Here is a 55,267-nt window from a genome sequence, read left to right as displayed (position 1 = left end):
GGCGAGGCGTCAAGGGCGGCATCTCCGTGGCCGAACTGACCGGGGAGATTCCCGTCGTTCGTGACGAACCCGGCGACCGCAGCGCACCCGTCGTCGACGAGCCGCAGGACGAAGCTCCCGATACCGCTGCGAACGAGCCCACGAGCAGTGCATCCGACGGCAACACGACCACGTCGTCCAGGCCGCAACCGGCCCGGCCCCAGAGCACCCGCCCGACCCCGTACCAACCGGCAGGCAAGCGCGACAAGCAGCAGCCCGAACCGGAACTGCTGTCGGGCTCCACGACCGTCGCCGGAGACCTGCTCAATCGATCGCACGACGACACCGCGCGCGGGTTGCGGCCAGCCGCTCCTGCCGCGCAAGGATCGGAGCGTCGTCCGTACGGGTCGACCCAGGCCGAGCAGGGACGGGCCCGTCGATCGGCGGGATTCCAGCCGCCGCGTTCGACCGAATCCGCCGAACCCAAGACCGACGTCACCTCGCGTGCGCCGCTGGTGGAGAGCCCACATGCCGCTCTCGTCGAAGTGGACGACCTGGCGAAGACCGCGGTCACCCCGCGCATCACGCGCGACAACGAGGTCGACGACAAGAAGACCGCCGACAAAAAGACCGCTGACAAGAAGATCGCCGGCGAGAAGGCCACTGATGAATCGGCCGACGAGGCCGGCACTCAGGTCATACCCGATGTGGTCGACCTCACGAAGCCGACCACCGACGACGACCCTGCCGACCCGAAGACCGCCGACCCGAAGACCGTCGACCCGAAGACCGCCGACACCCCGAGTTCCGGCTCGCGTGCCGATCGACGCAAGTCGGCGAGTAAGGACAAGGCGAGCAAGGACACGGCGAGCAAGGACACGGGAAGCAAGGACAAGTCCCCGGTCAAGGGCAAGGGCGGCGCGGTTCGGCAGTGGCTGGTGCTCATCGGGCAGGCCGTCGTGTCGATCGTCGTCGGTGCGCTGCTGTTCAAGGGCTTCGAGCAGCTGTGGGACGTGCTGCCATGGGTGGCACTGGTGCTGTCGGTGCTGGTCATCGTCGGTCTTGTCGCCGTGGTGAGGATTCTCCGGCGTACCGACGATCTGGTCTCGATCGTCATTGCCATAGCCGTCGGTGTGTTCGTCACGCTCGGTCCGTTGGCCTTCCAGCTCAGTACCGGCTGAGTTTCGACAACGATGGCGGCGAAGCGAATCAAGGTCGGGTTGTCCACGGCCTCGGTGTACCCGCAGAATACCGAGGCAGCGTTTCGCTATGCCGCCGATCTGGGTTACGACGGCGTCGAACTGATGGTGTGGGCCGAATCGATCAGTCAGAACGTCGATGCGGTGGCTGCGCTGTCACGTGAGTACTCGATACCGGTGCAGGCCATCCATGCGCCGTGTCTGCTGATCTCACAGCGGGTGTGGGGATCGGATCCGATAGTCAAACTGGCCCGGTCGGTCGAGGTGGCCGATAAGCTGGGTTCGGCGACCGTCGTCGTGCATCCGCCGTTCCGCTGGCAGCGCAAGTACAGCGACGGGTTCGCCGATCAGGTGGCGGAACTGGAATCGAACTCCCACGTCGTGGTCGCAGTGGAGAACATGTTCCCGATGCGTGCCGACAGATTCTTCGGTCGCAAGGAGAAATCCGCCCAGCGGCTCGAACGGCGCGGAGGCCCGGGAGCGGCGCTGTCGGCGTTCTCGCCGTCGTACGACCCGACCGACGTCGGTCACGGCCACTACACACTCGACCTCTCGCACACCGCGACCGCAGGCTCGGACGCACTCGAGATGCTCGACCGGATGGGCGACGGGATAGCGCACCTGCATCTGGCCGACGGCCGCGGCGCGTCCGTGGACGAGCACCTGATCCCGGGGCACGGCAGCCAGCCCTGCGCCCAGGTCTGCACCGAACTGGTGCGGCGAGGATTCGACGGCCAAGCCGTCATCGAGATCAACACTCAGAATGCGCGCACGGTGCCCGAGCGTTCGTCGATGCTGGACCAGGCGCTGCAGTTCGCCCGCGCACACCTGTCCTGACTGCCGGTAAGTTGTCCGGAATGAGTTCCACCAGCCCGTTCCGGGCAGCAACCACACTGGTCCCACTCGACGTCTCCGCAGACACGGTGTCCTTCGCCGGTGCGATCGATTCCACCTGGACCATCGGCCCCAAAGTGCACGGCGGGGCGATGCTCGCCATCTGCGCGGCCGCGGCGCGTCAGCAGATCGTGCTGATCGACCCGGCCCAGGTCGAGATCCAGCCGTTGGCCGTCAGCGTCAGTTATCTGGCCGCGCCCGATCCCGGCGAAGTGGCGCTCACGACGATCGTGCGCAAGCGCGGCAGGCAGGTCTCGCACGTCGACGTCGAGCTGACTCAGGCCGGACGTGTCGCAGTGCGGGCGGTGGTCACCCTCGGTCGGCCCGACTCGGAGGAACCTAACCACGAAACCCCGTTGTCGCTGTCGTCGATGGCCGCGGAGCCTCCTGCGGACACCCTCGCGGTGGCAGGCGATCACCCCATGGCGTCGATCGTGCACGTGGCCAAGGGCTGCGAGATGCGGATCGAACCGTCGTCGGCATCGTTTCTCACCGGTCAGCAGGGTGAGGCCGAAATTCGACTGTGGGTGCGCCCCTTCGCGGGCGACGAAGCCGACGCCGACACGTCGGTGCTCTTCGCGTTGATGGCAGGCGACATCTCGGCGCCGGTGACGATGAACCGCGGAATGTTCGGCTGGGCACCGACGGTCCAGCTGACGACATATCTGCGTCGCCGCCCGGCTCCGGGGTGGCTGCGAGTGGCAGCGACCAGCTCCGTCATCGGCAGCACCTGGTTCGAGGAAGACCACCTGATACTCGACTCGACCGGTGCCGTGGTGGTGCAGAGCCGACAGTTGGCGATGGTGCCGCGCTCGAACTGACATGGCAGGCTTGGCCGTATGACGAGAATTGCAGTGATCGGTGGCGGACGGATCGGCGAGGCATTGATTGCGGGACTCCTCGAGGCCGGTCACGCCGTGCGCGACCTCGTGGTCGCCGAGAAGTCCGAGCCGCGCGCCAAAGAGATCGCGAAGGACTTCGGAGTACTGACCGCCAGTGTCGCCGACGCGGCCGAGGGAGCCGACGTCATCGTGCTGGCGGTCAAGCCGGCCGACGTCGAAGGCGCACTGAATCAGATCACCAAGATCGAGCTCGACGGTGACCGCGAACAACTCATCGTCTCGCTCGCCGCAGGCGTGCCCACCGCCAAGTTCGAGCCCAAGCTCCCCGCCGGATTCCCGGTCGTACGGGTCATGCCCAACACCCCCATGCTGGTAGGGGAGGGCGTCAGTGTGCTGGCCCCGGGGAAGTACGCCCGCGCCGAGCACCTCGAGCTCGTGCGCTCCATCCTGTCGGCCGTCGGCAAGGTCGTCGTCGTCAAGGAACATCAGCTCGACGCGGTGACGGCCGTGTCCGGGTCCGGTCCGGCCTATTTCTTCCTGGTCGCCGAGGCCATGATCGACGCGGGAGTGGGCCTGGGATTGAGCCGGGATGTCGCGTCTGCACTCGTCGCACAGACGATGGTGGGGTCGGGAGCGATGCTGGATCGCTCGGACGAGTCCGCCAGCGAGCTTCGGTACGCCGTGACCTCCCCGGGCGGAACGACCGCCGCGGCGGTGCGCGAATTGGAGCGAAACGGCCTCCGAGCTGCGTTTTTCGATGCTCTCGGTGCAGCCAACGCCCGATCGATTGAGATGGGCATCACAGCAGAATAAAAAATCTTTTCCCCACACCCGTCGCAGTAACCCCATCTGTCCCTATAGGCTCGGGGGCAGCACGTGCGTGTCTGTTCGGCAGGAGGGGAAGCCTGCCGCATGAGACGTGCCGGAGGTAAGTGGATTGATGGCGTCTATAAACAAGCCGTCCAAGGGTTCGTCCCCGGACGGTCAACCGGCTCTGGCCGGAACACAGTTCCTCACTGTCGCCGAGGTGGCGACTCTGATGAGAGTTTCGAAAATGACCGTGTACCGACTGGTGCACGGCGGAGAGCTGCCCGCAGTACGGGTGGGTCGATCTTTTCGTGTGCACGCCAAGGCTGTACACGACTATCTCGAGACCTCGTATTTCGACGCAGGCTAGTGCACGTAGCTAGGTCGTAAGACCGGGCCGGTTTCGTAAGTCACGGCTCACACCGGTAGGATTGGCGTTCGTCGTGCCAGCCAGCCGGTGTGCAGCCGTGGGCGAGTACGTGGCCCCAGCGCCAGCTCGGTGACCAAGGTTGTTGGCTCGAAGCCTTCGGGCTTGGTTGTCAGGTAGGCGTACGCAAACGGCGTGCGCGAAAACGCTAGAGAAGAACGTGAGGACACCCGCATGGGTTCAGTGATCAAGAAGCGTCGCAAGCGCATGTCGAAGAAGAAGCACCGCAAGCTGCTTCGTCGTACCCGCGTGCAGCGCAGGAAACTCGGCAAATAAGCCTGCCGTCATCTGCTTCACGGCCGAGCCCGTCACCATCGGTGGCGGGCTCTGCTCGTTCGAAGGCGAGTTGCATCTGTCCTTCCAGGCCTCCTTTCCTTTCAGACCTCGCGGAAACCTGTCGATCCAGTAGGCTCGGCACGGGAGCCGAAGTTGGGGAGGCGCAGTGAGTCCGAGTGATCGTGGTGTTGCCGCGCCCCGAGTGGTGCTCGTGACCGGTGCCAGTCGATTCCTCGGCGGATACCTCGTCACCCGCCTCGCTCAGAACCCTCGCATCGAACGTGTCATCGCCGTCGACGAGAAATCTCCGAGCAAAGATCTGCTGCGACGTATGGGTCGCGCGGAATTCGTTCGTGCCGACATTCGAAACCCGTTGATCGGCAAGGTGATTCGTAACGCCGGCGTCGATACCGTGGTGCATGCGGCCACGGTCGCCAAGCCTCCGAAATCCGGCGGCCGCGCGACGATGAAAGACCTCAACGTCATCGGAGCCATGCAGCTGTTCGCGGTGTGCCAGAAGTCGCCGACCGTGGAGAAGGTGGTCCTGCGGTCGTCCTCCTCGGTGTACGGATGCAGCGCCAAGGATCCGGTGAAATTCACCGAGGAGATGAGTGCCCGACGCCCACCGAGCGGCGCGTACGCCAAGGACACCATCGACATCGAGGGCTACATTCGCGGACTCGGTCGTCGTCGCCCGGATATCGCGGTATCGATCCTGCGTATGGCCCCACTGATCGGCCCGCGGCTCAACGGCACCATCTCGCGGTACATGACGTCACCCCTCATTCCGAGCATCGTCGGACGCGACGCGCGCATGCAGCTGTTGCACGAGGAAGACGCCCTTGCGGCCCTCGAACGCGCGACCATCGGCGGGCCTGCAGGCACGTTCAACATCGGTGCCGACGGCACCATCATGCTCTCGCAGGCGATTCGACGTGCCGGTCGAGTGCAGGTTCCGGTGCCGTTTCCACTGTTCAAGAGCGTGGGGCGGGCACTCATGGGCGGAATGATGCGCGAATTCACCACCGAGCAACTCGACTACTTCCATTTCGGTTGCGGGCTGGACACCACACGGATGCGGTCCGTCCTCGGGTTCGAGCCTCGGTGGACCACAGTCCAGGCGTTCGACGACTTCGTCCGGGGCGCAGCGCTGCGGCCGGTCGTCCGAACCGAATGGGTCGACGCCATCGAGAATCGGCTGCTCGGGGCCGTCGACACGGGGGCGTCCGCGGCGCGCGTACTGGCCTCGCTCGGCAGTGCCGACACGACGCGAGAATCCGGAGCGGACAGGTGAGCGACGTGGCCAAAGTCATTCCCTTGCACGGCGGCGCGTCCGCCCGGTCCGCCCGCGCCGCGCAGGGTTCACGCGAGCGGCACCCATCGGCCTACGCCGATCCACGTGAGCCGACGCCGCTGGTGGACCCGACCCCTGCCGCTTCTGCGGCCACGATCGCCGCAGAAGCGGCACCCGTGCTGTCGATGATCGACGACACCAAGACCGCGATCGTCGACCAGATCTCCTCGGTCGCCGAGTTCGTGCGTCGACGCCTGGCCGGCGACTACAGCGTCGACGAGTTCGGCTACGACCCGCACTTCGCCGATGCCGTGTGGCTGCCGCTGCTGCGTCCGCTGTTCGACAAGTGGTTCCGCGTCGAGGTCAAGGGCATCGAGAACATCCCCGCCGAGGGAGGTGCGCTCGTCGTGGCCAACCACGCCGGAGTCGTACCGGTCGACGCGCTGATGACGTCGGTTGCCGTGCGCGATCATCACCCTGCCCACCGGCCGTTGCGAATGTTGGCTGCCGACATGGCATTCGAGATGCCCGGCGTCGGCACGATCGCCCGCAAGGCCGGGCATACGTTGGCGTGCAATCCCGACGCGGAGCGGCTGCTGCGCACCGGGGAAGTTGCCGCCGTGTTCCCGGAGGGCTTCAAGGGGATCGGCAAACCGTTCAGCGAGCGGTACAAGTTGCAGCGGTTCGGCCGCGGCGGGTTCGTCTCGGCTGCGCTGCGAACGGGTGCGCCGATCATTCCGTGCTCCATCGTCGGGTCAGAGGAGATCTACCCGAAGATCGGCGACATCGCCCCGCTGGCACGACTGATGGGGATGCCGTACTTCCCGGTGACACCGTTCTTCCCGCACCTCGGGCCGCTGGGTCTGATTCCGTTGCCGTCGAAGTGGTACATCGAGTTCGGCAAGCCCATTCACACCGACTCCTACGACGCCACCGCGTTCGAGGATCCGATGGTGCTCTTCGAGCTGACCGACCACGTGCGCGAAACCATTCAGCACACGTTGTACCGACTGCTTGCCAAGAGACGCAACGTGTTTCTCGGATAGCTCGGGTTATCCTCTGCCAGTGCATATTCGCGACACCACGGTAGAAGACCTCCCAGACATTCTCGACATCCACAACGATGCGGTCGCCAACACCACCGCCATCTGGGACGAGGAACAGGTGGACCTCGCCGATCGCACAGCGTGGTTCGAGGGACGGATCGCTGCCGGGTACCCGGTACTCACCGCGGAGGTCGACGGCCGGGTCGCCGGCTACGCGTCGTACGGCCAGTGGCGAGTCAAGAGCGGCTATCGGCACTCGGTGGAACATTCGGTGTACATCCACCGCGACTTCTATCGCCGCGGCCTGGCCAGTGCCCTGCTGAGCGAATTGATCGACCGGGCCCGAGGCGGCGACGTCCACGTGCTGGTGGGGTTCATCGAATCCGAGAACACCACGTCCATCGCACTGCACGAGAAGTTCGGCTTCGTTCGCGTCGGACAGATGCCGGAGGTAGGGGTCAAGTTCGGGCGCTGGCTGGACCTGACCCTGATGCAACTGACGCTCTGACCCGACGGACGGACGAGGTCAGGCCTTGCGGCGACCGATCACCGCAGCGAGACCGCCGCCCACCGCGCCCAGGGCCAGCGCAGTGGGAACGCCGATCTTGGCGGCCTTGCGTCCGGTGCGATAGTCGCGAATTTCCCAGCCGCGGTTCTTCGCCAGCTCACGCAGGTCCGGATCGGGGTTGATCGCGACCGCGGTACCGACGAGCGAGAGCATCGGCACGTCGTTGTGGCTGTCCGAATACGCGGTGCACCGCTTGAGGTTGAGGCCTTCTCGTACGGCCAACGACCGCACCGCATGAGCTTTGCCGATGCCGTGCAGGATGTCGCCGACGAGACGGCCGGTGAAGACGCCGTCCTTACTCTCGGCGACAGTTCCCAGCGCGCCCGTCAGGCCCAGCCGCTTGGCGATGATCTGCGCCAGTTCGAGGGGAGTGGCGGTGACCAGCCACACCTGCTGACCTGCGTCGAGGTGCATCTGGGCGAGGGCACGGGTGCCCGCCCAGATCTTGTCGGCGATCATCTCGTCGTAGATTTCCTCGCCGAGCCGGCTCAGTTCGGCAGTGGGACGACCGGTGATGAACGAGAGCGCCTTCTCGCGGCCACTGGCCACGTCCTCGCTGTTCTCCTTGCCGCTGACCCTGAATTTGACTTGCTGCCAAGCGAATTGGGCGACGTCGCCCGTGGTGAAGTACTTTCGGGCGGCGAGTCCGCGCGCGAAGTGGATGATCGACGCGCCCTGGACCATGGTGTTGTCCACGTCGAAGAAGGCGGCTGCGGTCAGATCGCGGGGAACCGCTCCCTCGGACTCGACCTGCAGGGCGAGAGCGGCATCGGCGCTCGCTTCACCCGCGACGTTGGCGCGGACCTCCGCATCGGACGGGCCGAACGGATTGCGAATCCGGCGAATACGCCGCTTGCGCTGCTTGTCCCCGTCCGGATCGTTCGTGTCGACCATGTCGACATCGGGCGTGTCCTCGATCGGCAGGTCTGTGCCCCCGTCAGTCACCACGTCCACCTCCCTCGCCAGTACGTCACTCGCAGCCTAATGCGTGCGTCCGACACGAGCGTCGCACGACGGCACCTACCGACGATGAACAGTTCCCGACGCACCGCGCAGCTGTGACCTTCGTCTCTGTTACCGGCATGTCAGAGTGGACGGATGGAAACGACTCCGTCCGGCGTGGCACTTCTCACCCGCGCAGGCTGCCATTCCTGCACCCACGCGTCCGCGGTGCTCCACGAGGTGTGCGCCGAATTCGGCGTCGCCGTGACGGTCATCGACGTGGACGAGGCCGCGGCCGAATCGCCTGACCTGCGCGCGGAGTACGGCGACCGAGTGCCCGTGGTGCTACTCGACGGTGTCGAGCACAGTTACTGGGAGGTCGACGTGCCCCGATTGCGGGCCGATCTGGGCCGGGCAGGGCACCCTAAGAACGTGTGATTGCTCTCCGTGTGCAGGTGAGGGCCGGTATGCGCAACTTTGTTCATTCGTTCACAAGCAGTTACCGTGGTGTGAACAGCATTCGTGAAATAGACACGAACGCAGGATCAGCGTGAAGACCGGCATCGACGCCGTTCGGACGAGGAGCCCCAGACGTGACCGAAGAGCGCCCGTCGCCCAGCGGCGTAGAGCGGGTCATCCCTCAGGCTACGGTCACTCGTCTGGCGACATACCTGCGGGTCCTCTCGATCCTTGCAGACGAAGGCGTTCTCATCGTCTCGAGTGAAGAGCTTGCCACCGCAGCAGGCGTCGGATCTGCGAAATTGCGCAAAGATCTCTCGTTCCTCGGACCCAACGGTGTGCGCGGAGTCGGTTACGACGTCGCGCGCCTGCGCGCCAAGATCGACAGTGCTCTCGGGCTCGACCGTGGCCACCGCGTCGTACTGGCCGGTGTGGGCAACCTCGGTCAGGCCCTCGCCGGATACGGCGGTTTCGCACGTCGCGGATTCACCATGGTCGGCCTGTTCGACAACGACCCCGCGCGAGTCGGCACCGAGGTCGAGGGACTCACCGTTCGGCATATCGACGAGCTCGAAGACGCCTGCCGCGAACTCGAGGCGACCATCGGTGTCATCGCCACTCCCGACGAGGCCGTCCACCAGGTGGCGGGCCGGTTCGTTTCGGGCGGAGTCGAGTGCATCCTGAGCTTCTCGCCGATGGTGCTCGACGTCCCCGACCACGTCGAGGTACGCCGAGTCGACCTGGCCGTCGAGATGCAGGTTCTGTCCTTCAACAGCTCCCGCAACGTGTCCGGGCCGACGATCGTGACGGCCCCGGTGCCGACGCCCGTGTCGGCGTCACCACTGCCTTCCACCTCGCGTCTGGGCCGCAGTCACGGCCCGCGCATCGCCGGTAATCCAAGCCCAGTCAACAGTTCGACAAGAAACGGATCGGTGATTGCACCGTGAGTGTCCTTCTCGTCGGGATATCGCACCGTAGCGCTCCCGTCGCAGTCCTCGAGCGTGTCGCCATCACGGACACCGATCGCCCGAAACTGACCGACAAACTGATGGCCAGCGGAAACATCTCCGAGGTCATGGTGGTCTCCACGTGCAACCGCGTCGAGATCTACGCGGTCGTCGACGCGTTCCACGGCGCACTGACCGTCGTCGGCGAAGTTCTCGGTGAGCACTCCGGCCTCGAAATCGCCGACCTGACCAAGCACGCCTACGTTCGGTACAGCGAGGCAGCCGTCGAGCACCTGTTCGCCGTGGCCAGTGGCCTGGACTCGATGGTCATCGGAGAGCAGCAGATCCTCGGCCAGATTCGATCGGCCTACGCCGCCTCGGACGGTCAGCAGGCATCGGGCCGCGTCATGCACGAACTCGCGCAGCAGGCTCTGCGAGTCGGCAAGCGCGTGCACAGCGAAACCGGCATCGACGCCGCCGGAGCCTCGGTGGTGTCCGTCGCTCTCGACCGCGCCGCAGACGTGTTCGGCGGCTCGCTCCGCGGCCGCACCGCGGTGGTCCTCGGCGCAGGAGCGATGGGCGGACTCGCCGTCGCACACCTTGGCCGCGCCGGAATCGACTCGCTGACCGTCGTCAACCGCACCCGCGAACGAGCCGACCACCTGGCCGAGAACGCCGTCTCGAACGGAATCACCGCCTCCTCGGTCGCGCTCGAGAACCTGGCCGACGCAGTGGCCGCCGCTGACATCCTCGTCACCTGTACCGGTGCGGTGGGGGCCGTCGTCTCCATCGCCGACGCCCACCTCGCACTCGCCCGCCGCGACGCAGACCGGCCGCTCGTGATCTGCGACCTGGGACTGCCGCGCGACGTCGACCCGGCCGTCTCCGGTCTGCCGGGCATCACCGTCTTCGACATGGAATCCCTGCAGCGCGACCCCGCTGCCGGAGCTGCCGCGAACGACGCGTCGGCCGCACGCGAAATCGTTTCCAACGAGCTCTCGGGTTACCTTGCGGGACAACGACTTGCCGAGGTCACCCCCACCGTCACGGCGCTGCGCCAGCGCGCCGCCGAGGTGGTCGAGGGGGAACTGCTGCGGCTCGAGTCGCGGCTGCCCGGGCTCGACTCCCCGCAGCGTGACGAAGTGGCCCGCACCGTGCGCCGCGTCGTCGACAAGTTGCTGCATTCACCGACGGTGCGCGTCAAGCAGCTCGCCAGCACGCCCGGCGGAGATTCCTATGCTGCGGCGCTGCGCGAATTGTTCGAGCTCAGCCCCGGTTCGGTCGAGGCCGTGGCGACTCCCATGGAAATCGGTTCGCTGGAGTTGGTCGACGACTTCACGGCAAGCCGTACCGATCTTCGCCCCGGAACCACCGCCGAGGGGGATCAGGAATGACCGGCGTCGTCAAGATCGGTACTCGCGGAAGCCTTCTCGCGACCACTCAGGCCGACACGGTTCGGGTGGCTCTCGCCGCGGCGGGAGTCGAAGCCGAACTGGTGATCGTCAAGACCGCAGGCGACCTGTCGGCAGCACCGGTGCAGACCATCGGCGTCGGAGTGTTCACCGCGGCGTTGCGTGAGGCCCTGGCCGACGGCACCGTCGACATCGCCGTGCACTCGTACAAGGATCTGCCGACCGCCGCCGACGAGCGCTTCACCATCGCTGCCATTCCGGCGCGTGAAGATCCCCGCGATGCACTGGTGGCCCGCGACGGGCTCGTGCTCGGTGAGCTGCCCGCCGACGCGAAGGTGGGTACCTCCGCGCCCCGCCGAATTGCTCAATTGCGTGCTCTCGGACAGGGATTGGACGTTCGACCCCTGCGCGGCAACCTCGACACCCGCATCGGCAAGGTGGCCTCGGGTGAGCTCGACGCCGTCATCGTCGCGCGGGCAGGACTGGCCCGTATCGGCAGGTTGGACGTCGTCACAGAAGCGCTGGATCCGGTGCAGTTGCTGCCGGCTCCCGCACAGGGTGCACTGGCCGTCGAATGTCGCAGTGGCGACACCGATCTCGCCGCCTCCATCGCCACACTGGACGATGCACATTCGCGGGCCGCAGTGGCCGCCGAACGCGGACTGCTCGCCGAACTCGAAGCCGGCTGCACCGCGCCGGTGGGTGCCATCGCCGAGGTCGTCGAGTCCATCGACGAGGACGGCCGCATCTTCGACGAGTTGTCGCTGCGCGGCTGCGTCGCGGCCATCGACGGTAGCGACACCATTCGCGCGTCGATCGTCGGGTCACCCGACCGGGCCGAGGAACTGGGCCGCGAACTGGCCCGCGAACTACTCGATCTCGGTGCACGCGAACTCGTTTCGGTCACCGAACCAGCACAGGGCGGATCTCATGTCTAGGGCAATAACGGCACCCGTTCGCGGACGCGCCAAACGCGCGGCGACCCGTCCCGTAGTGCGAAGAGAGTCGATCGCCACTGCCCGGCTGATTCCCAAACGGGGCACCGCAACCCCGATAGAACTGCAGTACCCATACAAGACAGCACTGGAGAACAACCGATGAGCCCAGTCCGCAAGAACACCAACGGACGGATCCTGTTCGTGGGATCCGGGCCCGGTGACCCGGCTCTGCTCACGGTCCGGGCACGGGAAGTGCTCGGAGCGGCCGAGCTCGCTTTCACCGATCCCGACGTCGACAAGGGTGTCACCGCTCTCGTCGGTGCCGACGTCCCTCGCGATGCGGAGACGGGTGAGAACGGGGTCGAGGTGCGCCCGGCACTGGGCGAGCCCGCCGAGGTCGCCAAAACCCTTCTCGCCGAAGCCAAGAACGGCCACGATGTGGTGCGTCTGGTCTCGGGAGATCCGCTGACCACCGACTCGGTGATCGCCGAGGTCAGTGCCGTGGCCCGCACTCACGTGCCGTTCGAGGTGCTGCCCGGTCTGCCTTCGGGCTCCGCGGTACCCAGTTACGCGGGCATGGCACTCGGCTCCGGCCACACCGAAGCGGACGTTCGCGGCGAGGTCGACTGGGCTGCACTCGCGGCTGCTCCCGGCCCGCTGGTGTTGCACGCCACGGCGGGGCACCTGGCCGAAACCGCCAGTGCCCTCGTCGAACACGGCCTGGCACCGCAGACACCTGCAGCCATCACCGTGCGCGGCACCACCCGTCAGCAGCGCACCGTCGAGGCCACACTGGCCACCCTCAACGACGCGGGATCCGAGCTCGTCGGATCTCTGGTGGTCACCGTCGGCAAGGTCGTCTCCGGACGAAACAAGATGTCCTGGTGGGAGTCTCGCGCACTGTATGGCTGGACCGTGCTGGTGCCGCGCACCAAGGACCAGGCCGGCGAGATGAGCGATCGCCTCGTCACCCACGGGGCCATCCCCATCGAAGTTCCGACCATCGCCGTCGAGCCCCCGCGCAGCCCTGCTCAGATGGAACGGTCCGTCAAGGGCTTGGTCGACGGCCGCTACCAGTGGGTCGTGTTCACCTCGACCAACGCCGTTCGCGCGGTGTGGGAGAAGTTCGAGGAATTCGGCCTGGACGCGCGTGCGTTCTCCGGCGTCAAGATCGCCTGTGTCGGTGAGGCAACCGCGGCCAAGGTCCGCTCGTTCGGCATCAATCCCGAACTCGTTCCGTCGGGGGAGCAGAGCTCGCTCGGACTGCTCGAGGACTTCCCGCCGTACGACGAGGTCTTCGACCCGGTCAATCGAGTTCTGTTGCCGCGCGCCGACATTGCTACCGAGACGCTCGCCGAAGGGCTGCGCGAACGCGGCTGGGAGATCGACGACGTCACGGCCTACCGCACCGTCCGGGCAGCGCCGCCCCCCGCCGAGACCCGCGAGATGATCAAGACCGGTGGATTCGACGCGGTGTGCTTCACCTCGAGCTCCACCGTGCGGAACCTGGTCGGCATCGCAGGTAAGCCGCATGCTCGCACGCTCGTCGCGTGCATCGGCCCGAAGACCGCCGAGACGGCCGTCGAGTTCGGTCTGCGCGTGGACGTGCAGCCGGAGTCGGCTCAGGTCGGACCGCTGGTCGAGGCACTGGCAGAACACGCGGCTCGGCTGCGAGCCGAGGGTGCACTGCCGCCACCGCGCAAGAAGTCACGCAGGCGGTAAGAAGTCACGCAGGCGCTGAATGCGCCTCGTGCGCGTTGTGCGTAGCTCCGGCCACACACAACGCGCACGACGAACCAAGTGAGGCAGGTTCGCTTGTTCCCCACCGACCGTCCCCGACGCCTTCGCCGCACTCCGGCACTGCGCCGCCTCGTGGCCGAAACGTCGCTGCAGCCACGGCATCTGGTGTTGCCGATGTTCGTCGCCGACGGCATCTCCGAGCCCCGCGCGATCAGCTCGATGCCCGGAGTGTTCCAGCACACGCTGGACTCGCTGAGCAGGGCCGCCGAGGAAGCAGTCGCAGCCGGTGTCGGCGGCGTGATGTTGTTCGGTGTCCCCAAGGTCGAGGACAAGGACGAGAACGGTTCGGGGGCAACGGATCCCGACGGAATCCTCAACCGGGGCCTGGCCCGTCTGAAAGCCGATCTCGGTGACTCGACGGTCATCATGGCCGACACCTGCCTCGACGAGTTCACCTCGCACGGCCACTGCGGTGTGCTGAGCGAGAACGGCTCGATCGACAACGACGCGACGTTGCTGCGGTACGTCGACATGGCCGTCGCGCAGGCGGAATCCGGAGCGCACCTGCTCGGGCCGAGCGGCATGATGGACGGCCAGGTCGGTGCCATTCGTGCTGGACTCGATGCGGCCGGTCACGTCGAGGTGGGGCAGCTGGCGTATTCGGCGAAGTATGCGTCTGCGTTCTATGGACCGTTCCGTGAAGCGGTCGGCTCGTCGCTGCAGGGTGACCGTCGGACGTATCAGCAGGACGCGGCCAACCGTCGTGAGGCGACCCACGAGGTCGAGCTCGATCTTGCCGAGGGTGCCGACATGGTGATGGTCAAGCCGGCGATGTCGTATCTGGACATTCTCCGCGACGTGGCCGAGATGTCACCGGTTCCGGTTGCGGCGTACCAGATTTCGGGGGAGTATGCCATGATCACCGCCGCTGCCCAGAACGGGTGGATCGACCGGGACGCCGCGGTCCTCGAATCGCTCGTCGGCATCAGGCGCGCCGGTGCAGATGTCGTACTGACCTACTGGGCAACCGAAGTGGCGGGCTGGCTGTGAACGATTTTCCTCCGAGCAACAACGCGGACGGTAGCAATCCTGACAGCAACGTGCCGAACAATCCTCCGTTGCAACCGGACTGGCAGCGCTGGGAGCTCGAACACGGCTTCCCTCAGTCCGGTCCCGAGCTCGAGCCGGCCGCTCGCCCGGCACCGGTGGATGTGGAGACTGCCCGGCACCTGTGGTGGGGAGTTGCGCTGATCGGTGCGATCTCGGCGCTGTACTCGGTGTGGACGCTGTTCGGCGCACGCGCGGAATTCGCGCAGTCTCTGCTCGACGACCTCGCAGCACAGGGTGCGGCGGCGGACATGACCGTCGAGTCCACGCAGTCGATGGTGACGGTGATGCTCGTCGTGACGCTGTTCGTCGTCGCGGGATTCGGTGCGTTGTTCCTGTTCTGGGTGAAGCGGATGCGCGCCGGCAAGATGTGGGCGCGCATGCTGCTGACCATCATCGGCTCGATCACCGTGTTCACGACGATTCTCGACCTGTTCGCGATCGCATCGAGTACCGGTGCGATGAACATCGTCATGAGCGTGCTGAGCATCGGCCAAGGTGTGCTTGCTGCGGGTGCGATCTACTTGATGCACCGCAAGGAATCCAACGAGTACTTCCTGTCCTCGCGGAAGCGCTGATTTCGAGCGTGTTCCGCGCGCCGAGCCTGTCGGTGTGACTACCATCACTTTCGATAAACGTATCGAGTGATCGGATCGAACATGGCAGAGAACATTCCGGTGCCGCCCAGTCGTGCCCTCCCGGAGTCGATCGCGGCGGCCGAGAGCAACGCGTGTCCCGCCGAGAACGGCAGGCCCGGGTGGGCATTGCTCGGTCTGCTGCTCGCCGTGTCGGCGGCCATCGCCATCATGGCGCTGGGAATTTCTGCCGGCTGAACTCTGCGCCACCGCGCGGTGGCAGTATGTCGAGCGTGAGTGCTGACATTGACGAATCGATGGTTCGTCCCCGGGTGGTCTCCACCGCGTACTGGTTGTGGTTGGCGTCGGCAGTGATGCTGATCGTCGTCTGCATGATCGCGCTCACGTTGCCCGTCGATCAGATCCGCGCGTCGTTCACCGACGGCGGCGCGAGCGACGAACAGATCGACTCTTTTCTGACCGTGTTCCGAGGTCTCGGTGTCATCTTCGGGGTGGTCGGCCTGGCAGTGGGGCTGATGTCGGGCCCCGTCCGAGGTGGCGACCGACGGTTCCGACGGGCGTTGGTGGCGCTGTCCGGGGCCACCGCGCTGCTCTTGACCTTCGCCGCGCTCGTCTTCCCGTTCGTGTTGCTGATCATCACGATCGCACTGGTCGTTGCATCGGTGCTGGTGTATCGCCCGTCGGCGCGAGAGTGGTTCGTTCGTGAGCAATGATCTCGGCGGCACCGACCCCGTTCTGTTCCACGAGCCCGGTGGCCGTTGGCGCGCCCTGCTGTGGGGCCCCGCGTTCTGTCTGGTGGTGCTCGCAGTCGAGCTGGCGTCGGGACCGGTGATTCACTGGTTCGCCCTGGCGCTGTTCTCGCTCATTCTCGTCGGACTGACCTACGTACAGCTCCGCGCGGCCCGGATGCATGTCAGCGTCGAGCTGACCACCCGGCAGCTGCGCCAGGGGACCGAGACCGTCGACGTCGCCGAGATCACGGAGATCTTCCCGCCTGCCGAGTACGAGGACGGCGAATACGAGCCGAAGAAGTGGGAAACCGCACGCGTTCTCGGTGAGCTCTCGGGGGTGCCGCGCAAACGGCACGGCATCGGGCTGCGACTGGTCGGCGGCGGTCTGGTGCAAGCGTGGGCAAAGGACGACGACGGTCTACGCGCCGCACTCGAGACGGCGAAGCAGGAGTACGTGTGAGGAAGTCCGTCGGCTGGGTTGAACTGGTCCTCGCAGTATTCGCGGTGATCTGCGCGATGGTGTGCTGGAAGGCAGGCGTACGCACCACCGAATTCGTCGCCGTTCCCGACGTGTCTCCGGCGTACACGGGCACGTACTACTCGGGGTCGTGGATTGCGGTCGCCGCCCTGGCGGTGATCGTCGGGGGACTGGTTGCCATCGATGGCGTCCGTCGACTGCTGACGGACGAACCTCCCCATACCGGGTAGGGGTATGATCGACGGCATGAGCAGCTACAGCGCCGAACAGGACGACCTGCTGAAAAGACTGCGTCGCATCGAGGGGCAGGTGGCCGGCATTTCACGCATGGTCGCCGACGACCGGTACTGCATCGACGTCCTCACCCAGGTATCTGCGGTGACGAAGGCGTTGCAGTCCGTCTCGCTGAAGCTGCTCGACGCCCACCTCGCCGGGTGCGTCGTCGACGCCGCGCGGCAGGGCGGACCCGAAGCAGACGCGAAAGTCAAAGAGGCGTCCGAGGCCATTGCGCGTCTCGTACGTTCCTGACCAGGCACAGGAGGTAACAAAATGCAGACGACCTACTCCGTCGAGGGTATGACGTGCGCGCATTGCGCAGCGTCGGTGAAGGAAGAAGTGTCCGAGGTTCCGGGCGTCACGGGCGTCGATGTGGACGTCGACACCGGAGCCGTCGTGATCAGCAGTGACGCGGAACTCGACGCTGCTGCCGTCGACGCCGCGATCGAAGAAGCCGGCTACCGAATCGCGTCCTGACTGCGTCGGCCATCTCCTCGGTGTGTTTATGATCGTGTGATACCGGTCATATCGGGCTGGTGGCCGATCGTCGTCAGGAGTGTGGATGAACAAGCTGGTGTCCAGTTCCGGAGTACTCGCCGCCAGCGTCTTCCTGACGCTGGCATGCTCGACGGGCGCGACGGCACAGGCCGATCCGCTGCCCGACCTGACGGTCACCACCGTGCTCGACGGGCTCGCGAAACCGTGGGATGCCGTGGTTGCCCCCGACGGGACGGTGCTGACCGGCGAGCGAGCGGGACGATTCGTCATTCGTGATGTCGGCGGTGCCACTCGCGATCTCGAAGCGGATCTAGGCGATCTCTACGCGTCGGGCGAGACAGGCCTGATGGGCATCGCACTGGCGACGGACTTCGCCACATCCAGAACCATCTACACCTGCCAGGGCGTGCAGGGTCAGGGAACAGGTGCCGGCAGTGCGGGCACCGGTAGTGCGGGCGGGGGCACCGACAACCACATCGCCGTGGTGTCGTGGACCGTCGACTCTGCATGGACCGAGTTGACGCGCACCGGCACACTCGTCGACGACATCCCCGTCGCCGACGGTGGTCGCCACGGCGGCTGCCGCATCTTGGCCCACCCCGACGGCACCCTGTACATCGGCACCGGCGACACTGCGTCGCCGTCGGTGCCGCAGGATCGAAACTCGTTGGGCGGCAAGGTGTTGCACATCAACGCCGATGGTTCGGCGGCGGCCGATGCACCCGGACGTGTCTTCACGCTCGGTCATCGGAACGTACAGGGGCTCGCAATACGACCCGGCACTCAGGACATCTACGAGGTGGAGCAGGGCACCACGAGGGACGACGAACTCAACCTGCTGGTCCCCGGCGGCAACTACGGCTACCGGCCGGATCGGCTGCCGTTCGTCTACGACGAGTCGGTGCCGATGACCGATCCCACCCGGGTGCCCGGGGCCCGCGCGGCGGTGTGGAGTTCGGGTAGTCCCACGATCGCAACCCCCGGCCTGACCTTCGCTAACGGCGCGGGATGGGGTTCCTGGAACGGTTCCGCAGTGGTGTCGAGTCAGCAGGGCGAGAAGCTCGTGTTCCTCAAGCTGTCCGAGGACGGCACGGACTACGTCGACGAAGCCGACGCCCTGGTGGGTACCTACGGTCGGCTGCGCTCGCTCACCAGCTTCGGAAGCGACGGAGCCTTCCTGCTGACCACCGACAACGGATCCGACGACAAGGTTCTGCTCGTCACCCCTGCTGCCGGCTGATAGGCGGCCGCGTGGAGGCACTGGCGAATCTGGAAGCCGTGCCCCCGGCAGGGGCCACGGTCGTCGTCGGCGCACCGAAGCACGCGGGCGCGACCGGTGGTCCCTGCCGGGTCTTCGCGATCTCTCCCGGCTGAACCCCGATTACGCGTCAGTGCGCGTGGCTGGGGTTTCCGGCCGGTTCTTCCTCGGTACCCGCTCCGGGCTCGCCGAGCATTGCTGCACCGACGAGAGCCTCGGGCACTCCGAAGCCGTCGACCAGCAACTCCGCATGCGGACGCAGGGTGCGGCACCGCTCGTTGATCGCGCGAGTCACTGCCTTGGAGCGCTCGGTGGACAGGTAGCGATGCTCGATGAACCAGGCCTTGTCGTCCTCGATCACCGACAGGGCGTAGAGATCGCAGACCTCCTCGAGCAGGTCCTTGGTGGTCGCATCCTCACACGACTCGATACCGGCGATGAAGGCCTCGAAGATGATGCGGTCGATGTGGGCGCTCGCAGCGTGCAGAACGTGGTCCTGTACCGCGTTGAACGCGTCGAACGAACTGCTCTCCTTCGACTTCGACTGCAGACGGCGCGCGACCGTGGACAGCAGATACTCCTCACGATCCTCGAACATCTTGACCTGGGTGCCGCGGTTGAACAGCGACCCCTCCTCTTCGTTGTCCTGACGCCGATCGAGAATGGTCTGCATGATCGCCTGCGCCGCAGTGCGTTTGACGACGCGATCGCCGACCATGTCGGCTGCGAACTTGACCCACTCGACCGGGCTCATCGACTTCACGTCGTCGGCGTACGCGGTGAGCAGTTCCTTGGCCACCAACTGTGTGAGCACGTGGTTGTCGCCCTCGAAGGTGGTGAACACATCGGTGTCGGCCTTGAGTGAGATCAGCCGGTTCTCGGCCAGGTAGCCAGCGCCGCCACATGCCTCGCGTGCTTCCTGGATCGCGGCAGTGGCGTGCCAGGTGTTGGCGGCTTTGAGGCCGGCGGCACGCGACTCGAGCTCGCGCTGCTCCTCGGCATCCGGGTTGTCCGCAGTCTGCAGCTCGTGCATCTTCGACACCAGCTCGTTCTGCGCGAACTGCAGTGCGTACGACTTGGCGATGAGCGGGAAGAGTCGACGCTGATGCACCAGGTAGTCCATGATCAGCACTTCCTGATCGGAACCGGGGGCAGCGAACTGCCTGCGCTGCAACGCATATCGCGTCGCGATGTCGAGGGCGACACGAGCTGCGGCCGCAGCGCTGCCACCGACTGTGACGCGCCCGCGGATCAACGTGCCGAGCATCGTGAAGAACCGCCTGGACGGATTCTCGATGGGGGAGGTGTACGTGCCGTCGGCAGAGACGTCGGCGTACTTGTTGAGCAGGTTGTCCCGCGGAATGCGGACATGGTCGAACATCAGTCGGCCGTTGTCCACGCCGGGGAGTCCGCCCTTGTACTGACAATCCGAGGTCGTCACGCCGGGGAGATCGTCGCCGTTCTCGTCCCGCAGCGGTACGAAGAAGCAGTGCACGCCGTGGCCCTCGGGCTCCTCGCCCGGCCCTGCGGTGATCAGCTGCGCGAAGACGGCAGCGACGGTCGCGGTCTCGGCGGCACCACCGATGTAGTCCTTGCGGGAGGACGGAGTGGGTGAGTTGATCACGAACTCGTCGGTCTTCGGGTCGTACGTCGCCGTCGTCTCGAGAGACTGCACGTCACTGCCGTGTCCGGTCTCCGTCATGGCGAAGCAACCCAGCAACTCGAGGTTGATGATCTTCGGTACGTACGCCTCGTGGTGCCGCTCGGTACCCAGGTTCTCGATGGCACCGCCGAACAGTCCCCACTGGACCCCGGCCTTGACCATCAACGACAGGTCGCTCATCGCGAGCATTTCGATCATCGTCACCGCGGCACCGACGTCTCCGGTACCGCCGTGTTCTTTCTTGAATCCGTTGTCGGCAGCCCCGGCCGCGGCGAGAAGCTTGAGCTGCTCGAGCGCCTTGGTGCGGGCGATGACGGTATTCGGTGTGTAATGCGGGCGGAACTCGTCGCGCGCGAGTTGCTTGCGCGCCTCGTTCTTCACATCACGCCAGCGGCCGTCCAGAGTGTTCCGAAGGTGATCCGTTGTGGTTGCCATACTCGACGGTAACCTTTTGCCGCGGCCCGTGAGGCCCGGAACTTCAGACCGGCCAGACGAATTCTCGGAACACGGCCCGGAAGGTCCGCCAGAAGCCGGATCTGCCGTAGGGACCGTCGTGGAACAGCGACGCGCAGTTGTCCTCCATGGCCCTGGTCACCAGGGGACTGAAGTCGGTGAACTCGCAGACCAGGAACTCTTTGAAGCCCGTCGGCCACGCCTGCTGAGCCGGTTCGTGTTGTGCCTCCACGGGCACGAGTGTAATCCAGCGGTAACACCAGTGTTACAAATCCCACTCACTTCAACAGAGCGAAAGCTTCCTGCGCAACCAGGAACGCGTAGCTGGACGGGATCAGGTCGATGGCACCGTCCGCCCGGAACTGCTCGGTGACGATCCAGTCCTGCCCCGAGGCGTCGGTTGTCAAAAACGCCGCGGCGAGGTCGCCAGGAGCGTTTCCGCCTTTGAAGCCGGAGTACGGCCACCGAGCGGGATCGAGCTGCACACCCGGGGTGATGGCCAGGATCCGACGGTTCTCCTCCGCCGACGGGCCGGTTGCCAGGTACCCCATGGCCGCACACACGTCCTGCGCGTTCGCGAACCACTCCACGCCGTCGGCCGATGCCGGGTTGTCGAGAAAATTCTCGAAGTCGATGTCCAGCGGCCGGGAATCGGCTTGCTCGAGGAGCTGCTCGCGAGCGTCGGCGTCCGCGTCCGCCCATTCGGAACGAAGGTTCGGATTCCCGAATCCGATGACGAAGAACTGTCGGGTGTCCATCATCGGCGTCATCGCCGCGGGATCGTGATGACCCATCGTGGCGAGCTGAGCCTCGACGCGGCCCCGACCGAGGCGTTCCATCAGCAGGTCCGTGGCGGTGTTGTCGGACAGCGAGATCATCTTCTCCGCGGCCTCGCGTACCGACACCGTCGTGCCGTCGCGGCGGTTCTGCAGCTCACCCGATGGCGCACTCTTGTTCTCGTCGCGGATGGTGAGCTGCTCGTCCCATCGCACGCTGCCCGCCTCGATCTCGTCGGTCAGCGCACCGAGAACGTACAGCTTGAACACCGATCCCAGCGGAAGCATCGCGTCGGCATTGACCGAGTACACCGACTCGCACTCACCGCCGTTCAGACGAGACGCGCTGTAGGAGTAATTCGGAGCCACCTTCGACAGGGCAGCATCGAGCTCGTCGAAGGACGAGATCGTCGGAGTTTCCGGACTGGCCAGAATGCCGTCGAGCGTGCCGTCGGCACCGAGGGAAGTGGTGATCGTGGCCGGAATGCCGGCGGTGGTGAAGCGAAGAACGGCGCTGTCCGGGCCGGCCTCGAAACCCGTCGCCACGTTCGGCGCCCCGGCGCGCAACTTCTCGAGAGGGGTGACGAGCCCGCCCATCGGCTCGAGTGCTGCCGCCAGCTCCGCGCCGGTGACGGCGTCCACCGCCGCCGGATCCGGGGCGGCGTCGGCGTTGATCCACTGCAGAATTCGGTCGTTGATCGCGCCCAGCGGCGTCGAGGTGTCGATCGCGAACGCCGGTGCCGTGGTGGTCGTGGGCGTCGGCGTTTCGGACGGTCCCCCGCAGGCGGACAGCGTCAGAGTTACGGCCACGACCACCCCTGCCAGTCTCGTCACGGTGCGCGTCGTCAAGTCGCAATGCTAAAGGATTCGGACATTTCGCCACCCGCCCAGTCTCGGTACGGCCGGTCGGGTGCTGTGGCAGTGTGCTCTGGCGTGCTTACTTCAGACGACGTCCGTCGAATAGATTCCGAGCATCTCTGGCATCCCTACAGCGGGTTTCCGTCGACGACGACACCGTTGGTCGTCGACAGCGCGTCCGGGGTTCGACTGACGTTGGCCGACGGCCGCCAACTCGTCGACGGGATGAGTTCGTGGTGGGCGGCGGTGCACGGCTACCGGCATCCGGTGCTGGACGCGGCAGCGCGAGACCAGCTCGACCGCATGAGTCACGTGATGTTCGGAGGCCTCACTCATGCGCCGGCGGCGCGATTGGCGGAGCTGCTGGTCTCGATCACGCCGGCCGGGCTGGACAAGGTGTTCCTCGCAGATTCCGGGTCCGTGTCCGTCGAAGTCGCGGTGAAGATGGCAGTCCAGTACTGGCGTGGGCGGGGTGAGAGCGGGCGAACGAAGTTGCTGACGTGGCGGGGCGGCTATCACGGGGACACGTTCGCGCCGATGAGTGTCTGCGATCCGGACGGTGGGATGCACAGGATCTGGACCGGTGTGCTGGCGCAGCAGGTGTTCGCGTCCGCGCCACCCGCCGCGTCCGATGCGGCGGGTATTGCCGCCTACGTCGCCGAGTTCGAGCAGGTGCTCGCGGCGCATGCGAACGACGTGGCCGCGATCATCGTCGAGCCGATCGTGCAGGGTGCCGGCGGAATGCGCTTCCACGACGCACGTCTGCTGGTCGAACTGCGCCGACTCGCGGACGAGTACGGCGTGCTGTTGATCTTCGACGAGATCGCCACCGGGTTCGGCCGCACCGGTGAGCTGTTCGCCGCCGATCACGCGGGCATCGCACCCGACATCATGTGTGTCGGCAAAGCGTTGACCGGCGGCTACATGACGCTGGCGGCGACGCTGTGCACCACCGACGTGGCCGAGACGGTGTCGAGCAGTGAGGCGGGCGGTCTGATGCACGGGCCCACGTTCATGGGCAATCCACTGGCCTGCGCGATCGCGGTGGCGTCAGTGGAGCTGCTGCTCTCGCGCGACTGGCGCGCCGAGGTCGCCGCCGTCGCAGACGTGCTGACCGAACGGCTCGAGCCGGCCCGGTCGCTCCCGGGCGTGGCCGACGTGCGCGTGCTCGGCGGAATCGGGGTGATCGAACTGACCGGCGCGGTCGACATGGCACGTGCGACGGCCGTCGCCGTGGACGCAGGTGTCTGGCTGCGGCCGTTCGGCGGGTTGGTCTATGCGATGCCGCCGTATGTCTGTACCGATGCCGATGTGGCAGCCATCGCCGATGCCATGGTGGCGGTGGCCCGCGACCATACTTGAACACCCATACTTGAACGCTGTTCAAGTATGGTCGTGGACATGAGTGCACTCGATTGGCTCGACGCCGCCGCATACGACCGTCGCGCGGCCGGACTCGAGCGCGTCGTCCACGCTCGCAGTCCCGAGGATTCGACACTCGACTTGGCGTCGAACGATTACCTCGGCCTGTCTCGACATCCGCACGTCGTCGACGCGGCCTGCGCGGCCACGCGTCGGTGGGGTGCCGGGTCCACCGGATCTCGACTGGTCACCGGCACGACCACCGCCCACGAACAGCTCGAGCAGCACCTTGCCGACTTCGTCGGTGCCGAGACCGGACTGGTCTTCTCGTCCGGCTACACCGCCAATCTCGGAGTCGTCACCGCGCTCGCCGACCGCGACTCCGTCGTGATCTCGGACGCTGCGTCGCACGCGTCGTTGATCGATGCCTGCCGTCTGTCTCGGGCGCGGGTGGCCGTGGCGCGGCATCGCGACGTCGAGCACGTCGAGCAGTTGCTCCGCGAACGAACGGAATCTCGCGCGCTCGTGGTGACCGACTCGATCTTCAGCGCCGACGGCGATCTGGCGCCGCTGCACGAGCTGTACGCGGCCTGCCGGAGATGGAACGCGGTGCTGATCGTCGACGAAGCCCACGGGCTGGGCGTCCGAGGTGACGATGGGCGCGGTGCCGTCCACGACGCCGGTGTGGCGGGACTGCCGGACCTGGTGATCACCGCGACGCTGTCCAAGGCGCTGGGATCGCAGGGTGGGGTGGTGCTCGGGCCGGCGTCGGTACGGCACCAGGTACTGCACAGTGCGCGCAGCTTCGTCTTCGATACCGCACTCGCCCCGGCCGCGGTCGGCGCGGCATCGGCAGCGCTGGCGGTGCTGCGCAGCGAACCCGATCGGGTCGCTGCGATCGGTCGGCGGGCAGGGCAATTGGCGGCGGCCGCCGGTGTTTCGCCGACGGCGTCGGCGGTGGTTCCGGTAGTACTCGGCGACGCCGTGCGTGCCGTCCGCGCGGCCGGGGAGTGTCTTGACCTGGGCGTGCGCGTCGGGTGCTTTCGGCCGCCGTCGGTTCCCGCGAACGCATCTCGGCTGCGCTTGACCGCGCGCGCCGACCTCAGCGACACCGATATCGACCGTGCCACGTCCGTTCTCTCGACGGTGTTGCGTGCGGCGGTGTCGGGATGACGGTTCTTCTCGTCACCGGAACGTCGACCGGCGTCGGCAAGACCGTGGTGACCGCGGCGCTCGCGGCCGCAACCCGGGCACATGGACGGACGGTGGCGGTGTGCAAACCGGCGCAGACCGGAGTCGGTGACGACGGCCTGGACGAGTCGGATATGGATGTGGTGGAACGTCTTTCGGGAGTCCGCGGAATCGAGCTGGCGCGGTACCCCGAGCCACTCGCGCCCGACGTCGCAGCACGCCGTTCGGGTCGGTCGATGCTCGAACTCGACTACGTCGTCGACGCGGTGCGAGGGCTCGACGAGGCCCACGATCTCGTCGTGGTCGAGGGTGCGGGCGGGGTAGCGGTGCGCCTGGGTGCCGGCGGGTTCACCGCACTCGATGTCGCCGGCGCCGTCGGCGCATCGGTCCTGATCGTGGCAGGGGCAGAGCTGGGGACGCTCAACCACAGCGCGCTGACCGTCGCCGCGGTGCGCGCAGCGGGTGTGACATGTGCGGGCCTGGTGATCGGATCGTGGCCGGCCGAACCCGATCTGGCGGCGCGGGTCAACGTGGAGGAGTTGCCGCTCGTGACGGGCGTCGAGCTGCGGGCATGTGTGCCGAACGGGGCCGCCGCGCTGGACGCACAGGACTTCGGCGCGCTCGCCTGGACGATGTTCGGCGAGTTTGCCGGCTCATTACTCGGGTAACCGGCTCGGAACGTCTGCCACTTCGGCAGTCGGAACAGATCGGGAGTTCCATCATGAGCACCGCAGTGTGGATCATCGTTGCAGTAGTAGTCGTAGTGTTGGTCGTTGCCGTCGCCCTGGTTGTGGCACGCAAGGGCAAAGAGCGAAAGAGGCTGGAAGCGAACCACCTTCGCGAGAAGGCGGCCGATCAAGCGACCGTCGTCGAGGAGCGTGAACTGCAGGCCCGCGAGAGCGAGGCCAAGGCACGCCGCGCCCAGGCGGAGGCGGACGTCAAAGCTGCCGAGGCAGAGAAACTTGCTCAGCAGGCCCAGTCTCACCAGGGAGTCGCGGCGGCATCACGCGACGAAGTGAACTCACAGTTCGAGCGCGCGAACCACATCGATCCGGATGTGAAGGGCGACCGCAAGGTGACCGGTGACCACAACGTCGGCCGCGACGCGGGCGCGGATCGGGACTTCGGTGCGCAGCACAACGCGAATGTCGATCGGAACGCGAGTACCGACCGGTCCGAGGCAGGACAGCATGGCGTGACCGGTAATCCGGACTTGCCCCCGACGGCAGCCCGGCACGAGCGGAACTAGCTCGTTGAGGTATTGGGCAGTTCGAGTTCGACCACGTCGTTCTCGCCTAGGTTCGGACGCTCATGGGTGACCTTCGCCTTGGCGTAGGCCAGCAGGGTCGACACCTTCGAGCCCGGGGTGGACCAGTACTCGGCACCTTCGGCGGCCACGTGGATCAGAGCGACCTCACGTGAATCGGGGTTCTTCTCGAACCACGCGGCCGCCCGAGAATTCCACAGCTCCTCCGCCTTGGCCTTGTTCTCGACGACCGCAGCAGTACCGGACAGCGACACCCAGCCCTGACCGGATTGGAACGAGACGTTGACCGTCGGGTCGGCGGCGATGTCGCGTACCTTTCTGGAGTCCTGCGCTGCGAAGAACCACAGGTCCCCGTCGAACTCCGCTTCCTGCAGTGCCATCGGACGCGAGATGAGGTGGCCGTCTCGGCCCACGGTGGTGAACATGCACAGTCCGGCATCGGACATCAATTCGGCGACTTTGGTGACGCCATCGGTGTTTGTCATCGAAAGTAAATACCCGGGGTGGGGGTCTTCAATCGCCGAAACCAGGCCGACTCCCTGTTTCGGTGATTATTACGCCCTGTAGTTGGTGATTTCGCAGAACCTGGGACACTGGAAGTCGTGACTGTTCCTGACGGCAACGACGCCCCCGTATCGGCCCAACTCTTCGCCCGCGCGAGCACAGTGATTCCAGGTGGCGTCAACTCTCCGGTGCGTGCGTTCGCATCGGTCGGCGGCACTCCACGCTTCATCACGCAGGCCAGCGGATACACGATGACCGACGCGGACGGGAAGTCCTACGTCGACCTCATCTCGTCCTGGGGTCCGATGATCCACGGACACGCGCATCCGGCCATCGTCGAGGCAGTCCAGAAGGCGGCCGCAACCGGACTGTCGTTCGGCGCACCCACCGAGCGCGAAATCGAACTCGCCGAGGAAATAGTGCGCCGCGTCGGCCCCGTCGACCAGGTTCGCCTTGTGAATTCGGGCACAGAGGCCACGATGAGCGCGGTGCGTCTGGCGCGCGGCTTCACCGGTCGCACCAAGATCCTCAAATTTTCCGGCTGCTACCACGGCCACGTCGACGCCCTGCTTGCCGACGCGGGCTCGGGGCTGGCCACCTTCGGACTGCCGACGTCACCCGGAGTGACCGGCGCTCAGGCGTCGGACACCATCGTCGTTCCCTACAACGACCTCGACGCCGTCACCGCCGCGTTCGACGCCAATCCCGGCGAGATCGCGTGCATCATCACCGAAGCGGCCGCGGGCAACATGGGCGCGATCCCGCCGATCACCGGCTTCAACGAGGGACTACGCCGACTTGCGACCGAGCGCGGCGCATTGCTGATCATGGACGAGGTGATGACCGGATTCCGTGTCAGCGCCGCAGGCTGGTACGGCATCGACGGTGTCGCCGGCGACCTCTACACCTTCGGCAAGGTCATGTCCGGTGGACTGCCGGCCGCAGCATTCGGTGGCCGCGCGGACGTCATGGCCTACCTCGCACCGGCCGGGCCGGTGTACCAGGCGGGCACGCTCAGCGGTAACCCCGTCGCCGTCGCTGCCGGATTGACGAGTCTGCAACTGGCCGACGCAGCCGTCTACGAGAAGCTGCAGACCAACTCGCAGCGACTCGGAACACTGCTCGGCGATGCTCTCACCGCCGAAGGCGTCGACCACCACGTGCAGTTCGCGGGCACTATGGTGAGTGTGTTCTTCGCCGATGGACCCGTCACCGACTACGCGCAGGCCAAGGCTGCCCAGACGTGGCGCTACCCGGCGTTCTTCCACGCGTTCCTCTCTCGCGGGGTGTACCCGCCGCCGAGCGCATTCGAGGCATGGTTCGTCTCGGCTGCTCTCGACGACCGAGCTTTCGAGATCATCGCCGACGCGGCCCCGGCCGCCGCGAAGGCTGCGGCAGCCGCTGTAGCACCACTGTGACGTCCACTCAGAAGTGATCACCACCCGACTAGCGAGAAACAGGACCCCGACGTGACCGAGGCCCCCGCAACACATCCGCACTCGACGACGCGCACCATCGTGCACGTCCTCCGGCACGGCGAGGTGCACAACCCCAAGGGCATCCTCTACGGGCGGCTGCCCGGCTTCAAGCTGTCGGTCACCGGCCAGTCCCAGGCCAAGGCCGTCGCAGATGCGCTCGCCGGTCACGACATCACCCACGTCGTCGCGTCGCCGTTGCAACGCGCCCAGGAGACTGCCGCCCCGATCGCGGCAGCCCACGGCCTGACGGTGTCCGAGGACGAGAACCTCATCGAGGCGGGTAACGAGTTCGAGGGGCTGCGCGTTGCCGTCGGCGACGGAGCCCTGCGTAGGCCTCGGCACTGGTGGAAGCTGCGCGACCCGTTCACCCCGTCCTGGGGCGAGCCGTATCTGCAGATCGCGCACCGCATGCTCGCGGCCGTCAACGCGGCCAGAGTCGCAGCCGTCGGGCACGAGGCCGTCTGCGTGAGCCACCAACTCCCGGTCTGGACGCTGCGCCGGTTCCTCCAGGGCGACCGGCTCTGGCACGACCCGCGCAATCGCCAGTGTGGACTCGCATCGCTGACGTCACTGGTCTACGAGGGCGATCAGCTCGTCGATCTCGTCTACTCCGAGCCAGCAGGAGCATCCGACCCGAGGATCACCGGTGCGTAGGTTACTACTCGCGGTTGCCGCTGTGGCCCTCGTCGCCGGCTGTTCGACCGGCACCGACGCGGTTGCTCAGGGCGGAACCTTCCAGTTCGTCTCGCCCGGCGGAAAGACCGAAATCTTCTACGATCCGCCGTCCGACCGCGGCGCACTCGGCGAACTCTCCGGACCCGACCTGATGACCGAAGGCAAGACGACCTCGTTGTCGGACTACGAGGGTGACGTCGTCGTCCTCAACGTCTGGGGTCAGTGGTGCGGACCGTGCCGCGGAGAAGCGGACGACCTCGAGAAGGTCTACGAGGCCACCAAAGCCTCCGGCGTCGAATTCCTCGGCATCAACGTGCGCGACGAATCACAGACCGCAGCACAGGATTTCGTCGTCAGCAACAACGTCACGTACTCCTCGATCTACGACCCGCCGATGCGCACCCTGACCGCGCTCGGTGGCGTTCCGACCTCTGTCATTCCGACGACCATCGTGCTCGATCGACAGCACCGCGTGGCCGCAGTGTTCCTGCGTGAACTGCTCGTCGAGGACCTGCAGCCCGTCGTCGAGCGCGTGGCAGCCGAGGAGCCTGTGCAGCCGTGAGCGAGATGTACCTAGCCGGCGTCGGCGCGAGTTTCCAGGAAGCTGCGGCCTCCGGGCCGCTGCTGCTGGCCCTCGGAGCCTGCGTCCTGGCCGGGCTCGTCTCCTTCGCATCACCGTGCGTCGTACCGCTGGTTCCGGGATATCTGTCGTACCTCGCCGGGGTCGTCGGAGCCGACGCACCGGCGGTCAGCGCCGACGAAGCGGCCGTCAAGACGAAGGTGCGCAGCGGTCGGCTGCGCGTCGCGGGAGCCGCGGGGCTGTTCGTCCTCGGATTCACCGTGGTGTTCGTTCTCGCCACCGCGTCGGTGTTCGGCGCAATTTCGGTGCTGGCGATCAACCGCGAACTGCTCATGCGAATCGGCGGCGTCGTCACCATCGCCATGGGCCTGGTGTTCGTCGGACTGATTCCCGCGCTGCAGCGCGATGTGCGGTTCGAGCCGAAGCAGATCGGCTCCCTCGCCGGAGCGCCCTTGCTCGGGGGAGTGTTCGCACTCGGCTGGACCCCGTGCCTCGGGCCCACCCTCGCCGGCGTCATCTCGCTCGCCGCAGGCACCGACGGTGCCACGGCTGCCCGCGGAGTCACCCTCATCGTGGCGTACTGCCTCGGTCTTGGATTGCCGTTCGTGATCCTCGCGTTCGGATCGGTCAGCGCACTGCGAGGCGTCGGCTGGCTACGTACACACGCACGACAGATACAGGTGTTCGGCGGAATCATGTTGATAGCGGTAGGAATTGCACTGGTCACCGGTGCCTGGGATCAATTCGTCGGCTGGGTGCGCGACGCCTTCGTCTCCGATGTGGTGTTGCCGATATGACCGCCGAGACCGAGGAGCGGACAGAAGCGGCGCCGCCGCACAAGCAATCCGTACTCGGTAAGGCCGTGGCCGTGGTGCGCAACACCTGGCGCGGGCTCACCAGTATGCGGACCGCACTGGTGCTGCTGTTCCTGCTGGCCTTCGCCGCCGTGCCCGGAGCCCTGGTACCGCAACGCAGCCTCAACGCGGGCAAGGTCGACCAATACATCGCGGACCGCCCGACCCTCGGTCCGATCATGGACAAGCTCGAACTGTTCGACGTGTTCGGCAGCTTCTGGTTCACCGCGATCTACGCACTTCTGTTCGTCTCCCTGATCGGCTGCATCCTGCCGCGGTGCATCGAGCACGCAAAACAGTTGCGTACCAAGCCCGTTCGTGCGCCGCGGAACCTCTCGCGCCTGCCGCACCACACCCGGTACGACGTCGACGGCGCACCCGAGGAGATCGCAGCCCAGGTCCGTACTCAGCTGCGTGGGTGGCGCGTCGCGCAACGGTCCGAGGGCAGCGGGGCAGTGACGCTCTCGGCGGAGAAGGGCTACGTTCGCGAACTCGGCAACCTCGTGTTCCACCTCTCGCTCGTCGGACTGTTGGCCGCGATCGCCATGGGCAAGCTGCTCGGCTACGAGGGAAACCGCATCGTCATCGCCGACGACGGCCCCGGATTCTGTACCTCCACGCCTGCCAACTACGACTCGTTCCGGGCGGGCAACCTCGTCGACGGCACCGACCTCGAGCCGTTGTGCTTGCGAGTCAAGGATTTTCAGGCGGACTACCTCGACAACGGCCAGGCGGAAATGTTCACCTCGAACATCCAGTACCAGGCCGGCGAAGATCTGGCGAACAACGACTGGCAGGACGACCGACTGCAGGTCAACCATCCGCTGCGGGTCGCGGGCGACCGCGTCTACCTGCAGGGCCACGGCTACGCGCCCACGTTCACGGTGACGTTCCCGAACGGCGAGACCCGCACCGACACCATCCAATGGCAGCCGACGGACGCCACCACATTCCTCTCCAGCGGGGTACTGCGAGTCGACCCACCCGGTGGCCTCTACCCCGACGCGCTGGACCGGCGTAAGAACCAGATCGCCATCGAAGGACTGTTCGCCCCGACCGCGTCGTTCCACGGCAGTCTGCTGTCGTCGAGCTTCCCGGCGATGAACGACCCAGCCGTCGCCATCGACATCTACAAAGGCGACACCGGACTCGACACCGGACTCCCGCAATCCATCTTCTCGCTCGATCAGGAAATGATCGCCCAGGGCAGGCTCGTCAAGCAGGACCGCGTCAACCTCATGCCCGGGGAGTCGGCCACACTCAGCGACGGCACCGTCGTCAGATTCGACGGGGCGAAGGAATTCGTCAACCTGCAGGTCTCGCACGACCCGGCTCAGACCTGGGTCCTGGTGTTCGCGCTGACGATGATGGGCGGACTGCTCGTCTCACTGGTGATCAAACGTCGCAGAATCTGGGTCCGACTCACCGCCGACGGCGACTCACGACGTACTGTAGTAGAACTCGGCGGACTTGCACGCACCGATCAGGCGGGGTGGGGCGAAGAGTTCGACCGCCTGTGCACCCGCCTGCTCGGCGACACCTCGAAACAGGAGAACTGACCGATGCCGATCAACGAGACACTCTCGCAGTACAGCGACTGGTCGTTCGAATCAGCCTTCACCATCTACGTGCTCGCATTCGTCCTGCTCATCGCTCAGTACGCCTCCGCCAAGGCGACGGCCGCTCAGGCCAAGGAGCTCGTCGGTGCCGGAGCCCCCGTGACCGCGTCGTCGCAGGCTGCGTCCTCCGGCCCGGGACGCGTCATCGAGGCACCCAAGCGCCCGCTGTCCGAGCGCCTCGCAGGCATGGGCTTCGCGCTGCTCGCACCGGCCCTCGTCCTACACATCGCCTCGGTCGTGCTCCGCGGATTCGCCACCCACCGATTCCCGCTGGGCAACATGTACGAGTTCGTCACCATGGCAACCGCTGCCGCAGCACTGACCTCCGTGGTGGTGCTGCGCAAGAAGACGATGCGCCCGATGCTGGTGTTCGTCCTCGCACCCATCATCGTGCTGATGTTCTTCGCCGCCACCAAGCTCTACGCAGACGCCGCACCCGTCGTCCCGGCGCTGCGCTCCTACTGGCTGCCCATCCACGTCACCATCGTCAGCGTCGGCAGCGGCATCCTGCTGGTCTCCGGAGTCGCGAGCCTGCTGTTCCTGCTGCGCATCAAACAGCCCCTCGGCGAGGAGAGCGTGGGATTCTGGGGCCGCTTCGCCTCCAAGCTCCCTGACGCCCAAGCCCTCGACCGACTCGCCTACAAGACGACCATCGTCGCCTTCCCGCTGTTCGGAGCCGGCGTCATCCTCGGCGCGATCTGGGCCGAGGCCGCATGGGGACGTTTCTGGGGCTGGGACCCCAAAGAAACGATGTCCTTCATCACGTGGATCATCTACGCCGCTTACTTGCACGCCCGCGCCACCTCCGGCTGGCGAAACACCCGCGCCGCGTGGATCAACGTCGGTGGATTCACTGCCATGCTGTTCAACCTCTTCATCATCAACATGGTCGTCTCCGGTCTGCACAGCTACGCAGGACTGAACTGACCGCTGCGCGTTCCACACGCTCCGCTGCCGACGTGCAGCTGGTAGCGTCCGATCCGGCTCGATGGGGGAGACATCCGAGCCGGCACTCGACGCGGGACGCACACTGGGGGGAAATCGGTCATGGCCGATCGGCACGGAAACAATTGGCAACCCGTCCGACCGATGGACGACGACGAACCCCCGAACACGCCGGAGCCGGTGGTGACCGAGACCCCGGTTCCCGGGTCTGCTGGAGTTGGGGAAGTTTCGGGGGTTGCGGGGTCTGCCGAGCCTGCGGGGTCTTCTCGGGTTGTGGGGGAGTCTCGGGTTTCGGGGGAGTCTCGGGTTGTGGGGGAGTCTGGGGTTTCGGGGGAGCGTGAACCGTTCCGATCCACCCCCATCGCCATGCCGCCCGCGGATGCCCCGAGCCCGAATCCTGTTGTCGCGGCAATGCCGACTCCACCCGTCGAGGTGACGCCACCGACCGACGAGATGCCGACGATGCCCGAAGCATCGGGTCCACCGGTTGTGCCACCGGTTTCGTCCGACATGGCCATGGCCCCTGGTCCGCCGACTCGGCCCACGGGCGAGCCGCAGCCGCCTGGGCAACAGGGTCAGCACCCTGTCCAGCCGCAGAACGGGGTGGTGTTGCCCCAGAATGCTGTTGTGCCCCAGCAATATTGGCAGCCGAACAACGAGTGGGCAGCCCAGAATCAGTGGCAGGCCCAGAACGGCTCGCCGACGCATGGGCATGGGCAGGGATATGGGCAGGGTCAGGGGTATGGGCAGTGGGCTCCGCAACCCGGTTCGTGGCCGCAACCGATGGTGCCCGGCCTTGTTCCTGCTGTGGTTCCTGCCGTGGCTGCTGTCGTTCAGCCGGATCATCGATCACCGTCGCAGCCGATGTCGGCGGCCGACCTCGGAGATTCATTGCTCATCAGGTCGGCAAGTGTCGCTCCGGTCGCGGGGTGGCGTCGTGCGCTGTATCTGATGTCCGGTGGTCGGATCGATGTGGGGAACAGTCCGGCGCAACAGCGACGCCTCGAATTGACCGCGCAGGTCGATCGACCATTGGTGGGGTGCTACCGCGTCGCGGTGCTCTCGTTGAAGGGTGGGGTCGGAAAGACGACGACAACGGCCACGTTGGGCTCGACGTTCGCGGACATCCGCGGTGACCGCGTGATTGCGATCGACGCGAACCCCGACCGCGGAACGCTGGGGCAGAAAGTACCGTCGGAAACGACGGCGACGGTCCGAAATCTGTTGCGAGACGTGGATTCCTTGGAGCGCTACAGCGACGTTCGGGCCTACACCTCACAGAACGTCCACCGGCTGGAGGTGCTGGCCTCCGATTCGGACCCGGCGGCGTCCGAGGCATTCAGCGGTGACGACTACGACCGAACGGTGACACTGCTCGAGAAGTTCTACAGCATCGTCATCACCGACTGCGGCACCGGATTGATGCATTCGGCGATGGAAAGCATTCTCGAGGGCGCGGACACTCTGGTCGTCGTCAGCTCAGGGTCGGTGGACGGGGCGCGGAGCGCGTCGGCGACATTGGATTGGCTCGATGCCCATGGCTATCGAAACCTGGTGGCCACGTCGGTGGCTGTGGTCAACGCGGTAAGACCGAGGGCGGGAAAAGTCGACTTGCAGAAGGTGGTCGAACATTTCGAGCAGCGATGCGCTCAGGTTCGGACGATTCCGTTCGACCCGCATCTGGAGGAGGGGGCTGAGATCGAACTGGGCAGGCTTCGTGGACGCACGCGAAAGGCACTCCTCGAAGTAGCTGCGGCGGTGGCAGCAGGCTTTCCGGCCTCGCCCACTACTTCTCGCCGCAGCTGATCGGAAACTTTATTCGCCGACTTCAGTGCCGGCGTCGGTCCCGTCCTTGCCTCCGCGACGAGCGTCCCGGTTGATTTTCCAGAGAAATTCCGGATCGTCATCGGGCCCGACAGTCCGCGGGGGTTCAGGTTGCGTGCTGGGTCCGAATGCCTTCCACAGCAGCACAATCACTGCCACCAAACCGATCAACGCCAATAGATAGATCACGACGCACCTCCTACTACGAGGGTAGCCGTCATGCAACGACCTCCGCACCCGTCGAGCGTCGAAGATTCCTGAGAATGTTCGATGAGTTCGTACGGGTGCGGAGGTCGTTGCCGAAACTGCGCCGAATGGCCTGTCTCAGTGCTGTACGCCGGCTTCGGTCGTCAGAGAAGTCAGCAGCTGCATGACCTCGGTTTCGCGGAAGCGACGGTGTCCGCCGGGAGTGCGGAGCGATCCAAGACGTCCGGCGTGTGCCCAGCGAGTCACGGTCTTGGGGTCGACGTGAAAAAGCGCTGCTACCTGACCCGGTGTGAGAAGTGAGTCCTGAGCTTTGTGGAACGTGGGTGCGCTCATCTGTCGTGTCCTCCTACGGTGCGGTTCTGTGCATTTGCGTCGAACCGGAGATATCGGTCTGCGGTGTTGTGAGCCCCATGGTTGCACTCGGACCCCTAGGTACTCGACTGATACAAGGTTGGTAAAGGGGAGGTAATGGACAAATCGGTCACGCCAGGGGTGGGTGGGAAGCCCTGCACGGCCCGGTAACCTTGAGCTCGTGAGCGATGCGACGAATGCCGACCGAAGCGACCCGACCAGCGGAAACCCCACGCCCGGCCGTTCTGCGAAGAAGTCCCTTGCCGTCAATCTCGCCGTGTATACGTTCGCGCGTCTGGCGCTCGTCATCGTCATTGCCGCGATCATCATCGGTGTCGGTTTACTCTTCGGCATCGAGGTTCCGATCCTCGTCGCGGCGATCTTCGGCGTCCTCATCTCGCTGCCGTTGTCCCTGCTTTTGTTCAAGCAGATGCGCATCCGCGTCAACGAATCCATCGCTGCGGTCGACGAACACCGACGCACCGCTCGCGCGGACCTGCAGTCCAAGCTGCGCGGTGAAGACGGCCGCAAGTGACCACATCGGTGGACCGCTCCGGATCGCGTGAGTGGGTCGACAACGCAGTCCGGTTGATCGAAGCCGATTCTCAGCGCAGTGCCGACACACACCTGCTGAGCTATCCACTGCCTGCCGCATGGGGAATCTCGCTGTACCTCAAGGACGAATCCACTCACATCACCGGCAGCCTCAAACACCGGCTGGCGCGATCGCTATTTCTGTACGCGATCTGCAACGGCTGGGTCACCGCGCGAACCACGGTCGTCGAGGCGTCTTCCGGCTCCACGGCGGTCAGTGAGGCATATTTCGCCGGCCTGCTGGGATTGAAGTTCGTCGCAGTCATGCCCAGAAGTACAAGTCCCGCCAAGATCGCCCTCATCGAATCGCACGGTGGGCGATGCCACTTCGTCGACCACCCCGGTGAGATGTACACCGAGGCGCACCGGCTCGCAGCCGAACCCGACTGCCACTACATGGACCAGTTCACCCACGCCGAACGGGCCACCGATTGGCGAGGGAACAACAACATCGCCGAGTCCATCTACGATCAGCTTCGGCTCGAGAAATGTCCCATCCCCGATTGGGTGGTCGTAGGCGCGGGAACGGGCGGAACGAGCGCCACCATCGGTCGCTACATCCGATACCGCAGACACGCAACGCGTTTGGCTGTCGTGGACCCAGAGAATTCGGCCTTCATCGGAGGCTACGAAACCGGTGACGCGAGTTTCGAGACCGGTAAGTCCTCACGTATCGAAGGCATCGGGCGACCGCGGGTGGAACCGTCCTTCGTTGGCCAAGTGATCGATCGAATGATCGCGGTGCCCGACGCTGCGTCGGTGGCGGCCGCGAGATTCACTTCGGCTGCGATCGGTAAACGAGTGGGAGGATCCACCGGCACCAACATCTGGGGTGCCTTCGGATTGATCTCCGAGATGATTGCCGCGGGACGCACCGGCAGTGTGGTGACGTTGTTGTGCGACGGCGGAGACCGTTACTCGCAAACCTATTTCGACGACACCTGGGTCGCGGGCCAGGGGATGGATCTCGACGAACCGACCGCCGCGCTCGAGCAGTTCATCCGTACCGGGGTGTTCTGAGCAGATCTACCAGGTCACGACCATCGACGTCACCGCAGTGACAGCGGCGACCGTCCCGACGGCCGGCCACGCACCGATCTTCTTCGCGAGCGGATGCGACGCACCGAACGCCACGAGGTACGTCCCGAGCAGTGCGCCGGCACGAGCCGAGCCCGACGACTTCTGCCATTGCGTGGTGCAGACAACGCCGACTGCAGCGAGCACTGCTCCGCCGAGTTGGCGATTGTGCGACCGGCGAGCAACAGCGAAGCCTCCGAGCAAGCCGCCTGCGGCGAGAGCGGATGTGGCGAACGAACGTCGAGCATCATGGTCGGACATGATCGTCACCCTAGCCGAGCCTGCACGCGCAAACTCCGGGCCAGGTGATCTCTCTGCTCGATCACCAAGCGCCGCAACGCAGCCGGTGCCCACTCGTGCTCGGCGAGCCACACGTCTGCACTGTCGGTCGACGATCGCTGAGGAAAGAGGCGAACAACTATCCTCCGTGCGATCTCGATGCTGCGTGAGGTCCACAACGAGGAGATGGACTCGAAATACCGGTCCTCGTACGGTTGAGTGAGGTCCGGTCGGTGACCCGCCCCGAACCCGGTGATGAAGGCGTCGAGAACATCGTTGGACACGTCGTCGCGCTCGGTGATGGAAGTCCACGCGCTCGCTTTGACTGTGGCGTCAGGGATCGCCGTCGCCGCCGCGGTGTGGGCAGTGCGCCCCGAAAGTGTGTCGTCCGAACCGAGTTCGGCATCCAGCTCTGCGATAGTTGCGTGTCCGGTGGCGGCGAGTGCCAGCCAGAATGCCCAGCGCTGATCGGGGTCCAGCCTCAGCCCGGCAATGGTCGCGGTGCCATCGAGCAGAGAGCGTAGATCGTCGGCCAGGAAGTCGTCGAGCTGCGCAGCCGATGCGACCGCCCGCGCCCACACCAACTGCGCGTCGCTTCCGGGTTCGCTCGATTGCAGCTGCCGCCACGACGCTTCGAGCCAATGCCGGGTGGGCTCGTCCCGTCGGTCTTCGGGGAGGTAGTGCGCGAGTGTGTACGTGACGTTGGCCGTGACTGCGGAGAGCAACCCGATCTTGGGTTCGGTCGGCGCGAATCTGGTTGCGATGTCGAGGTATGCGATCGCAGAGAGCTCGGCGTCCCGGGTGGAGTTCCACAGTGCCGACCACACCAGCCCTCGTGCAAGGGGATCGACGATGCGATCGAGTGAGGTCCGCACGGTGGCGGTGGAGCGCTCGTCGAATCGGATCTTGGCGTAGGTCAGATCGTCGTCGTTGAGCAGAACCAGTGCAGAATCGGGGAAGTCGACGGGCGTTCGCGAGTCGGTGATGTCGAGTTCGTAGCGGTGGGTCCTCGTGAGATTTCCGGCCTCGTCCGGATCGTAGAGCCCGACCGCGATGCGGTGCGGACGCGGATCCGACTGCTCGACGGCGTCGCCTGTATAAGTCAGTGTGGACACGCCGGTGGTCTGCAGCCACGCGCCCGCCCAGGCCTTGAGGTCTCGCCCGCTGGCGGTGGACATCTCGCTCAAGAGATCCGTCAGGGTCGTATTACCGAAGGCATGCGTACGAAAGTAGTTGCGGGACGCTGCGAAAAAGGCGTCGGCACCGACGAACGCCCCCAACTGTTTGAGCACGCTTGCGCCCTTGGCGTAGGTGATGCCATCGAAGTTGAGCTTGGCTGCCTCGAGGTCGGTGATGTCGGCGACGATCGGGTGAGTGGTGGGAAGCTGGTCCTGCAAATAGGCCCACGCCTTTCGGCGGTTCGCGAAACTGACCCAGGCATCGGTGAACCGGGTGGCTTCGGCCGACGCGTACGCACCCATGTAGTCGGCGAACGACTCCTTGAGCCACAGATCGTCCCACCATTGCATCGTGACGAGGTCGCCGAACCACATGTGCGCCATCTCGTGCAGAATCGTGTTCGCCCGAGCCTCGTACTGGGCTTCGGTTGCTGCCGAACGGAATACGTACGATTCGGTGAACGTGACGAGCCCGGGGTTCTCCATCGCACCGAGGTTGTATTCGGGGACGAAAATCTGGTCGTACTTACCGAACGGGTACGCATAGTCGAACTTGTCGTGGAAGAAGTCGAGGCCACGCTCGGTGATGTCGAAGATGTCCTCGGCGTCGAAATACTCGGCGAGGGATGCGCGGCAGTACGCGCCGAGCGGGACAGTCAGATCGCCTCGGGTCCAGGACGATTCGACGCCGTGGTACGGTCCGGCCGCAACCGCGGTGATGTACGTCGATATGGGCAGCGTCGGGGCGAACGTGGTGACTGTGCCGTCGGTGACTCCCGCGCGGTTGGACAGGACCGTCCATGCCGGGGGTGCTGTGACCCTCAGCGTGAACGAGGCCTTCAGATCGGGTTGCTCGAAATTCGCGAACACCCGTCGAGCATCGGCAGGTTCGTACTGGGTGTACAGGTAGACGTTGTTGTCGACGGGGTCGACGAAGCGGTGGAGTCCTTCACCCGACCTGCTGTACCGCCCGCGTGCACGTATCCGAACGACGTTGTGGTCGGCGAGTCCGACCAGTTGAATGCGAGCTCCGTCGTAATCGACCTGCGCATCGGTGCCGTTGACGGTGACCTCGTCCACGGCGGCACCGATGAAATCGACCCATGTCGCCGCCGTCGTCGCATCGAATTCGATGGTCGTCACCGACTCGAAGGTGTCGACGTCCGTGTCCTCGGCGCGCAAGAGGTTCAGATCGACGAGATACTTCACCCCGTCTATGTGGCGCGATCGCCTGCGAGTTTCGGTTCGGGTCAGATTCGCGGTGCTCACCGAACCAACCCTAGGTGATTGTTTTTCACAGGGCGGGTGGGGTGAAGTAGTGACGTCCGAGTGGATCGACGATATGTAGCACTCCATCCGGAAGCAGTTCGGTGCGCCAAAGTTTGCGCGTTTTGAGGTTGTGGTGGAGCCGACAGCGCGGACCGATGTTCGTGAGGATGGTCCAGCCGCCCTTCTCGGGGCGGTGTCGGTCGAATTCGACGATGTGGTCGAGGTCGCATCGTTCCGAGGGCACATTGCAGCCAGGATGCAGGCAGTACGGGTTCTCGGCTCGAACCTTCGCCGCGAGAGCTCGACTGGGCGTATAGCTCAGCGCGCCTGGCGGCGGGAGTTTCATGCCCCCATGGCCGTCGGGGTACAAGGCGTGGATCCCGATGGGGTCGTCCCCAACGGTGGCACGCCACCGTTCGATCAGCGTTCCCCCACCCGGCCGCGATCGGGTAGCTCTGGTATTCACAGAGCCGGGCGTGGGAAGCCTGGGTGGCGGTGCGTCCGGTGGGACCGAGTTCGGTGATTGGCTCGTCGGCGGCTCGTCCCCCGGCGGAGCGGAAGTGGAACTGCCGCTGCGTGTTCCGTCGGTTGCGGCGCAGTCGGTGTCCGATGGTTCGTTGTCCGCTGTGTCCGGATCATCGTGCTCGGGGGCCCTGTCGCCGTCGCGCGGCGTCAGGCATGTCGCGCACTCGCACAGCAGTGTCTCCCCGCGCATCAAGGCGGTCTGAGCGTCGGCCCGTCGTTGGTCGTCCGATCGCGGATCCTCCGGGTGCAGGCGTATGACCTCGGCGTCGATCCGCGAAAGTTGTTCGTCGGCTTCGCCGTCGGTCATCAGTGTGGTCAGGCTCGACAGTCCTCGTGCCCGGCGACGAAGGCGGATTCGCTTCTCGGTGCGTGCGGCACGCTTGCGTACCGCACGGTCCCAGTCGGCGTCGGCCTCGATGAGCAGTCGATCGATTTCGCGGCCCAGAGCTCCCGGTGCCATCTCCCGGGCGGCCTTGAGAATCTCGGTCTCCAGGGCAACGGCCGTCTCCGGACGGGCATGAAGTAGATGATCGTGGATCGTTCTGACTCGCTCCAGATCGAGGGCACCGTCGATGAAGCCCTGACGCACGAGAGGGCGCAGTTGACGCCACATCTGCACCTTGTTGTTGATGGCGGCAAACGTGGACGACAGAGCCGCCGCCAGTTCACAGACTGCCGAGTTGAACAGATCTTTCTCGGTGACCCCGGTGTCCCACGGTGACGCGCCGGCCGTTCGGCTGCGGACATACTCGTCCAGCAGAGCAAGTTCCGAAGCGACGGCAGCGTTGATCGTCCGTCGCGCTCCCAGAACGTCGGCGAGCGGAGAATGGTCCCCCGTCACCCACGCCGCTTTCCGTAGCCCCATGTCACCCCCCAGCGACTGAAGATCGAACACGTATTCGATCCACTGCGGCAAGTGTAGAACAGGGCACCGACACATTCTTCGGCGCTGATGGAAGGGGCTCCGGGCAACGAAGTCCGGTCTGCCGTCTCGGTGACGTTCCCGTCGGCCTGTGTCACGGCTACGCTCGCCAACACGTGCGGGGCGATTCGTAAGGCGGACACGATGAACACATTTCAGAAGTCGGCGGCAGGGTTCAACAAGGTCTTCATGGTCGTGATGAAGGCACCGGTGCTCGACAGGGTGCTCGGACGCTCGATGGGCATTTTGACCTACACCGGCCGGAAGTCCGGCAAGAGGATCACATTGCCGCTTGCGATCAGCCGGAAGGGTGAGCACCTGAAGGTCAGGGTGGCGATGCCGGACAAGAAGAACTGGTGGCGAAATTTCGTGGACGGCGGCGGTCGTGTCGATGTCGACCTCGGCGGTGTCCGGTACTCCGGCCTCGCGACGGCGACCCGCGACGACCGTGGGCGGGTGTCCGTCGATATCGCTGTGGACCATTGACCTGCGTGTCAATGTAGGTTGACAACCCCCTTTCCGTCAACCTACATTGACATGCATGACAGAAGCCACTGCATTGGCCGCCGCGGCCGCCAGTTCCGATCCGGGGGAGGGGTTGCGTGCCGTAGCCGCACTTCGCCGTCTACTCGAACGTCTGGAAGCCGTCCAGGTTCGCAATGCGCGGAATCGGGGATGGGCGTGGCAGGCGATAGCGGATTCGCTGGGTGTCAGCAGGCAGGCCGTTCACAAAAAGCACGGCGGAAAGGGAAGGTAGACAACCATGTTCGAGCGATTCACCACTCAGGCCAGGGCGGTCGTCATCAGTGCCCGGCTGCACGCCCGGGCGTTGCACTCGGAGCGGGTCGAACCCATTCATCTGTTCCTCGGTGCGCTCGACAAGGCCGACGAACCGCTCGGGTCTGCGCTGGCCGAGGCGGGGTTCACCCTCGACAACGCGCTCGAGGACGTGCTGTCGAGGGACGCCCGGGCCCTACGGTCCATCGGCATCGACCTTCACGACGCGGTCGACACCGTCGAGACTGCGGTGGGGTTCGGCGACGTCGACCATTCGAACGATTCTCACCTGCCGTTCGCGCCGTCGGCCAAGGAAGCGCTGAAGCTGGCCTTGAAGGAGGCCGTCCGATTGCGGGACAGGGAGATCGGCGTCGAGCACATGCTTCTCGGTGTGATCGCAGGTGCCGATCCATCGTTCACCGAGCTCGTGACTGTTCGCGGAGGCCTGAACGATCTGCGCGACGCCGTCCTGCTGGTTCGCACGTCATAGCTCCGAGCGGGCCCGAACTCTACGATGGGCGCCATGAACTTTCTGATTCGGCTCGTGATCAATGCCGTCGCCATCTGGGTTGCGAAGGAATTCGTCGACGGCATCACCGTGACCAGCTCGGGCCGCGGTGACGGGTGGGACATCGTGGTCCTGCTCGGTATTGCGGCCGTGTTGACGATCGTCAACGCGTTCATCAGGCCGATGGTGAAAATGTTGTCACTGCCGCTGCTGATTCTCACCCTCGGGCTGTTCACTCTCGTCATCAACGCGTTGATGCTGATGTTGACGGGCTGGCTGTCGTCGCAGACCGGTTACGGCCTCGAGATCGTCGGTTTCGCTGCCGCGTTCTGGGGCGCGATCATCATCTCGATCGTGAACTTTCTGCTCGGCGCATTCGTGCCCGAGAAGCGTTAGGCGAACGCCAGCGCCACACCGGTACCGGCACCCCAGACGAGCATTGCCAGTCCCGAATCACGCAGCGCCGGTATCAATTCGAAGCCGTGAGCGCCGCCGCGAACCGGCGAATTGGCGCGCGCAGCGAGAGGTAGCGCGAGCAGGGCAACCAGTGCCCATGGGGTTCGGGCGGTCAGCGCGACGGTCATGGCGAACGGGACGACCAACAGTGCCAGGTGTAGATAGCGCGTGCGGGTATCGCCCAATCGCACTGCGAGCGTGCGCTTTCCGGATTCGGTATCGGTGGGGATGTCCCGAAGATTGTTCGCGACGAGTACGGCACTGGAGAAAGATCCGACGGCTACCGCGGCGAGCACGCCCGCCCAGTCGATCTGCTCGGCCTGCACGTATTGGGTGCCGAGCACGGCGACGAGTCCGAAGAACACGAACACGGCAATCTCGCCGAATCCGCTGTAGCCGTAAGGCTTCGAGCCGCCTGTGTAGTACCAGGCACCGGCTATGCAGATCAGGCCGACGATCACCAACCACCAAGCGCTCGTGGCGGCCAGGACAAGACCTGCGACGGCACCGACCGCGAAGCAGCCGATGGCTGCCCGTTTGACGGCTCCTGCCGAGGCGGCCTTGGAGCCGACGAGTCGGAGTGGGCCGACTCGGTCGTCGTCCGTGCCGCGGATTCCGTCGGAGTAGTCGTTGGCGAAGTTGACGCCCACGATCAGCGCCAACGAGACGATCAGTGCCAGTAGAGCCTTCCACCACACGCCTGCGTCCAGGGACACGGCTGCACCGGTGCCGACGAGGACGGGGGCGATAGCGTTGGGGAGCGTTCGGGGTCGCGCCCCTTCGATCCATTGTGCTGTGGTGGCCATGAGCGACGATCTTTCCGTATCTGCCGGGAGGGTGCGGACGCGGCCGGTCAGAACGGCAGGCGCGGCAGTACCGGCAGCGGGATGACAGGCATTTGGACTCCGGGGATCTGCGGTAGCGGCACCGTCGGAGCGGGCGGCGGTGGCGGCGGGTTGTAGTGCGGTTGATACTGCACGTACGGCACGCTGTCGGCGGCTGGAGGTGGTGCAGCTGACGTCGGCGGCGGGGCCGGGATGTCCGGGGTCGGTGACGGTGTGGCGGTGGTGGTCCGTGCGGCCGAGGGTGTCGTGGTCTGCCGGATGCCCTCGTCCACGCTGGCAGGGGTGCTCAGCGGTTGGTCTTCGCTCTCGGAACTCAGGCCCGAGAACAGTCCGACGGCGGCGATGACGCCCACGATCGGTAGCGCGATCAATCCGAGCCGCGCCAGCGCCGGTCGGTGCGAGACGACCGGTGCAATGCGGTCGACGTCGACGCGTGCAGCGTGCACGGCCGCCCCACCTGCAACGACGAGTTCTGGTTGCTCGGGGACGATGGTCGGCAGCTGCAGAAACCGTTCGAGTGTCGTGCGGACCAGAGGGACATTGCTCGTACCGCCGATGGCGATGACGGCGTCGGGATAGAACTCGGCTTCGAGCCCCAGTTGGCGGACCGTGGTGGCCGCCTGTTCGGTGGCGCGGGCGATCGACAGCTCGAAGATGTGGCGCTCGAGAAGGATATGTTCGCCGTCGGGCGTGCTGGTGGTCTCGTGCGTGGACAGTGCCTCTTTGATGCCACGGCAGAATGCCGTCAGAGCAGTGTCCTCGTCGTGTGTGTGCGGCTCCCGCACGATGCCGAGGCCCAGTATGTGTTCCCGAACCACCGCATCGAACGAGGCTCCGCTGATTGCTGTCGTACGAGTCGAGCCGTAGGAGCGGCCGGATTCGACGTCGACGATGTCTATGTCGACACCGGTCTCGCCTGCGTCGAACAGGGCGATGGTGCGGTGCTGGCTGGCCAGGCCGGGACGGAGGTACTCGAGGGCAGCGTCGGTCTCGTCGATCAGATGTACGTCCGAGACGTATTCCTCGGCCAGAGCCTTCGTGATGCGATCACGCTCGTCGGCGGTCCGGTATGCAATGCCCAGCGATTGGGGCGCGTCCGGGCGGTCGACGATTCCGCGAACGACCCGCGCGACGTCCTCGGGGGAGGGGGAGAGCTGCCAGTCGTCGAAGGGAGCGGCGTCTGTCCACGTGCCGTCTTCGGTCGTCCGAGACGTGCGGATTCCGCACGTTCCCAGGTACACACCTACCGACGAACGCATCTCCAACCGGCCTCTCCTGTACGGCGACGTGGACACTGTACCGTCTCGAGGTTTGATTAGAGGTCCAAAACAATCCGAACGTCAGGTCGAGGGTGTTCGACGGGCGGCCTCCGACCCCAATACGACGGACCTCACGACCGGCGACCCGGTGGTGTCAGAGCGGCAGCGATGTCTCTGTCAGTCCGACCCCGCCGGTGCCTCGCAGTTTGCGGAACCATTCGAGACCGAACGCAGTGGTCAGTTGTTCGATCGGCATTGCGAGAAACGGCCCGAAATCGCCGACCTGCGTTTCGTGCGCTTCCATCGCGGCCCGCTTGGCCGCGATGACGCTCGACACGTCCACGACAGTGGTGATTTCGGTTTCCGGCAGTCCGAACGACTCCATGTCCGGTGGTGACGCCTCTTCGCTCCAGTGGGGATTGGCTTCCATCAACCTGCGCATGTGGTCACGGTTGGTGGTCGTCTCGTACACGTACGGCGTCTCGGCGATCTCGGCGGCGCGCTTGCCGACGACGTGCACCTGAATATGGTCGGGGTGGCCGTATCCACCGTTCGGGTCGTAGATGGTGACGACGTCGGCCTGCTCCTCGCGCAACACGTCGGCCAATCGCCCAGCCGCGGTGTCGACGTCGACATTGCAGAACGCCTCCGGGTTGCCGTTCTCCGGTGTGCCGGCCATTCCGGAATCGGCATAGTGCAGGCGAACGACGCGCGCGACCCCCAGGACGGCAGCCGAACGGTCCAATTCGATGTGTCGGCGCGCGGCCAACGTCTCTCCGTCGGCGAGGATGCCGTCGGGATATTCGCCGACGGCACCGTCGGTGGCCGTCACGAGTACGACGCGGTGGCCGGCGTCGGCCGCGAGCCGCATGACGCCGCCCGTGCCGAACACTTCGTCGTCGGGATGCGCGTGGAAGCAGACCAGAACACTCATGGCGTGAATGCTTGCACGTCGAAGTGGGTGCGGCCCAGTCGGCGGGCCAATACGATCTATGGGTGACCACACGGCGGTCGGCCTCGATACGTTCGTATTGGCGGGATTCGCGAGCGGATCGGTACTGTCGCGCACTACATCCGGTGGGGATCTTCTTCGCTCTGGTGTTCTTCGCGCTGTCGATGACTCCGTCTCTGCTACCTCGTGTGTGGTACCTGCAGGCGGTGGCCACGGGGATCAGCGTCGCGATCGGGTACGGCGTGGGGTGCCTCGTTGCCTGGGTGGTTCAGCTCTGCGGAGTGTCACCGGACTGGTCGGAGCAGTGGCGTCGACGTGGTTGGTGGGCGTTGGCCGCGGCTGCGGTGGTGGTGATTCCGCTGTTCCTGATCTTGGGATCGTGGTGGCAGCAGATCGTGCGCAGGCTGGTCGGTGTGGAGGACCCCGGCCGGCCGCTCTACGTCGCGGTGTTGGTGCTCTCGCTGGTGGTAGCGGTGGCGGTGATTGCTCTCGGCCGCCTACTGCGCAGAGCAACCCGTGCGTTGACGCGATGGGCGAAGCAGTACGTACCGAGGCCGTTGGCGAGGATCGCCAGCGTGATCGTGGTTGCACTGCTGGTGGTGTTCGCCGTCAACGGTGCACTGATTCGGGGAATTGTGGCCGTCGCGGAGAAGTCGGCGTCGACCGCCGACCGCGGCAACCACGAGGGTGTGGAAAAGCCTGATGCAGCAGAACTGTCGGGGTCCGATGCGTCGAACGAGGACTGGGATTCGCTGGGTCAGGAGGGGCGACGCTTCGTGGTCTCCGGGGCATCGCCCGACGAGATCAGTGACTTCACCGGAAGGCCTGCAGTGCAACCGATCCGCGTGTACGCCGGTGTCGAGTCGGCCGAAACGGTCGAGGGTGTGGCAGAGCGGGTGGTGGCCGAACTCGAACGTACCGGCGCATTCTCACGGGCCGTGCTCGGTGTCGCGACCACCACCGGACGTGGCTGGGTCAACGAATCCGTCGCCGGCCCTCTCGAGTATCTGTACGACGGAAATTCGGCGATTGCGTCGATGCAGTACTCGTTCCTGCCGAGCCCGATGGCATTTCTCGCCGATCGGCAGACCCCGCAGGATGCCGGACGAGCCCTGTTCGAGGCGATCTACGCGGTGTGGAGCGAACTCCCGGATGATTCACGACCCAAATTGGTGTTGTTCGGCGAGAGCCTCGGTGCCTACGGCGGGCAGGATGCATTCAGCGGTGCGCAGGACATGATCGCGCGCATCGACGGTGCTCTGTGGGTCGGCAACCCCAATTTCACGCCTCAGTGGGCGCGTATAACGAGCGGACGTGACGCCGGTTCCCGCGAGATCCTGCCTGTCATCGACGGCGGAGAGCACGTGCGATTCGCGAGTTCGTCCGGGGATCTCGACATCGGTGGTCCGTGGGAAGAGCCGCGAATCGTGTACTGGCAGCACGCATCCGACCCGATCGTGTGGTGGTCACCCGATCTGATCCTCGGCAGGCCCGACTGGCTGCGGGAACCCCGCGGCACCGACGTCGATCCGGGAGTGCAGTGGTTCCCGTTCGTGACGTTCTGGCAATTGACCTTCGACCAGGTGTTCTCCACCGACGTCGACGACGGGCACGGCCACAGCTACGGAGCCGACGCAGTGCGCATGTGGGCCGACATCATCGAACCGGCGGGATGGTCCGACGCCGACGTCGAGCGGCTGTACGAGAAAATGGCGGGTTGACATCGGTGCCGGAGAACGACGAGGTCGGCCAGGTGTTGGAGCTGGAGCGGAAGTTGCAACGTGCCGAGACACGGGGTGACAGAAGCAGACTCGTGGCTCTGCTCGCGGACGATTTCGTCGAGATCGGAGCGTCGGGGGTGGTGTGGACCAAGCAGTCGATACTCGAGCTGTTGGGCGGAGAAAGTGCGGCCGACGGCATCATCGAGGTCCACGATCTCTCCGGACGGATACTGGACGTGGGTGTCGTTCTGGTGCAGTGGACGTCACGACGGTCGGGACGTCGAGCCCGTCGATCATCGATCTGGCGACGCACCTCCGATGGATGGGAACTGGTGCATCACCAAGGCACACCTGTGGTCGACGGTCCGCCGGATCGGACGGGGTAGCCGAACCCGGGGACGCAGAGTGGATTTCTGCGTCCCCGGGTTGCAGGGTCAGGCAGTCACGACGACGAATTCGTTGGGCGTGACATCGAGTTGCTTGCTCTCGGTGACGTTTCCGGTGGTGAGGTCGACGGCGTGGATGCTGTTGCCGGCCGGTTCGGTGACGTAGGCGGTGTCACCCGCGATGGAGATGCCGGGGTGGGCGTCCTGGTATTTCGCGGGACCTTCCCAGGCGTCGATGACGGGGTACGAGGCGGTGAATGTCTTTGTCGTCGGATCGAATACGTGGACTGCGCCGTCCGATCCGATGATGTAGGCCAGGTCGCCGGGGCCTCGGGCGACTCCGCGCCAGGTGTACTCGGCACCGTCGGGGAGCTTCACGACGTCGAGGGTCTTGGCCGCGGGGTCGATGACGGTGACCGCGTGCAGGAGTGAGCCCTCTGCGTCCGGGTCGTCCTTGTAGTCTCCCACGATGAGGGGGCTGGTCTCGCTCACGTACGCGTTGCCCGTCCGCCCGTAGGGCTGGTCCGGAGCGTCGAGCTTGGTTATCTGGCCCTTGTCGTAGATCAGAGCGCCGTTCTCGCAACCGAAGACGACGATCTCGCCTTCCGCTGTTCCCTCTCCGTGGACGCCGGGGCACTGATCGTTTTTGGCGACGACCGCTCCCGATGCGTCACGAACCTCGATGCCGGTGCGGCCGTTCGAGTTCCCGACCGTGGTGAGAAACGTGCCGTCTTCGAGGACGATCGAGACGCCGTGGTGCGCGTCGACACCGGGGATGCTCTCGGTCTCCGGAAGCCCGTCTGCGGATTCGAGCGCTGCGGTGTCGAAGATCGTGGTGTCGCTGGTGCCGTCGGCGTACAGGATGGTCTTGCCGCCGTGTCGTACGACGTGACCGGGCTTCTCGGCTTCGAAGACGGTGTCGGTCAGTTGCGGTTGCTCGGTCGTCCCGGCCGCGGTGTCGAGCACACGGAAGCCCTCGCTCGTGGTGACCATGACGTTGCGGTCGTCACCGGCGAGGTTGAGGCGCGTGTACTCCTCGGAGTCGAAATCAGCGACGGTCTCGAACGTGTCGGCGTCGAGCACCCGAAGGCCGCCTTCGTAGGACACTGCGACCCGTGGCCCGGCCGCAATCGCTGTGGATTCGGCGGCGGGGGTGGTGCCGGAGGAGCACGCCGCCAGGGTCGCTACCGCACCGAGGGCGAGCGCGGTGACGCTCGCCCTTCGAAAATCGTTGATACGCATGATTGTTCCTTTTCTGTGTGACGAATCGGTCAGCTGGTGAGTCCATCGGAGATGCGCTCGGTGTTGACGCGCATCATGGTGAGGTAGTCGGGGGCACCGCCGTCGGGTGCGGTGAGGGATTCGGTGAACAGTTCGATCACAGCGACACGAATGTCGGCCTCACTCGCCAAGGCCTGGACGAGACGATCCGGAGAAGACGATTCCGCGAATATCGCGGGAACACCGGTCTTCTCGATGGCTCCGACGAGTTCGGCCAGATCGGAAGCAGACGGTGCCGCCAGGGTGGTGCCGCCGGGAATGGCTGCCCCGATCACCGTGAAATCGAAACGGTCTGCGAGATAACCGAATACATGGTGATTGGTGACGAGTGCGCGGCGCTGATCCGGGATCGCAGCGAAGGTGGCGCTCATGTCGTCGTCGAGCCCCTTCAACTGCAGCCGATAACCTGCTGTGCGGTCGGTGATTTCGGCAGAATCGACACCGTCCAACCCGGCGAGCGCCGGCTCGAGGGCATCGACGACGGCTGTCATGCGCGCGGGATCGGTCCAGAAGTGCGAATCGGGACTGCCTGCGGCGTCCCCTTCCGTGTACTCGAGGACGTCGATGGCGTCGCCCGCGACGAAGGTGGGCACGTTCTCCGCCGTTGCCTCGTCGAGGTGTTGCTGCAGACCTTCCTCGAGGCCGAGACCATTGGAGACGATCAGGTCTGCCGTGCGTAGGCGGGCACCTTCCTGCGCCGAGATCTCGAAGGAATGCGGGTCGGCGTTCGGCTTCATCAGCGTCACCACGTCTGCCTCGTCGCCGACGAGCTGCTGCACGACGTCGCCGAGGATGTTCGTGGACACGATCACCACCGGGCGGTCGTCACCGTCGGCGGAGCAGCCGCTCAGGCACAGTCCGATTGCTGCGGCTATCGCCACTGCCGATGAGAAACGGCCGACGCGTCCGCTCGTCATCGTCCGGTCTCCGCGGTGAAGGCCGGTTCGGTCGCGGTGTCGAAGGTCCGCGCTATGCGGGCACCGTCGGCGTAGTCGATCTCGTACAGCCGTCGTTCGGTCGGGGCGCTGAGATAGGCGCGCTGATCGTCGGCGACGAGGGTCGGGGACGCGCCGGCCTCGAGTGATTCGGCCACCAGCGGTTCGGTTTCGGCCAGGATTGCTCCGTTGTTGCCGTCCAATACCAGGACCCGGCCATCCTCGGTGAGGGCCAGCACGTGCTCGTCCGCATCGTCCACGGCGGTGACGTGTACCAGGGGTGCCGGTGCCGGGAGTAGGGACCACGATCGTTCGCGGGTATCCAGCATCCAAATGCCCTCTGCATAGGCAGAACCTGCGACCGTGGGGCGGCCCTCGCGGTTGTCGAACGACGTCGCTGCCGCGGCGGTGGCGCCGGCCGGGTAGGGGATTCTCTCGACCGCCAATTCGTCACCGGTGGCCGAGGCGAGCAGTGCGCCGTCTGCGCACCCGATCACGGCGCCAACCCTGGTGGTGATCGTGCTGCGGGCCTGCGGGCACGGCTCGACCGGCCCGGTGCGTTCGCCGTCGGCGGTGTACCCGACGACCGAGGTCGACGGTCCGGATCCCTCGGTCACGAGCGCGAAAGTGCCGACGGGAACGACCATTCCGGCACCGGGCGTGGTGACCTTTCGGAATCGTTCCACGACTGTGCCTTTCGACAGGGCCTCGGTGTCGAGCAGCACAGCCTCGCCGGAGTCGGCAAAGAACAGTCCGGTACCTCCCGAAGTCGAAAGGTTGGACGTGGCAACGGTTGCCGTACCTGAGCCGCCGACCGTGCCGAGCAGTCGAGGCTCGCTGCGGTAGTAGTGAAAATGGTCGACGTGGTCCCAGGTCCAGACCCCGCTGTCGACGATCTCGACGCCCGCGTCGGTCTGCACGAACAGGTAGCGGCCGTCGGTGTGTAGAGCCTGCGGGGCTCCGATGGTCCCGAGATCGGTGACGGTGTCGTCGAGCAGATCGAGATGGGACACCCGCCCCGTCGGGTCCACGGACGTGAGCCCGAGCCGCGGTTCGGCGAGTTCGGCGGCACCGGCTATTGCCCCGTGGCCTCCGCCTGTGGGTTCGTCTGTGCGCGGCACGTTCGTCTCCGAGGAACAGGCCGTCGATGCGAGAACGAGGGCACCGACGGCGATTGTGGTGGTCAGGATGCGGGGGCGCACGTGTTCCTTTCGGGTGAAGTGGGGCGAGGACGGATGGCGGTGACGGCACTGCGTATCGCGTACGACAGGCCGGACACCGCGATCGCGGTCGCCGCCACGGAGGCACCGGCGGCGGTGGCCGCGTGCCAGGAGATCAGTAGGCCGCCGAACACGGACAGCACGCCGAGGACGGCCGCCAACAGCATTCGAGTGGGAATGCGGGTGGTCCACTGCCCGGCGGCGACGGCAGGGGCGAGCAACAGTCCGACGACCAGCAGCGAGCCGACGGCTTGGTACGACGCGACGACTGCCAGCGTCACGAGTGCGACGAGAACTGCTTGGGCCGAGCGAGGCCCGAGTCCGAGCACGGAGGCAATTCGGGGGTCCAGCGCAACGGCGACCAGCGGTCGATGAAACAGCGCCGCGACGGCGACTCCGAGTGCGGCCGATCCGGCCAGGAGATAGAGGTCCGTGTGCGAGATGGCAAGAATGTCGCCGAACAGTATGGACGTGGCGTCGGTGGCGAAGCTCCCCGAGTGGGAGATGACGATGACGCCGAGCGCCAACATGGACACGAACAACATCCCGATGCTCGTGTCGTAGGACAGTGTTCCGCGGCGTTGCAGCGCGGTGATCCCGAGGCTCATGGCGACCGCGCTCAGTGCGCCGCCGATCATCACCGGAACTCCGAGAACGGTCGCGAGAGCGACACCGGGCAGCATTCCGTGTGCGAGCGCCTCACCCAGAAATGCCATGCCGCGGATCACCACCCACGTTCCGACCACCCCGCACAGCACGGCGACCAGGGCTCCGCCGAACAGGGCGCGTTGTACGAAACCGAGGGCGAACGGCTCGAACAGCGCGTCGATTGTCTGAAATGGCACATTCGGGAGCCTAATGAGATTGATAACGATATTCAAAATCGTATAGTGGCAATGTGAACACCTCAGCTGTCAGCGCGTCGTCCGAGTTCGCTCGCCTCCGGGGCGTCCGCGTCGAGTTCTCCGGCCACACGGCACTCGCAGGCGTCGATCTGGACCTGTTACCCGGTCGGCTCATGGCCATCGCAGGGCCGAACGGTGCCGGCAAGTCCACGTTGCTCGAGGTGGTCGCCGGCACCCGGCCACTGACGGGCGGGACCCGAAGCGCAACTCGCGCAATTGCATTCGTTCCGCAGCGCGCTGCTGTGCCGGATCGGTTGCCGTTGACCGTATGGGATGTCGTGGCAGTGGGTGCGTGGGGACGCCTCGGCCGGTGGCGTCCGATGAACACCGAGGCTCGGGCATCGGTGCGCGACGCCCTCGAGCGCCTCGACATCGCGGAACTGACCGGCATGCCGTTCGCCGACCTGTCCGGAGGGCAGCGTCAGCGCACCCTACTGGCTCAGGGTGTGGCCCGCCGGGCCGATCTCCTGTTGCTCGACGAACCCACGACAGGTCTCGACGCCGCCAGTGGACAACGGATTCGAGCCGTCATGCGTGAGGAGACGATGCGCGGAGTTGCCGTTGCGTGTGTGTCTCACGATCCCGAGGTGTTGGCCGCGGCCGACGAAGTGGTGCGACTCGAGGACGGTCGAATCGTCTTCTGACGGATACGCGTGTCGGGTGCTCTCACCGCGCCGCCAACGCGGCTCGCAATCCCGCGCGGTCCAGTTTGCCCGGGCCTCGGGTCGGAAGTGCGTCGACGAGGAACAGCTCCCGCGGTGCAGCGGTGGCATCGAGCGACTGCTCTACGTGAGAGCGCAACTCCGTCAACGTCACCGGCGCAGAGGCAACCACTGCTACCACCACTTTCTGGCCGAGGCGCTCATCCGGCAATCCGACGACAGCGCACTCTCGGACAGCGGGATGCGTTGCCAGCGCGGCTTCGACCACCTGCGGTACGACGGTCAAGCCGCCCGTCGAGATGGCCTCGTCGAGTCGACCGGTGATGCTCAGCACCCCGTCGATCATCGTGCCTGCGTCGTCCGTGCGGAACCATCCCGGCTCGGCGAATGCCGGATGGTCCGGTAATCCGCGATAGCCCGAGGCCAGAGTCCGCCCGCCCAGAACCACTCGTCCGTCGTCGATCCGAACGACGGTGCTGTGCAACGGAACTCCGTCGTACACACAGCCGCCCGCGGTTTCGCTCATGCCGTAGGTGCGTACCAATCGAACGCCCGCGGCAATGGCTCTCTCGCGCAACGGAATCGGCGTGGCAGCGCCGCCGAGCAACACGGCGTCCAGCGATGCCAGTGCAGCAGTGGCCTCGGGGTTCTCGAGTGCTTTGACCAACTGGCCGGGCACCAGGGAGGTGTAGCGCAGCGGACCCGACATCCGTCCCACGGCCTCGATCAAGGCGGCCGGGTCGAAGCCGGCAGAGACGTCCATGATCACCGGCGACGTGCCGGCGAGCACGCTGCGCAGCAACACCTGCATCCCGGCGATGTGGTGTGCTGGCAGAGCCAGCAGCCACGAGCCGGGGCCGCCGAGGCGCTCCTCGGTTGCCGTCGCCGACGCGACCAGTGCGGACGCAGACAGCATGGCACCCTTGGGAATTCCCGTCGTCCCGGATGTCGCGACGACCAATGCGACGTCGTCGTCGATGGGGGTTCCGGGGGCCAACGCGTCGTGCAGGCGACGGATCTCGCGTGGATCGTCGGCGGGGACGGGGAGGACGGCCGGGCCGTCGCCGGCCAGCAGACGGCTCAGCCGCGGCAGGATGTCTGCCGCGGCCGAGCCTGCTGGAATGGGAACGCTCTCGAGCACACTGGCGAGATTAGTCCTTGCGCCGGATCGTGAACGGGTCGGCCAGAGGCCAACCCCCGGCGGCGAGGTTCGCGCGCACCCGATTGACGTCCTCTTCTCGGGGCAGCTCGTTGGTGACCTTGGTGATGGTGACGGAAATTCCGGCCTTGTCGGCAGGTAACTGGCCGTCGGCGATGAGGGCATCCATCACCGACTGCACTTCGTCGTCGGACAGTCGCCGATTCAGAAGGGCAAGGAGGGGAACGTAATCCGCTTCGGGTACCCCGTCGGGATACCCGCCGCGGAGCCACTCGACGATCGAGTGGAGGAACGACGGGACCGCCATGGTCTTACAGGGCAGCCGGATCCGCGAGCGGCCAGCCACCGGCGGCCAGTCGTGCCGAGACACGGGAGATGTCCTCGGCCGTCGGCTCGGCGTCGATCTGGTCGCGGATGTACGTCGCGATCTCCTCGGTCGAAATGGCACCGTCGTCGAGTGCGCCGGTGGCGGGAGAGACGAGTTCGAGAACGATCTCTTGCACCTGAGCGTCGGTGAGTGCGGCGCGGCGCAGAAGGGCGACGAGCGGGAATCGGTCCTTGGGCGGAACGCCCTCGGGGTATCCGGCTCGGAGCCATTCGAGCACCGAGGCCGGGAATGCGGTCTTGGTGGAGTCGGTCATGAGAGCTGTACCCCTTCTCGGGTGTGTCAGAAGACGGAGATGCCGAATGTGCTGTCGAGGAAGTTCTTCATGATGAAGAGAATTCCGGCCACGATGGCGACGACGACCACTGCGAAACAGAGGACGGCCGCGGCGGTGGCGACTGCGGGTCGGGCCACGCGTGTGGTGCCCGAGGCAGTGGCCTCGTCCGAGGGCTCACCGACCGAGAGTGCCTTGAGTCCGAAAGCGAAGATCGCGGGCAGTCCGGCACCGAGCAGCAGGCCGACGAGAACGACCTGCCAGAGCGAATCGAGTGTGTGCTTGAGGGTTTCCATGATGTTCAGACCTTCGCGGGGGAGTCGGTTTCGGCGGCGGCAGGAACGAGTCCGCCGTCCCATTCGGCGTTCACGTTGTCC

General features: G+C 65.7%; 65 protein-coding genes (2 of these 65 running past the window's edge). 43 read left to right on the top strand and 22 right to left on the bottom strand.

Features of this window, described 5'->3' with window-relative positions:
• The 9 genes from K414_RS0124665 to K414_RS0124625 all read left to right on the top strand — a co-directional run.
• Positions 1-1,160, top strand: the 3' portion of a protein-coding gene (locus K414_RS0124665) for a hypothetical protein (RefSeq protein ID WP_027498358.1). 100 nt of this gene lie to the left of the window's left edge; only the last 1,160 of its 1,260 coding nucleotides appear in the window; its start codon lies beyond the left edge, outside the window; it ends in the stop codon at positions 1,158-1,160.
• 12 nt (positions 1,161-1,172) lie between these two features.
• Positions 1,173-2,015, top strand: coding sequence for a sugar phosphate isomerase/epimerase (locus tag K414_RS0124660; protein ID WP_027498357.1), 843 nt, complete (start codon positions 1,173-1,175; stop codon positions 2,013-2,015).
• Positions 2,016-2,035: 20 nt separating this feature from the next.
• A complete protein-coding gene (locus tag K414_RS0124655) occupies positions 2,036-2,893 on the top strand; it encodes a thioesterase family protein (RefSeq protein ID WP_027498356.1) in 858 nt (285 codons plus the stop codon).
• A gap of 18 nt (positions 2,894-2,911) precedes the next feature.
• The gene (gene proC, locus K414_RS0124650; RefSeq protein ID WP_027498355.1) at positions 2,912-3,727 is read left to right on the top strand and encodes a pyrroline-5-carboxylate reductase; all 816 of its coding nucleotides are present in this window, start codon (positions 2,912-2,914) and stop codon (positions 3,725-3,727) included.
• A 127-nt stretch (positions 3,728-3,854) separates the two neighbouring features.
• Complete coding sequence (locus tag K414_RS0124645; protein ID WP_008713658.1) at positions 3,855-4,091, top strand: helix-turn-helix domain-containing protein; 237 nt, start codon at positions 3,855-3,857, stop codon at positions 4,089-4,091.
• Positions 4,092-4,322: 231 nt separating this feature from the next.
• A complete protein-coding gene (locus K414_RS28740) occupies positions 4,323-4,424 on the top strand; it encodes an AURKAIP1/COX24 domain-containing protein (protein WP_003402602.1) in 102 nt (33 codons plus the stop codon).
• A gap of 166 nt (positions 4,425-4,590) precedes the next feature.
• Positions 4,591-5,718, top strand: coding sequence for an NAD-dependent epimerase/dehydratase family protein (locus tag K414_RS27930; RefSeq protein ID WP_237606396.1), 1,128 nt, complete (start codon positions 4,591-4,593; stop codon positions 5,716-5,718).
• The gene (locus K414_RS0124630) at positions 5,715-6,764 is read left to right on the top strand and encodes a lysophospholipid acyltransferase family protein (RefSeq protein WP_027498354.1); all 1,050 of its coding nucleotides are present in this window, start codon (positions 5,715-5,717) and stop codon (positions 6,762-6,764) included. The genes K414_RS27930 and K414_RS0124630 overlap by 4 nt, the downstream gene beginning before the upstream one ends.
• A 19-nt stretch (positions 6,765-6,783) precedes the next feature.
• Complete coding sequence (locus tag K414_RS0124625) at positions 6,784-7,272, top strand: GNAT family N-acetyltransferase (protein ID WP_027498353.1); 489 nt, start codon at positions 6,784-6,786, stop codon at positions 7,270-7,272.
• Between the two features lie 18 nt (positions 7,273-7,290).
• Here the strand turns inward: K414_RS0124625 and K414_RS0124620 are convergent, their stop codons facing one another.
• A complete protein-coding gene (locus K414_RS0124620) occupies positions 7,291-8,226 on the bottom strand; it encodes an HAD-IB family hydrolase (protein WP_045840673.1) in 936 nt (311 codons plus the stop codon).
• Positions 8,227-8,430: 204 nt separating this feature from the next.
• Here K414_RS0124620 and K414_RS0124615 point away from each other — a divergent pair, with 204 nt between their 5' ends.
• The 14 genes from K414_RS0124615 (at position 8,431) to K414_RS0124550 (ending at position 18,696) form a co-directional block, all read left to right on the top strand.
• A complete protein-coding gene (locus K414_RS0124615; RefSeq protein ID WP_027498351.1) occupies positions 8,431-8,712 on the top strand; it encodes a glutaredoxin family protein in 282 nt (93 codons plus the stop codon).
• Between the two features lie 155 nt (positions 8,713-8,867).
• Positions 8,868-9,680, top strand: a complete 813-nt coding sequence (locus K414_RS0124610) for a redox-sensing transcriptional repressor Rex (RefSeq protein ID WP_027498350.1) — start codon at positions 8,868-8,870, stop codon at positions 9,678-9,680.
• The gene (locus tag K414_RS0124605) at positions 9,677-11,074 is read left to right on the top strand and encodes a glutamyl-tRNA reductase (RefSeq protein WP_027498349.1); all 1,398 of its coding nucleotides are present in this window, start codon (positions 9,677-9,679) and stop codon (positions 11,072-11,074) included. The genes K414_RS0124610 and K414_RS0124605 overlap by 4 nt, the downstream gene beginning before the upstream one ends.
• On the top strand, positions 11,071-12,030 hold the full coding sequence (gene hemC / locus K414_RS0124600; RefSeq protein ID WP_027498348.1) for a hydroxymethylbilane synthase: 960 nt from the start codon (positions 11,071-11,073) through the stop codon (positions 12,028-12,030). The genes K414_RS0124605 and hemC overlap by 4 nt, the downstream gene beginning before the upstream one ends.
• Positions 12,031-12,189: 159 nt before the next feature.
• Positions 12,190-13,752: a bifunctional uroporphyrinogen-III C-methyltransferase/uroporphyrinogen-III synthase gene (locus K414_RS0124595; RefSeq protein ID WP_027498347.1), complete on the top strand. Its 1,563-nt coding sequence runs from the start codon at positions 12,190-12,192 to the stop codon at positions 13,750-13,752.
• Between the two features lie 93 nt (positions 13,753-13,845).
• On the top strand, positions 13,846-14,820 hold the full coding sequence (gene hemB, locus K414_RS0124590; RefSeq protein WP_027498346.1) for a porphobilinogen synthase: 975 nt from the start codon (positions 13,846-13,848) through the stop codon (positions 14,818-14,820).
• A complete protein-coding gene (locus K414_RS0124585) occupies positions 14,817-15,455 on the top strand; it encodes a hypothetical protein (RefSeq protein WP_230591122.1) in 639 nt (212 codons plus the stop codon). The genes hemB and K414_RS0124585 overlap by 4 nt, the downstream gene beginning before the upstream one ends.
• A gap of 81 nt (positions 15,456-15,536) precedes the next feature.
• Positions 15,537-15,710 (top strand): hypothetical protein, encoded by a 174-nt coding sequence (locus K414_RS29485; RefSeq protein ID WP_155288423.1) that lies wholly within the window; start codon positions 15,537-15,539, stop codon positions 15,708-15,710.
• A 35-nt stretch (positions 15,711-15,745) separates the two neighbouring features.
• Positions 15,746-16,186 (top strand): hypothetical protein, encoded by a 441-nt coding sequence (locus K414_RS0124575; protein WP_027498344.1) that lies wholly within the window; start codon positions 15,746-15,748, stop codon positions 16,184-16,186.
• Positions 16,176-16,664 (top strand): hypothetical protein, encoded by a 489-nt coding sequence (locus K414_RS0124570; protein ID WP_027498343.1) that lies wholly within the window; start codon positions 16,176-16,178, stop codon positions 16,662-16,664. Before K414_RS0124575 ends, K414_RS0124570 begins: the two co-directional genes overlap by 11 nt.
• The gene (locus K414_RS27920; protein WP_037219547.1) at positions 16,661-16,912 is read left to right on the top strand and encodes a hypothetical protein; all 252 of its coding nucleotides are present in this window, start codon (positions 16,661-16,663) and stop codon (positions 16,910-16,912) included. The genes K414_RS0124570 and K414_RS27920 overlap by 4 nt, the downstream gene beginning before the upstream one ends.
• Before the next feature lie 16 nt (positions 16,913-16,928).
• Entirely contained in the window at positions 16,929-17,210 is a 282-nt protein-coding gene (locus tag K414_RS0124560; protein WP_027498342.1) for a metal-sensitive transcriptional regulator, read from the top strand.
• 21 nt (positions 17,211-17,231) lie between these two features.
• Positions 17,232-17,435 (top strand): heavy metal-associated domain-containing protein, encoded by a 204-nt coding sequence (locus tag K414_RS0124555; protein WP_027498341.1) that lies wholly within the window; start codon positions 17,232-17,234, stop codon positions 17,433-17,435.
• An 85-nt stretch (positions 17,436-17,520) separates the two neighbouring features.
• Entirely contained in the window at positions 17,521-18,696 is a 1,176-nt protein-coding gene (locus K414_RS0124550; RefSeq protein WP_027498340.1) for a PQQ-dependent sugar dehydrogenase, read from the top strand.
• Positions 18,697-18,844: 148 nt separating this feature from the next.
• Here the strand turns inward: K414_RS0124550 and K414_RS0124540 are convergent, their stop codons facing one another.
• Genes K414_RS0124540 through K414_RS27915 form a run of 3 tightly spaced genes read right to left on the bottom strand, consistent with a single transcriptional unit; the run spans position 18,845 to position 22,455 of the window.
• Entirely contained in the window at positions 18,845-20,812 is a 1,968-nt protein-coding gene (locus tag K414_RS0124540; protein WP_027498339.1) for an acyl-CoA dehydrogenase, read from the bottom strand.
• A 43-nt stretch (positions 20,813-20,855) separates the two neighbouring features.
• Complete coding sequence (locus K414_RS0124535) at positions 20,856-21,062, bottom strand: hypothetical protein (protein ID WP_027498338.1); 207 nt, start codon at positions 21,060-21,062, stop codon at positions 20,856-20,858.
• A gap of 46 nt (positions 21,063-21,108) precedes the next feature.
• Positions 21,109-22,455: a serine hydrolase gene (locus K414_RS27915; RefSeq protein WP_152530471.1), complete on the bottom strand. Its 1,347-nt coding sequence runs from the start codon at positions 22,453-22,455 to the stop codon at positions 21,109-21,111.
• Positions 22,456-22,527: 72 nt separating this feature from the next.
• Between K414_RS27915 and K414_RS0124525 the strand changes: the two genes are divergently transcribed.
• From K414_RS0124525 to K414_RS27910, 4 genes are read left to right on the top strand one after another with little or no spacing between them, the layout of a single operon-like run.
• Positions 22,528-23,826 (top strand): adenosylmethionine--8-amino-7-oxononanoate transaminase, encoded by a 1,299-nt coding sequence (locus K414_RS0124525; RefSeq protein ID WP_027498337.1) that lies wholly within the window; start codon positions 22,528-22,530, stop codon positions 23,824-23,826.
• A gap of 27 nt (positions 23,827-23,853) precedes the next feature.
• Complete coding sequence (locus tag K414_RS0124520) at positions 23,854-24,999, top strand: 8-amino-7-oxononanoate synthase (RefSeq protein ID WP_027498336.1); 1,146 nt, start codon at positions 23,854-23,856, stop codon at positions 24,997-24,999.
• The gene (bioD, locus tag K414_RS0124515; RefSeq protein ID WP_027498335.1) at positions 24,996-25,685 is read left to right on the top strand and encodes a dethiobiotin synthase; all 690 of its coding nucleotides are present in this window, start codon (positions 24,996-24,998) and stop codon (positions 25,683-25,685) included. The genes K414_RS0124520 and bioD overlap by 4 nt, the downstream gene beginning before the upstream one ends.
• Before the next feature lie 53 nt (positions 25,686-25,738).
• The gene (locus K414_RS27910; RefSeq protein ID WP_051365271.1) at positions 25,739-26,266 is read left to right on the top strand and encodes a hypothetical protein; all 528 of its coding nucleotides are present in this window, start codon (positions 25,739-25,741) and stop codon (positions 26,264-26,266) included.
• Here K414_RS27910 and K414_RS0124505 read toward each other — a convergent pair.
• Positions 26,263-26,769, bottom strand: a complete 507-nt coding sequence (locus K414_RS0124505) for a pyridoxamine 5'-phosphate oxidase family protein (RefSeq protein WP_027498334.1) — start codon at positions 26,767-26,769, stop codon at positions 26,263-26,265. The genes K414_RS27910 and K414_RS0124505 overlap by 4 nt on opposite strands.
• A 117-nt stretch (positions 26,770-26,886) precedes the next feature.
• Here K414_RS0124505 and hemL point away from each other — a divergent pair, with 117 nt between their 5' ends.
• From hemL to K414_RS0124470, 7 genes are all read left to right on the top strand, one after another.
• Entirely contained in the window at positions 26,887-28,206 is a 1,320-nt protein-coding gene (hemL, locus tag K414_RS0124500) for a glutamate-1-semialdehyde 2,1-aminomutase (protein ID WP_027498333.1), read from the top strand.
• Between the two features lie 51 nt (positions 28,207-28,257).
• Positions 28,258-28,920, top strand: a complete 663-nt coding sequence (locus tag K414_RS0124495) for a histidine phosphatase family protein (RefSeq protein ID WP_027498332.1) — start codon at positions 28,258-28,260, stop codon at positions 28,918-28,920.
• Complete coding sequence (locus K414_RS0124490) at positions 28,913-29,503, top strand: TlpA disulfide reductase family protein (RefSeq protein WP_027498331.1); 591 nt, start codon at positions 28,913-28,915, stop codon at positions 29,501-29,503. The genes K414_RS0124495 and K414_RS0124490 overlap by 8 nt, the downstream gene beginning before the upstream one ends.
• A gap of 5 nt (positions 29,504-29,508) precedes the next feature.
• Positions 29,509-30,318 carry a cytochrome c biogenesis CcdA family protein gene (locus K414_RS0124485; RefSeq protein WP_032369910.1) on the top strand — a complete coding sequence of 270 codons (810 nt, stop codon included), beginning with the start codon at positions 29,509-29,511 and terminating at the stop codon, positions 30,316-30,318.
• Positions 30,315-31,934, top strand: coding sequence for a cytochrome c biogenesis protein ResB (locus tag K414_RS0124480; protein ID WP_027498329.1), 1,620 nt, complete (start codon positions 30,315-30,317; stop codon positions 31,932-31,934). The genes K414_RS0124485 and K414_RS0124480 overlap by 4 nt, the downstream gene beginning before the upstream one ends.
• A gap of 3 nt (positions 31,935-31,937) precedes the next feature.
• Positions 31,938-32,921: a c-type cytochrome biogenesis protein CcsB gene (gene ccsB / locus K414_RS0124475; RefSeq protein ID WP_027498328.1), complete on the top strand. Its 984-nt coding sequence runs from the start codon at positions 31,938-31,940 to the stop codon at positions 32,919-32,921.
• Between the two features lie 645 nt (positions 32,922-33,566).
• A complete protein-coding gene (locus K414_RS0124470; RefSeq protein ID WP_237606379.1) occupies positions 33,567-34,745 on the top strand; it encodes a MinD/ParA family protein in 1,179 nt (392 codons plus the stop codon).
• A gap of 9 nt (positions 34,746-34,754) precedes the next feature.
• Here the strand turns inward: K414_RS0124470 and K414_RS29715 are convergent, their stop codons facing one another.
• Both K414_RS29715 and K414_RS0124460 read right to left on the bottom strand, forming a co-directional pair.
• A complete protein-coding gene (locus K414_RS29715) occupies positions 34,755-34,952 on the bottom strand; it encodes a membrane protein (protein WP_027498326.1) in 198 nt (65 codons plus the stop codon).
• 135 nt (positions 34,953-35,087) lie between these two features.
• The gene (locus K414_RS0124460) at positions 35,088-35,303 is read right to left on the bottom strand and encodes a BldC family transcriptional regulator (protein WP_027498325.1); all 216 of its coding nucleotides are present in this window, start codon (positions 35,301-35,303) and stop codon (positions 35,088-35,090) included.
• A gap of 199 nt (positions 35,304-35,502) precedes the next feature.
• Here K414_RS0124460 and K414_RS0124455 point away from each other — a divergent pair, with 199 nt between their 5' ends.
• Positions 35,503-35,856: a DUF4229 domain-containing protein gene (locus K414_RS0124455; RefSeq protein ID WP_027498324.1), complete on the top strand. Its 354-nt coding sequence runs from the start codon at positions 35,503-35,505 to the stop codon at positions 35,854-35,856.
• A complete protein-coding gene (locus tag K414_RS0124450; RefSeq protein ID WP_027498323.1) occupies positions 35,853-36,935 on the top strand; it encodes a PLP-dependent cysteine synthase family protein in 1,083 nt (360 codons plus the stop codon). The genes K414_RS0124455 and K414_RS0124450 overlap by 4 nt, the downstream gene beginning before the upstream one ends.
• Before the next feature lie 6 nt (positions 36,936-36,941).
• Here the strand turns inward: K414_RS0124450 and K414_RS0124445 are convergent, their stop codons facing one another.
• From K414_RS0124445 to K414_RS0124435, 3 genes are read right to left on the bottom strand one after another with little or no spacing between them, the layout of a single operon-like run.
• Complete coding sequence (locus K414_RS0124445) at positions 36,942-37,253, bottom strand: hypothetical protein (protein ID WP_027498322.1); 312 nt, start codon at positions 37,251-37,253, stop codon at positions 36,942-36,944.
• Positions 37,254-37,258: 5 nt separating this feature from the next.
• A complete protein-coding gene (gene pepN, locus K414_RS0124440; RefSeq protein ID WP_027498321.1) occupies positions 37,259-39,718 on the bottom strand; it encodes an aminopeptidase N in 2,460 nt (819 codons plus the stop codon).
• Positions 39,719-39,743: 25 nt separating this feature from the next.
• Positions 39,744-41,138 carry an HNH endonuclease signature motif containing protein gene (locus tag K414_RS0124435; protein ID WP_152530470.1) on the bottom strand — a complete coding sequence of 465 codons (1,395 nt, stop codon included), beginning with the start codon at positions 41,136-41,138 and terminating at the stop codon, positions 39,744-39,746.
• A gap of 171 nt (positions 41,139-41,309) precedes the next feature.
• On the opposite strand from K414_RS0124435, the gene K414_RS0124430 reads away from it, so the two are divergent.
• From K414_RS0124430 to K414_RS0124420, 4 genes are read left to right on the top strand one after another with little or no spacing between them, the layout of a single operon-like run.
• Positions 41,310-41,651 carry a nitroreductase/quinone reductase family protein gene (locus tag K414_RS0124430; protein ID WP_027498319.1) on the top strand — a complete coding sequence of 114 codons (342 nt, stop codon included), beginning with the start codon at positions 41,310-41,312 and terminating at the stop codon, positions 41,649-41,651.
• 55 nt (positions 41,652-41,706) lie between these two features.
• On the top strand, positions 41,707-41,922 hold the full coding sequence (locus K414_RS28735) for a helix-turn-helix domain-containing protein (protein WP_081701665.1): 216 nt from the start codon (positions 41,707-41,709) through the stop codon (positions 41,920-41,922).
• Positions 41,923-41,928: 6 nt separating this feature from the next.
• Positions 41,929-42,432, top strand: coding sequence for a Clp protease N-terminal domain-containing protein (locus K414_RS27905; protein ID WP_051365269.1), 504 nt, complete (start codon positions 41,929-41,931; stop codon positions 42,430-42,432).
• A gap of 33 nt (positions 42,433-42,465) precedes the next feature.
• Positions 42,466-42,846, top strand: coding sequence for a phage holin family protein (locus K414_RS0124420; protein WP_027498318.1), 381 nt, complete (start codon positions 42,466-42,468; stop codon positions 42,844-42,846).
• On the opposite strand, the gene K414_RS0124415 is transcribed toward K414_RS0124420, so the two are convergent.
• From K414_RS0124415 to K414_RS0124405, 3 genes are all read right to left on the bottom strand, one after another.
• The gene (locus K414_RS0124415) at positions 42,843-43,712 is read right to left on the bottom strand and encodes a 1,4-dihydroxy-2-naphthoate polyprenyltransferase (protein WP_027498317.1); all 870 of its coding nucleotides are present in this window, start codon (positions 43,710-43,712) and stop codon (positions 42,843-42,845) included. The two genes, K414_RS0124420 and K414_RS0124415, sit on opposite strands and share 4 nt — an antisense overlap.
• A 47-nt stretch (positions 43,713-43,759) precedes the next feature.
• Complete coding sequence (locus tag K414_RS0124410; protein ID WP_037219544.1) at positions 43,760-45,010, bottom strand: Hsp70 family protein; 1,251 nt, start codon at positions 45,008-45,010, stop codon at positions 43,760-43,762.
• Positions 45,011-45,164: 154 nt separating this feature from the next.
• Positions 45,165-45,944: a PIG-L family deacetylase gene (locus K414_RS0124405; protein WP_027498315.1), complete on the bottom strand. Its 780-nt coding sequence runs from the start codon at positions 45,942-45,944 to the stop codon at positions 45,165-45,167.
• Positions 45,945-46,126: 182 nt separating this feature from the next.
• Between K414_RS0124405 and K414_RS0124400 the strand changes: the two genes are divergently transcribed.
• Together K414_RS0124400 and K414_RS0124395 are read left to right on the top strand one after the other, a co-directional pair.
• The gene (locus K414_RS0124400) at positions 46,127-47,683 is read left to right on the top strand and encodes an alpha/beta hydrolase (protein WP_027498314.1); all 1,557 of its coding nucleotides are present in this window, start codon (positions 46,127-46,129) and stop codon (positions 47,681-47,683) included.
• Between the two features lie 5 nt (positions 47,684-47,688).
• Complete coding sequence (locus K414_RS0124395; RefSeq protein WP_027498313.1) at positions 47,689-48,069, top strand: nuclear transport factor 2 family protein; 381 nt, start codon at positions 47,689-47,691, stop codon at positions 48,067-48,069.
• A gap of 48 nt (positions 48,070-48,117) precedes the next feature.
• Here K414_RS0124395 and aztD read toward each other — a convergent pair whose 3' ends face one another.
• Genes aztD through aztB form a run of 4 tightly spaced genes read right to left on the bottom strand, consistent with a single transcriptional unit; the run spans position 48,118 to position 52,350 of the window.
• Positions 48,118-49,311, bottom strand: a complete 1,194-nt coding sequence (aztD, locus tag K414_RS0124390) for a zinc metallochaperone AztD (RefSeq protein WP_027498312.1) — start codon at positions 49,309-49,311, stop codon at positions 48,118-48,120.
• 29 nt (positions 49,312-49,340) lie between these two features.
• Positions 49,341-50,267 carry a zinc ABC transporter substrate-binding protein AztC gene (gene aztC / locus K414_RS0124385; protein ID WP_032381266.1) on the bottom strand — a complete coding sequence of 309 codons (927 nt, stop codon included), beginning with the start codon at positions 50,265-50,267 and terminating at the stop codon, positions 49,341-49,343.
• Positions 50,264-51,487, bottom strand: coding sequence for a hypothetical protein (locus K414_RS0124380; protein WP_027498310.1), 1,224 nt, complete (start codon positions 51,485-51,487; stop codon positions 50,264-50,266). The genes aztC and K414_RS0124380 overlap by 4 nt, the downstream gene beginning before the upstream one ends.
• Complete coding sequence (aztB, locus tag K414_RS0124375; RefSeq protein WP_202595083.1) at positions 51,469-52,350, bottom strand: zinc ABC transporter permease AztB; 882 nt, start codon at positions 52,348-52,350, stop codon at positions 51,469-51,471. The genes K414_RS0124380 and aztB overlap by 19 nt, the downstream gene beginning before the upstream one ends.
• Before the next feature lie 53 nt (positions 52,351-52,403).
• Between aztB and aztA the strand changes: the two genes are divergently transcribed.
• On the top strand, positions 52,404-53,054 hold the full coding sequence (aztA, locus tag K414_RS27900; protein WP_037219540.1) for a zinc ABC transporter ATP-binding protein AztA: 651 nt from the start codon (positions 52,404-52,406) through the stop codon (positions 53,052-53,054).
• 22 nt (positions 53,055-53,076) lie between these two features.
• On the opposite strand, the gene menE is transcribed toward aztA, so the two are convergent.
• The 5 genes in view from menE to K414_RS0124345 are tightly spaced (at most 26 nt apart) and all read right to left on the bottom strand, a layout consistent with a single transcriptional unit that may run on beyond the window.
• The gene (gene menE, locus K414_RS0124365; protein WP_027498308.1) at positions 53,077-54,213 is read right to left on the bottom strand and encodes an o-succinylbenzoate--CoA ligase; all 1,137 of its coding nucleotides are present in this window, start codon (positions 54,211-54,213) and stop codon (positions 53,077-53,079) included.
• A 10-nt stretch (positions 54,214-54,223) separates the two neighbouring features.
• A complete protein-coding gene (locus tag K414_RS0124360; protein WP_027498307.1) occupies positions 54,224-54,538 on the bottom strand; it encodes a DUF3349 domain-containing protein in 315 nt (104 codons plus the stop codon).
• Positions 54,539-54,542: 4 nt separating this feature from the next.
• On the bottom strand, positions 54,543-54,872 hold the full coding sequence (locus K414_RS0124355; RefSeq protein WP_027498306.1) for a DUF3349 domain-containing protein: 330 nt from the start codon (positions 54,870-54,872) through the stop codon (positions 54,543-54,545).
• Between the two features lie 26 nt (positions 54,873-54,898).
• Entirely contained in the window at positions 54,899-55,186 is a 288-nt protein-coding gene (locus K414_RS0124350; RefSeq protein WP_027498305.1) for a hypothetical protein, read from the bottom strand.
• A 5-nt stretch (positions 55,187-55,191) separates the two neighbouring features.
• A protein-coding gene (locus K414_RS0124345) for an inorganic phosphate transporter (protein ID WP_027498304.1) crosses the window boundary here: on the bottom strand, positions 55,192-55,267 show its 3' portion. It continues 1,097 nt past the right edge of the window; only the last 76 of its 1,173 coding nucleotides appear in the window; its start codon lies beyond the right edge, outside the window; its stop codon occupies positions 55,192-55,194.

This window comes from Rhodococcus sp. JG-3, from assembly GCF_000482405.1.
Lineage (GTDB): Bacteria > Actinomycetota > Actinomycetes > Mycobacteriales > Mycobacteriaceae > Rhodococcoides > Rhodococcoides fascians.
The sequence above is the reverse complement of the archived record's forward strand: the minus strand, read 5'-3'. Positions and strand labels throughout refer to the sequence as shown.

Excerpts from the sequence above, each read along its gene's own strand:
- K414_RS27905 (WP_051365269.1), top strand. The coding sequence starts at position 41,929 with ATGTTCGAGCGATTCACCACTCAGGCCAGGGCGGTCGTCATCAGTGCC.
- K414_RS27910 (WP_051365271.1), top strand. The coding sequence starts at position 25,739 with ATGAGCACCGCAGTGTGGATCATCGTTGCAGTAGTAGTCGTAGTGTTG.
- K414_RS0124400 (WP_027498314.1), top strand. The coding sequence starts at position 46,127 with ATGACTCCGTCTCTGCTACCTCGTGTGTGGTACCTGCAGGCGGTGGCC.
- K414_RS29485 (WP_155288423.1), top strand. The coding sequence starts at position 15,537 with ATGGCAGAGAACATTCCGGTGCCGCCCAGTCGTGCCCTCCCGGAGTCG.
- K414_RS0124655 (WP_027498356.1), top strand. The coding sequence starts at position 2,036 with ATGAGTTCCACCAGCCCGTTCCGGGCAGCAACCACACTGGTCCCACTC.
- K414_RS0124350 (WP_027498305.1), bottom strand. The coding sequence starts at position 55,186 with ATGGAAACCCTCAAGCACACACTCGATTCGCTCTGGCAGGTCGTTCTC.
- K414_RS0124595 (WP_027498347.1), top strand. The coding sequence starts at position 12,190 with ATGAGCCCAGTCCGCAAGAACACCAACGGACGGATCCTGTTCGTGGGA.
- ccsB (WP_027498328.1), top strand. The coding sequence starts at position 31,938 with ATGCCGATCAACGAGACACTCTCGCAGTACAGCGACTGGTCGTTCGAA.
- proC (WP_027498355.1), top strand. The coding sequence starts at position 2,912 with ATGACGAGAATTGCAGTGATCGGTGGCGGACGGATCGGCGAGGCATTG.
- K414_RS0124555 (WP_027498341.1), top strand. The coding sequence starts at position 17,232 with ATGCAGACGACCTACTCCGTCGAGGGTATGACGTGCGCGCATTGCGCA.
- aztC (WP_032381266.1), bottom strand. The coding sequence starts at position 50,267 with ATGACGAGCGGACGCGTCGGCCGTTTCTCATCGGCAGTGGCGATAGCC.
- K414_RS0124615 (WP_027498351.1), top strand. The coding sequence starts at position 8,431 with ATGGAAACGACTCCGTCCGGCGTGGCACTTCTCACCCGCGCAGGCTGC.
- K414_RS28740 (WP_003402602.1), top strand. The coding sequence starts at position 4,323 with ATGGGTTCAGTGATCAAGAAGCGTCGCAAGCGCATGTCGAAGAAGAAG.
- K414_RS0124505 (WP_027498334.1), bottom strand. The coding sequence starts at position 26,769 with ATGACAAACACCGATGGCGTCACCAAAGTCGCCGAATTGATGTCCGAT.
- hemC (WP_027498348.1), top strand. The coding sequence starts at position 11,071 with ATGACCGGCGTCGTCAAGATCGGTACTCGCGGAAGCCTTCTCGCGACC.
- K414_RS0124430 (WP_027498319.1), top strand. The coding sequence starts at position 41,310 with ATGAACACATTTCAGAAGTCGGCGGCAGGGTTCAACAAGGTCTTCATG.
- K414_RS0124645 (WP_008713658.1), top strand. The coding sequence starts at position 3,855 with ATGGCGTCTATAAACAAGCCGTCCAAGGGTTCGTCCCCGGACGGTCAA.
- K414_RS0124415 (WP_027498317.1), bottom strand. The coding sequence starts at position 43,712 with ATGGCCACCACAGCACAATGGATCGAAGGGGCGCGACCCCGAACGCTC.
- K414_RS0124550 (WP_027498340.1), top strand. The coding sequence starts at position 17,521 with ATGAACAAGCTGGTGTCCAGTTCCGGAGTACTCGCCGCCAGCGTCTTC.
- K414_RS0124460 (WP_027498325.1), bottom strand. The coding sequence starts at position 35,303 with ATGAGCGCACCCACGTTCCACAAAGCTCAGGACTCACTTCTCACACCG.
- K414_RS0124660 (WP_027498357.1), top strand. The coding sequence starts at position 1,173 with ATGGCGGCGAAGCGAATCAAGGTCGGGTTGTCCACGGCCTCGGTGTAC.
- K414_RS0124410 (WP_037219544.1), bottom strand. The coding sequence starts at position 45,010 with ATGCGTTCGTCGGTAGGTGTGTACCTGGGAACGTGCGGAATCCGCACG.
- K414_RS0124420 (WP_027498318.1), top strand. The coding sequence starts at position 42,466 with ATGAACTTTCTGATTCGGCTCGTGATCAATGCCGTCGCCATCTGGGTT.
- K414_RS0124520 (WP_027498336.1), top strand. The coding sequence starts at position 23,854 with ATGGTCGTGGACATGAGTGCACTCGATTGGCTCGACGCCGCCGCATAC.
- aztD (WP_027498312.1), bottom strand. The coding sequence starts at position 49,311 with ATGCGTATCAACGATTTTCGAAGGGCGAGCGTCACCGCGCTCGCCCTC.
- K414_RS0124480 (WP_027498329.1), top strand. The coding sequence starts at position 30,315 with ATGACCGCCGAGACCGAGGAGCGGACAGAAGCGGCGCCGCCGCACAAG.
- K414_RS0124405 (WP_027498315.1), bottom strand. The coding sequence starts at position 45,944 with ATGAGTGTTCTGGTCTGCTTCCACGCGCATCCCGACGACGAAGTGTTC.
- bioD (WP_027498335.1), top strand. The coding sequence starts at position 24,996 with ATGACGGTTCTTCTCGTCACCGGAACGTCGACCGGCGTCGGCAAGACC.
- K414_RS0124540 (WP_027498339.1), bottom strand. The coding sequence starts at position 20,812 with ATGGCAACCACAACGGATCACCTTCGGAACACTCTGGACGGCCGCTGG.
- K414_RS28735 (WP_081701665.1), top strand. The coding sequence starts at position 41,707 with ATGACAGAAGCCACTGCATTGGCCGCCGCGGCCGCCAGTTCCGATCCG.
- K414_RS0124360 (WP_027498307.1), bottom strand. The coding sequence starts at position 54,538 with ATGGCGGTCCCGTCGTTCCTCCACTCGATCGTCGAGTGGCTCCGCGGC.
- K414_RS0124445 (WP_027498322.1), bottom strand. The coding sequence starts at position 37,253 with ATGTCCGACCATGATGCTCGACGTTCGTTCGCCACATCCGCTCTCGCC.
- K414_RS0124485 (WP_032369910.1), top strand. The coding sequence starts at position 29,509 with ATGTACCTAGCCGGCGTCGGCGCGAGTTTCCAGGAAGCTGCGGCCTCC.
- K414_RS0124560 (WP_027498342.1), top strand. The coding sequence starts at position 16,929 with ATGAGCAGCTACAGCGCCGAACAGGACGACCTGCTGAAAAGACTGCGT.
- K414_RS0124355 (WP_027498306.1), bottom strand. The coding sequence starts at position 54,872 with ATGACCGACTCCACCAAGACCGCATTCCCGGCCTCGGTGCTCGAATGG.
- K414_RS0124620 (WP_045840673.1), bottom strand. The coding sequence starts at position 8,226 with ATGGTCGACACGAACGATCCGGACGGGGACAAGCAGCGCAAGCGGCGT.